Origin of the sequence: Kitasatospora sp. NPDC088160 (assembly GCF_044741445.1) — a bacterium.
GTDB lineage: Bacteria > Actinomycetota > Actinomycetes > Streptomycetales > Streptomycetaceae > Kitasatospora.
In genome coordinates, this window is the sequence record NZ_JBIUSS010000002.1 from 56,954 (window position 1) to 112,498 (window position 55,545).

The 55,545-nt window shown below is 70.3% G+C and carries 54 protein-coding genes (2 of these 54 only partly in view); 24 read left to right on the forward strand and 30 right to left on the reverse strand.

Annotated features, from left to right (window positions below):
• Positions 1 to 1,816, forward strand: the 3' portion of a protein-coding gene (locus ACIOGZ_RS02680) for a hypothetical protein (RefSeq protein WP_400473429.1). Its footprint begins 1,298 nt before the window's first position; only the last 1,816 of its 3,114 coding nucleotides appear in the window; its start codon lies beyond the left edge, outside the window; the stop codon is at positions 1,814 to 1,816.
• Positions 1,810 to 3,171 carry a hypothetical protein gene (locus ACIOGZ_RS02685; RefSeq protein WP_400473430.1) on the forward strand — a complete coding sequence of 454 codons (1,362 nt, stop codon included), beginning with the start codon at positions 1,810 to 1,812 and terminating at the stop codon, positions 3,169 to 3,171. Before ACIOGZ_RS02680 ends, ACIOGZ_RS02685 begins: the two co-directional genes overlap by 7 nt.
• Positions 3,172 to 3,276: 105 nt before the next feature.
• Here ACIOGZ_RS02685 and ACIOGZ_RS02690 read toward each other — a convergent pair whose 3' ends face one another.
• The 4 genes from ACIOGZ_RS02690 to ACIOGZ_RS02705 form a co-directional block, all read right to left on the reverse strand.
• Positions 3,277 to 3,720, reverse strand: a complete 444-nt coding sequence (locus ACIOGZ_RS02690) for a hypothetical protein (protein WP_400473431.1) — start codon at positions 3,718 to 3,720, stop codon at positions 3,277 to 3,279.
• Positions 3,721 to 3,844: 124 nt separating this feature from the next.
• A complete protein-coding gene (xerC, locus tag ACIOGZ_RS02695) occupies positions 3,845 to 5,089 on the reverse strand; it encodes a tyrosine recombinase XerC (protein WP_400473432.1) in 1,245 nt (414 codons plus the stop codon).
• The gene (locus tag ACIOGZ_RS02700; protein ID WP_400473433.1) at positions 5,089 to 5,367 is read right to left on the reverse strand and encodes a helix-turn-helix domain-containing protein; all 279 of its coding nucleotides are present in this window, start codon (positions 5,365 to 5,367) and stop codon (positions 5,089 to 5,091) included. The genes xerC and ACIOGZ_RS02700 overlap by 1 nt, the downstream gene beginning before the upstream one ends.
• Positions 5,368 to 5,534: 167 nt before the next feature.
• A complete protein-coding gene (locus ACIOGZ_RS02705; RefSeq protein WP_400473434.1) occupies positions 5,535 to 6,101 on the reverse strand; it encodes an XRE family transcriptional regulator in 567 nt (188 codons plus the stop codon).
• A gap of 256 nt (positions 6,102 to 6,357) precedes the next feature.
• On the opposite strand from ACIOGZ_RS02705, the gene ACIOGZ_RS02710 reads away from it, so the two are divergent.
• Positions 6,358 to 6,519: a hypothetical protein gene (locus ACIOGZ_RS02710; RefSeq protein ID WP_256176758.1), complete on the forward strand. Its 162-nt coding sequence runs from the start codon at positions 6,358 to 6,360 to the stop codon at positions 6,517 to 6,519.
• 98 nt (positions 6,520 to 6,617) lie between these two features.
• Complete coding sequence (locus ACIOGZ_RS02715) at positions 6,618 to 7,415, forward strand: class I SAM-dependent methyltransferase (protein ID WP_400473435.1); 798 nt, start codon at positions 6,618 to 6,620, stop codon at positions 7,413 to 7,415.
• Here the strand turns inward: ACIOGZ_RS02715 and ACIOGZ_RS02720 are convergent.
• The 17 genes from ACIOGZ_RS02720 to ACIOGZ_RS02800 all read right to left on the reverse strand — a co-directional run bounded on the left by ACIOGZ_RS02720 (position 7,396) and on the right by ACIOGZ_RS02800 (position 28,010).
• Positions 7,396 to 8,169, reverse strand: coding sequence for a phytanoyl-CoA dioxygenase family protein (locus ACIOGZ_RS02720; RefSeq protein WP_400984544.1), 774 nt, complete (start codon positions 8,167 to 8,169; stop codon positions 7,396 to 7,398). The genes ACIOGZ_RS02715 and ACIOGZ_RS02720 overlap by 20 nt on opposite strands.
• A gap of 134 nt (positions 8,170 to 8,303) precedes the next feature.
• The gene (locus tag ACIOGZ_RS02725; RefSeq protein WP_400473437.1) at positions 8,304 to 9,176 is read right to left on the reverse strand and encodes a hypothetical protein; all 873 of its coding nucleotides are present in this window, start codon (positions 9,174 to 9,176) and stop codon (positions 8,304 to 8,306) included.
• A 118-nt stretch (positions 9,177 to 9,294) separates the two neighbouring features.
• Positions 9,295 to 11,958, reverse strand: coding sequence for a hypothetical protein (locus ACIOGZ_RS02730; protein WP_400473438.1), 2,664 nt, complete (start codon positions 11,956 to 11,958; stop codon positions 9,295 to 9,297).
• A gap of 83 nt (positions 11,959 to 12,041) precedes the next feature.
• Positions 12,042 to 12,860, reverse strand: a complete 819-nt coding sequence (locus ACIOGZ_RS02735) for a hypothetical protein (protein WP_400473439.1) — start codon at positions 12,858 to 12,860, stop codon at positions 12,042 to 12,044.
• Positions 12,861 to 13,006: 146 nt separating this feature from the next.
• Positions 13,007 to 13,726 carry a hypothetical protein gene (locus ACIOGZ_RS02740; protein ID WP_400473440.1) on the reverse strand — a complete coding sequence of 240 codons (720 nt, stop codon included), beginning with the start codon at positions 13,724 to 13,726 and terminating at the stop codon, positions 13,007 to 13,009.
• Positions 13,727 to 13,776: 50 nt separating this feature from the next.
• Complete coding sequence (locus tag ACIOGZ_RS02745; RefSeq protein WP_400473572.1) at positions 13,777 to 14,742, reverse strand: NUDIX domain-containing protein; 966 nt, start codon at positions 14,740 to 14,742, stop codon at positions 13,777 to 13,779.
• Between the two features lie 86 nt (positions 14,743 to 14,828).
• A complete protein-coding gene (locus ACIOGZ_RS02750; protein ID WP_400473441.1) occupies positions 14,829 to 15,446 on the reverse strand; it encodes a 2'-5' RNA ligase family protein in 618 nt (205 codons plus the stop codon).
• A 12-nt stretch (positions 15,447 to 15,458) separates the two neighbouring features.
• Positions 15,459 to 17,360: an endonuclease/exonuclease/phosphatase family protein gene (locus tag ACIOGZ_RS02755; RefSeq protein WP_400473442.1), complete on the reverse strand. Its 1,902-nt coding sequence runs from the start codon at positions 17,358 to 17,360 to the stop codon at positions 15,459 to 15,461.
• Positions 17,361 to 17,472: 112 nt separating this feature from the next.
• Positions 17,473 to 18,399, reverse strand: coding sequence for an endonuclease/exonuclease/phosphatase family protein (locus tag ACIOGZ_RS02760; protein ID WP_400473443.1), 927 nt, complete (start codon positions 18,397 to 18,399; stop codon positions 17,473 to 17,475).
• 49 nt (positions 18,400 to 18,448) lie between these two features.
• On the reverse strand, positions 18,449 to 20,365 hold the full coding sequence (locus tag ACIOGZ_RS02765; protein ID WP_400984550.1) for a glycoside hydrolase family 15 protein: 1,917 nt from the start codon (positions 20,363 to 20,365) through the stop codon (positions 18,449 to 18,451).
• A gap of 156 nt (positions 20,366 to 20,521) precedes the next feature.
• Positions 20,522 to 20,662: a hypothetical protein gene (locus ACIOGZ_RS02770; protein WP_400473445.1), complete on the reverse strand. Its 141-nt coding sequence runs from the start codon at positions 20,660 to 20,662 to the stop codon at positions 20,522 to 20,524.
• Positions 20,653 to 21,603, reverse strand: a complete 951-nt coding sequence (locus ACIOGZ_RS02775) for a hypothetical protein (RefSeq protein WP_400984553.1) — start codon at positions 21,601 to 21,603, stop codon at positions 20,653 to 20,655. The genes ACIOGZ_RS02770 and ACIOGZ_RS02775 overlap by 10 nt, the downstream gene beginning before the upstream one ends.
• 269 nt (positions 21,604 to 21,872) lie before the next feature.
• A complete protein-coding gene (locus ACIOGZ_RS02780; RefSeq protein WP_400984556.1) occupies positions 21,873 to 22,430 on the reverse strand; it encodes a hypothetical protein in 558 nt (185 codons plus the stop codon).
• Positions 22,427 to 23,965: a Mur ligase domain-containing protein gene (locus ACIOGZ_RS02785; protein ID WP_400984559.1), complete on the reverse strand. Its 1,539-nt coding sequence runs from the start codon at positions 23,963 to 23,965 to the stop codon at positions 22,427 to 22,429. Before ACIOGZ_RS02785 ends, ACIOGZ_RS02780 begins: the two co-directional genes overlap by 4 nt.
• Positions 23,966 to 24,052: 87 nt before the next feature.
• Positions 24,053 to 25,414, reverse strand: a complete 1,362-nt coding sequence (locus ACIOGZ_RS02790) for a glutamine synthetase family protein (RefSeq protein ID WP_400984562.1) — start codon at positions 25,412 to 25,414, stop codon at positions 24,053 to 24,055.
• 71 nt (positions 25,415 to 25,485) lie between these two features.
• On the reverse strand, positions 25,486 to 26,985 hold the full coding sequence (locus ACIOGZ_RS02795) for an amino acid permease (RefSeq protein ID WP_400473450.1): 1,500 nt from the start codon (positions 26,983 to 26,985) through the stop codon (positions 25,486 to 25,488).
• Positions 26,986 to 27,029: 44 nt separating this feature from the next.
• Positions 27,030 to 28,010: a hypothetical protein gene (locus tag ACIOGZ_RS02800; protein ID WP_400984565.1), complete on the reverse strand. Its 981-nt coding sequence runs from the start codon at positions 28,008 to 28,010 to the stop codon at positions 27,030 to 27,032.
• A 274-nt stretch (positions 28,011 to 28,284) separates the two neighbouring features.
• Between ACIOGZ_RS02800 and ACIOGZ_RS02805 the strand changes: the two genes are divergently transcribed.
• Positions 28,285 to 29,604, forward strand: a complete 1,320-nt coding sequence (locus ACIOGZ_RS02805) for a helix-turn-helix domain-containing protein (protein WP_400473452.1) — start codon at positions 28,285 to 28,287, stop codon at positions 29,602 to 29,604.
• Here the strand turns inward: ACIOGZ_RS02805 and ACIOGZ_RS02810 are convergent.
• The 3 genes from ACIOGZ_RS02810 to ACIOGZ_RS02820 form a co-directional block, all read right to left on the reverse strand.
• Positions 29,582 to 31,357 (reverse strand): alpha/beta hydrolase family protein, encoded by a 1,776-nt coding sequence (locus ACIOGZ_RS02810; protein ID WP_400473453.1) that lies wholly within the window; start codon positions 31,355 to 31,357, stop codon positions 29,582 to 29,584. The genes ACIOGZ_RS02805 and ACIOGZ_RS02810 overlap by 23 nt on opposite strands.
• A gap of 132 nt (positions 31,358 to 31,489) precedes the next feature.
• Complete coding sequence (locus ACIOGZ_RS02815) at positions 31,490 to 32,173, reverse strand: RibD family protein (protein WP_400473454.1); 684 nt, start codon at positions 32,171 to 32,173, stop codon at positions 31,490 to 31,492.
• 40 nt (positions 32,174 to 32,213) lie between these two features.
• Complete coding sequence (locus tag ACIOGZ_RS02820) at positions 32,214 to 33,509, reverse strand: DNA-binding protein (protein ID WP_400984859.1); 1,296 nt, start codon at positions 33,507 to 33,509, stop codon at positions 32,214 to 32,216.
• Here ACIOGZ_RS02820 and ACIOGZ_RS02825 point away from each other — a divergent pair.
• The 7 genes from ACIOGZ_RS02825 (at position 33,415) to ACIOGZ_RS02855 (ending at position 38,374) form a co-directional block, all read left to right on the forward strand.
• Positions 33,415 to 33,618: a hypothetical protein gene (locus ACIOGZ_RS02825; protein WP_400473580.1), complete on the forward strand. Its 204-nt coding sequence runs from the start codon at positions 33,415 to 33,417 to the stop codon at positions 33,616 to 33,618. The genes ACIOGZ_RS02820 and ACIOGZ_RS02825 overlap by 95 nt on opposite strands.
• A 145-nt stretch (positions 33,619 to 33,763) precedes the next feature.
• Entirely contained in the window at positions 33,764 to 33,892 is a 129-nt protein-coding gene (locus ACIOGZ_RS02830) for a hypothetical protein (protein WP_400473455.1), read from the forward strand.
• Between the two features lie 13 nt (positions 33,893 to 33,905).
• A complete protein-coding gene (locus ACIOGZ_RS02835; protein WP_400473456.1) occupies positions 33,906 to 35,096 on the forward strand; it encodes a cupin domain-containing protein in 1,191 nt (396 codons plus the stop codon).
• Complete coding sequence (locus ACIOGZ_RS02840) at positions 35,093 to 35,938, forward strand: aldo/keto reductase (protein WP_400473457.1); 846 nt, start codon at positions 35,093 to 35,095, stop codon at positions 35,936 to 35,938. The genes ACIOGZ_RS02835 and ACIOGZ_RS02840 overlap by 4 nt, the downstream gene beginning before the upstream one ends.
• Positions 35,919 to 36,767, forward strand: a complete 849-nt coding sequence (locus tag ACIOGZ_RS02845) for a hypothetical protein (protein ID WP_400473458.1) — start codon at positions 35,919 to 35,921, stop codon at positions 36,765 to 36,767. The genes ACIOGZ_RS02840 and ACIOGZ_RS02845 overlap by 20 nt, the downstream gene beginning before the upstream one ends.
• A 3-nt stretch (positions 36,768 to 36,770) precedes the next feature.
• The gene (locus ACIOGZ_RS02850) at positions 36,771 to 37,601 is read left to right on the forward strand and encodes a hypothetical protein (protein ID WP_400473459.1); all 831 of its coding nucleotides are present in this window, start codon (positions 36,771 to 36,773) and stop codon (positions 37,599 to 37,601) included.
• A gap of 53 nt (positions 37,602 to 37,654) precedes the next feature.
• Entirely contained in the window at positions 37,655 to 38,374 is a 720-nt protein-coding gene (locus ACIOGZ_RS02855) for a class I SAM-dependent methyltransferase (RefSeq protein WP_400473460.1), read from the forward strand.
• A 67-nt stretch (positions 38,375 to 38,441) separates the two neighbouring features.
• Here ACIOGZ_RS02855 and ACIOGZ_RS02860 read toward each other — a convergent pair whose 3' ends face one another.
• Genes ACIOGZ_RS02860 through ACIOGZ_RS02870 form a run of 3 tightly spaced genes read right to left on the reverse strand, consistent with a single transcriptional unit; the run spans position 38,442 to position 39,876 of the window.
• Positions 38,442 to 38,747 (reverse strand): DUF397 domain-containing protein, encoded by a 306-nt coding sequence (locus ACIOGZ_RS02860; RefSeq protein WP_400473461.1) that lies wholly within the window; start codon positions 38,745 to 38,747, stop codon positions 38,442 to 38,444.
• Positions 38,744 to 38,962, reverse strand: coding sequence for a DUF397 domain-containing protein (locus ACIOGZ_RS02865; RefSeq protein WP_360330668.1), 219 nt, complete (start codon positions 38,960 to 38,962; stop codon positions 38,744 to 38,746). Before ACIOGZ_RS02865 ends, ACIOGZ_RS02860 begins: the two co-directional genes overlap by 4 nt.
• A gap of 8 nt (positions 38,963 to 38,970) precedes the next feature.
• Positions 38,971 to 39,876, reverse strand: a complete 906-nt coding sequence (locus ACIOGZ_RS02870) for a helix-turn-helix domain-containing protein (RefSeq protein ID WP_400984573.1) — start codon at positions 39,874 to 39,876, stop codon at positions 38,971 to 38,973.
• A gap of 466 nt (positions 39,877 to 40,342) precedes the next feature.
• On the opposite strand from ACIOGZ_RS02870, the gene ACIOGZ_RS02875 reads away from it, so the two are divergent.
• From ACIOGZ_RS02875 to ACIOGZ_RS02900, 6 genes are all read left to right on the forward strand, one after another.
• The gene (locus ACIOGZ_RS02875; protein WP_400473463.1) at positions 40,343 to 40,663 is read left to right on the forward strand and encodes an ATP-binding protein; all 321 of its coding nucleotides are present in this window, start codon (positions 40,343 to 40,345) and stop codon (positions 40,661 to 40,663) included.
• Between the two features lie 120 nt (positions 40,664 to 40,783).
• Positions 40,784 to 41,740 (forward strand): hypothetical protein, encoded by a 957-nt coding sequence (locus tag ACIOGZ_RS02880; RefSeq protein ID WP_400473464.1) that lies wholly within the window; start codon positions 40,784 to 40,786, stop codon positions 41,738 to 41,740.
• Positions 41,737 to 43,164, forward strand: coding sequence for an FAD-dependent oxidoreductase (locus ACIOGZ_RS02885; RefSeq protein WP_400473465.1), 1,428 nt, complete (start codon positions 41,737 to 41,739; stop codon positions 43,162 to 43,164). Before ACIOGZ_RS02880 ends, ACIOGZ_RS02885 begins: the two co-directional genes overlap by 4 nt.
• The gene (locus ACIOGZ_RS02890) at positions 43,161 to 43,946 is read left to right on the forward strand and encodes a nucleotidyltransferase domain-containing protein (RefSeq protein WP_400984576.1); all 786 of its coding nucleotides are present in this window, start codon (positions 43,161 to 43,163) and stop codon (positions 43,944 to 43,946) included. The genes ACIOGZ_RS02885 and ACIOGZ_RS02890 overlap by 4 nt, the downstream gene beginning before the upstream one ends.
• A complete protein-coding gene (locus ACIOGZ_RS02895; protein WP_400473467.1) occupies positions 43,943 to 45,058 on the forward strand; it encodes a radical SAM protein in 1,116 nt (371 codons plus the stop codon). The genes ACIOGZ_RS02890 and ACIOGZ_RS02895 overlap by 4 nt, the downstream gene beginning before the upstream one ends.
• Before the next feature lie 17 nt (positions 45,059 to 45,075).
• The gene (locus ACIOGZ_RS02900; protein ID WP_400473468.1) at positions 45,076 to 46,170 is read left to right on the forward strand and encodes a radical SAM protein; all 1,095 of its coding nucleotides are present in this window, start codon (positions 45,076 to 45,078) and stop codon (positions 46,168 to 46,170) included.
• Between the two features lie 58 nt (positions 46,171 to 46,228).
• Here the strand turns inward: ACIOGZ_RS02900 and gltX are convergent, their stop codons facing one another.
• The gene (gene gltX / locus ACIOGZ_RS02905; protein ID WP_400473574.1) at positions 46,229 to 47,590 is read right to left on the reverse strand and encodes a glutamate--tRNA ligase; all 1,362 of its coding nucleotides are present in this window, start codon (positions 47,588 to 47,590) and stop codon (positions 46,229 to 46,231) included.
• Between the two features lie 189 nt (positions 47,591 to 47,779).
• Between gltX and ACIOGZ_RS02910 the strand changes: the two genes are divergently transcribed.
• On the forward strand, positions 47,780 to 48,226 hold the full coding sequence (locus ACIOGZ_RS02910) for a GNAT family N-acetyltransferase (protein WP_400473469.1): 447 nt from the start codon (positions 47,780 to 47,782) through the stop codon (positions 48,224 to 48,226).
• Positions 48,227 to 48,609: 383 nt separating this feature from the next.
• Entirely contained in the window at positions 48,610 to 49,896 is a 1,287-nt protein-coding gene (serS, locus tag ACIOGZ_RS02915) for a serine--tRNA ligase (protein ID WP_400984580.1), read from the forward strand.
• A 334-nt stretch (positions 49,897 to 50,230) separates the two neighbouring features.
• Here serS and ACIOGZ_RS02920 read toward each other — a convergent pair whose 3' ends face one another.
• Positions 50,231 to 50,740 (reverse strand): DUF397 domain-containing protein, encoded by a 510-nt coding sequence (locus ACIOGZ_RS02920; RefSeq protein WP_400473471.1) that lies wholly within the window; start codon positions 50,738 to 50,740, stop codon positions 50,231 to 50,233.
• On the reverse strand, positions 50,737 to 51,594 hold the full coding sequence (locus tag ACIOGZ_RS02925) for a helix-turn-helix domain-containing protein (protein WP_400473472.1): 858 nt from the start codon (positions 51,592 to 51,594) through the stop codon (positions 50,737 to 50,739). The genes ACIOGZ_RS02920 and ACIOGZ_RS02925 overlap by 4 nt, the downstream gene beginning before the upstream one ends.
• 436 nt (positions 51,595 to 52,030) lie before the next feature.
• Between ACIOGZ_RS02925 and ACIOGZ_RS02930 the strand changes: the two genes are divergently transcribed.
• The 4 genes from ACIOGZ_RS02930 to ACIOGZ_RS02945 all read left to right on the forward strand — a co-directional run.
• Positions 52,031 to 53,251, forward strand: coding sequence for a hypothetical protein (locus ACIOGZ_RS02930; protein WP_400473473.1), 1,221 nt, complete (start codon positions 52,031 to 52,033; stop codon positions 53,249 to 53,251).
• Between the two features lie 83 nt (positions 53,252 to 53,334).
• On the forward strand, positions 53,335 to 54,249 hold the full coding sequence (locus ACIOGZ_RS02935; protein ID WP_400473474.1) for an aminotransferase class IV: 915 nt from the start codon (positions 53,335 to 53,337) through the stop codon (positions 54,247 to 54,249).
• Complete coding sequence (locus ACIOGZ_RS02940; protein ID WP_400473475.1) at positions 54,246 to 54,917, forward strand: HAD family hydrolase; 672 nt, start codon at positions 54,246 to 54,248, stop codon at positions 54,915 to 54,917. Before ACIOGZ_RS02935 ends, ACIOGZ_RS02940 begins: the two co-directional genes overlap by 4 nt.
• Before the next feature lie 31 nt (positions 54,918 to 54,948).
• On the forward strand, positions 54,949 to 55,545 hold the 5' portion of the coding sequence (locus tag ACIOGZ_RS02945) for a glycosyltransferase family 4 protein (RefSeq protein WP_400473476.1). Its footprint extends 585 nt past the window's final position; 597 of the gene's 1,182 nt are visible here — the first part of the coding sequence; the start codon lies at positions 54,949 to 54,951; its stop codon lies off the right edge, out of view.

A 55,545-nucleotide genomic window follows, 5' to 3' on the forward strand; every position in this document is an offset into this window, starting at 1 on the left:
CGAGCAGGCCGAACGCGGCCACTACGGCAACGCCGGGCGCGCCGTGCAGATCCTTGATGCCGCCGGCATCGAGGCCGTCGGCCTCCTGGACGGCCTCGACATCCCAGCCGGCCAGCGCGCCCGCTGGGAGGCGCGCCTCGCTCTCTACCGCGACGCGGTCTGCATCGACGCCGGCCAGGCCGACCAGGCCACCGAAGCACTGGCCGATCTGCCCGGCGCGGTCCTGGTCCTTCGCCAACACGGCCGATCAGCACGCTCCCCAGCGTTCGCGCCTTCCGCCCTGCGGCCCTTCCTCCACGCTCTGGCCGAACGACTCCAGACCACGACGGACCCCATCGCCGCGCTCGACGACGAGCTCGGCCTGCGGGTCCTGGGCGGGTTCCCGCAACCCATCACCGGCCGAGACGCCCTGCTCGAACGCCTGCGCCACGTGGCCGACGAGACCGCAGCGGCCCTGGGGACAGCCGAGCAGACCGTGGAACGGGCCCACACCACCCAGGCCGACGCCGAGCTGCTCGTCAGCCGCCTCGAACACGCCGAGCGAGCCGCCACGCTGCGCGAAGCTCGCCAAACGATCGAGGGCGCGCTCGCCCAGGCCGAAGCCCAGCTGCAGAACCTGCTGGAGGCCGCGGAATCGGCCGAGCAGCACATGCGTGCCGCTCTCGTGAAACAACAGACCCTCGTCCTTCAACGCCAGAACGCAGAGCACCAGTTGCGCGACGCGAGGCAACAGCAGGAGGCCGTCACGGCGCAGATGGAGGAGGCCGACCGACAACTCGCCGCTTTGAACACCACGTACTGGCTCGACCGGGCCGGCAGCCGCGAACAGGCCCTCACCGCACTGCGCTGGCCAAGAGACGGCGAGGAACCGGACCCCGACGCACAGCCCCCCGACCGCAGAAGCGAGATCTCACTACGAGACAACGCGGGACGTTACCTCCTGCAAGCCATGGCCGACCTCGGCATCAACTCCATCACCGGCGCCAATGCCCCCACCCCCGCCATCGCGAACGCCATCCACCTGCGCACCAACCAGGCCGGAGACGAAGGCACACGACAGTTCCCGGGCGCCGAAGCATTCGAGGCACCAGCCACAGCGATCCAGGACTGGCTCGACACCCGAGCCGATACCGACCGCGGAACGCGAACCCGCATCACGACCAACCGAGAAGAGCGCGAACTCGGCCTCACCGCCGGCAGGCGGACCGTGGCCGATCTCCAGCAGAGCGTCCACGCCATGCAGGACAGCATTACGCTGCGACTCGACCAAGCTCTCCAGGACATCGAGAACGCACTTGACCGCCTCAACCGCGCAGCCGGCCTCTACGGCGCCGAGCTGCGCCGCAGGCTAACACCGCCGGCGTCACTCTCCGATCTGTGGCGCTGCGAGATCACCCCGTGCTGGCGGCGCACTCCCGCGGGCTCCATGCTCCCGTACGACAACATCACCAACGCCGCGCAGGAGAAGCTGTTCTCCATCCACCTCGTCCTCGCTGCGCTCCTCGCCTCACCCCACCCCCGCGGACGGCTCCTCATCCTCGACGAACTCGGTGACGCGCTGGGCTACCACCACCGCCGGGAGGTCCTCTCGGCGATAGCCGGAACCGCCCAGGAGCACGGCATCACCGTCCTGGGGACCTGCCAGGAGACATTGATGGACGACGCCGCGGACTTCTGCGGCGGCATCCTCTACTTCCACTACCCCAGCCACACCGAGGCCCTCAACACCGCCACCCGGATGTTCGGCTACGACGACAACAACGAGCGTGTCGAGATCACCCTCGAAGCCCTCCTGGCAGGACGCACCTGGTGGTGACCGGCACCGCGGACCAGCCCCACCACGGCCCGGTCGTCCACCTGGCCGGAACACCGGCCGGGCTGGCCGCGCGCTTCGTCCAACGCACCAGCCGCCAGGACGACGGAACCCGTCGCATCGTGCGGCCGAGAGGGAAACGGCTGCGGGATACCCACGTCGACCTCCAACCTGCCGTACCACCTGATCCGGCCGCACTCGATCTCCTCCTCTCCACCCGCCGGCAAGGGGACCGCACCTTCATCTTCGGCGCGACAACCCGCACATGGTCCACCGTCAAAGCACGCTTCAGCGACGAAGCCTGGACACTTGCCGTCGAACTCGTCCGGGCTGGCACCGTGACCCTGCGCTGCGAAGTCACCGCCGACCTCACCCTCGGCGCCCCGACCCGATGGCACCTGACCACCGCAGGCCGCGGCCACGCCCGGGTCCACCTGGAGGCCCGCGACGTACAGGCACAACGTCGCGCCCGCGCGCTCCTCCGAGCCCGCGAAGCCATCGCCAACCCTCAGGAACTGCCCGAAGGCATCGTCGAAGACGACCTACGACGGCTCGACGAAGCACTCACCCGCGAACTGGAAAGGCCCTCACCTGCGAACAAGCGGATCGCCCTTCTCGCAGCACTGGCCCACGACCTGGCTCAAGGCACCCGCCACACCGGCACCCGCGCGTTCTCCCTCGCACACACCCGCAACTCCAAGACCTGGGACGACGCGATCCGCGCGCTGCGCGAGACCGGAGTCCCCACCGCCCTGGCTGAGGCGATCGGCCTTCGCGGGCACAGCAGGATAGGCCTCGGTGGACCCATCACTGCGATGCCGGAAGGCCAACGCCGACCCCTGGACAACCTCGGGATCGTCCTCATCCCGGCCGCGACCCCGGACCTCCACCTTCAGCTGGGCAGTCGAACCCTGGTCGTGATCGAGAACCTCCAAGCCGCGGACGCCGTCTACGAGGTGCTCAGGATGCGCCAGGAAGCACCGGGGATCATCTACCACGCCGGAATGCCGAGCTACGACATCCGCCTGCACGTCTCTGAACTCGCCGAGCAGGCGGACACCGTCATCATCGCCCCCGACGCAGACCTCGGCGGAGTCCGGATCGCAACCGCCATCTGGAACTCGCTGACGCCGTCCGCCCGGGAACGAACCGTCATCTGCGACGTCGGGCTGACACCAGGCCATCTGCCACAGGCCCCCTGGACTCCGGACAGTCCTGTCTGGCGGGATCTTCGAGCCATGCTTGACGGCCCTGCTGCGGCGCTGGCTGACGGTTGCCTCCGCCGTGGTTATCCGGTCGAACAGGAAGGCTGCATCACAGAAGCCGTGGTGGCTCTCATGGACGGCGCCTCGTCATGACCCGGGGATGGGAATCGCTGTCGTCAGCTCCGGGGCTCCGGTCCTGCTACTCAACGGCCTGGGCGGCTGGGCACTTTGGCGGTGGCGCGGCCGTTCACTCCTGGCTCATGCATCGTCGGCCGCATCGAATGCCGCTCGGAACTCCTGGGCGGTCACGAACACCGAGCCGCGGGTTGCGTGGGGGGTTCCGGTGGCGATCCTCTTCGAGACCGCCTCGGCGGCATCCCGCGTTTGGGCCATCTTGTAGCGCTCGACGGCCGCTGCGAACTCCTTGGGGACTTCTCGCTGGTCTAGGACGCCGGCCAGCGCCACGGTCGCGCTGACGGAGCCGTATGTCTGCAGCTTCGACCAGCCGAGTTCTCGCGCCGCCTTGCGCATCGCCGACCGGATGAGCGGGAGACCGCCCAAGTCCTCGACCTCACTCGGCAGAAGACGCAGCTCATAGGTCCCTCCGTAGCCGCCCGCGTCGGGCGGGCAGGCACGGCGCAGCAGCGGGATCAGCACGCCGACCAGCTTCTGGTGGCGCGGGTCATTTGCGAGGGATGACATGCGGCTGAGGATAGTTCGGACCTGCGGCCCGATCACCCCGAGCGGAGCCGGAAGGCAACAGCGGGGGTTGGGTTCCACTACTTCGTGGGAACCCAACCCCGCGCCGTTGCCGGTGCTGATGACGTCAGGCCGAGAGGGCGAGCTGGCGGATCTGCTCGATCTCAACCTTCGGGCCGGGGAGGCCGCGGGAGGCGTTGATGTAGGCGGTGAGCTGGGCGCCGGCGCGCTCGATGGAGCGCAGGTCGGGGTGGAGATACCTCTGAGTCGTGGTCAGTTGGCCGTGTCCGGCGATTCGCATGAGGACATGGGGCGGGACGCCAGCGTCGGCGAACCAGGTCAGAGCGGTGTGGCGGAGGTCGTGGCGGCGCAGGTACTCGTAGCCAAGCCGGACGACGACGTCATCCCAATGGGTGGCGTCGCGCAACACCGCGGTGGTGATCCGGCCGCCGAGAGGGCCGGTGAACAGCCTGGCGTCGGAGCGGTTGCCCACCCGGGAGATCCGCCAGGCGATGTTGGGCCGCAGCTCGGGGATGATCGGAACGAGGCGGGAACGCTTGCCCTTGGTGCCCTTGTCGATCAGTCCGCCGGGGGCGGTGGTGGTCTGTCGGCAGACCCGCCAGATCCACTTGTCGGTGTCGATGTCGCCCGCGCGAACGCCGGAGACCTCGCCGATGCGAGCGCCGGTGCCGCCAGCGAAGCGTACGACGTCGCCCCAGCCGTCGTACTGGTTGTACGAAGCGGCCACCAGGGCGTCGGCGAGGCGGTCGAGGGTGTCCCAGTCGCGCAGCGCGAGACCGCGGGGGTCGTGTTCCTCGTCTTCGGCGGTCTTGATCAGCTTCTGCCAGCCGTTCAGGCGGGCGGGGTTGATCTCGATGATGCCGTCGCGGATGGCCTGCTCCATGACCCTGACCCACACCGCGACCGTGTTCTTGAGGGTGGAGACGCCCGCGCCGTCGGCGATCCAAGAGTTGAGGGCGCGGTCGGCGATGCCAGCAGTGATGCCGACGACCTCAAGGTGGCCAACGGTGGGTTTGACGCGGAGGCGCCAGCCTGCCATGTAAGGGGCGTGGGTCTTGAGTTCGAGACCGCGCATCGCCAGGTCCATCACGGAGTCGCCGTACTCCCCGAGCGAGGCGGTGGCGAGATCGACGCTGACGCCTCGGCCAGCCGCCTTCATGATGCGGTCCAGCCAGTCCTGCGCGGAGTCCTCGGTCGGGAACATGGTGGACCGCGAAAGGCGCATGCGACTGTCGGCCGGGTCGGTCCAACGAACCCTGGCACGGTACGGGTTGGGGTTGCCGGCCCGGTACTCGATGTCGGTGCGGAGCTTGACACCGACCGGGGCGTCGATACGCTCGGGCGCCGTCATCAGGCCGCCACCTTCGGAAGCACGAGGCAGCTGGCCAGGTAGTCGGCGAGGTCCTGGTGCCGGTAGCCGATCCGGCCTCCGACCCTGACGTAGGCCGGCCCCGTGCCCTCGCGTCGCCAGCGACGCAGAGTGGCGGGGCTGACCTTGAGTATCGCGGCGGCCTCGTCGGCGGTGTGCAGAAGTGCGGGAGCGTCCGAGGACGAGCAGACGCAGCCTTGGGTGGACGGAAGCGAAGGGGGAAGCGCACTGCGTGCGGCCCGTGTCTGGGCATACGGCATGATGGGGCGAGCCCTCTCTGGTCGATGGCCAAGGGGTGGCTGGGTCTCCGGGACGGGCGGAAGCTGGCAGGCGAAAGCCGTCTCGGAGACCGTCAGGTGTGACGGAGAGCGGGGAGTTCGGGGGGCGCGGCGGCGATCAGCGTCGCGTCCCGAACGGGGAGTTGGATTCAGTCCAGCGCCGGATTGCTGGGGGCGTCGACGAACTCCAGAGCGGCCAGCAGCGGTGGCGGCTGAAGCCCGTCGGCTCGCATCTGCTCTCGGACGGCCTTGAGTCGGGTGCAGTCCTCGTGGGCCATGCGGTCGAGTTCGTCCGCCTGGCGAGCTAGCTGCTCGTAGCGAGCCGACCCGAGGGCCTGGCGTGCCTGGAGGCGACGGCTGTGGGCTTCGCGGGTGGAGATCAGCGCGGTGCGAACATCGACGTCGTGTTCGCGGAAGACCGCGAGTACGGCTCGGGCCGTCCCTGGCGGTGGTGCTTCGCCGAAGTGGTCCTCGCCGGTGACCCATGCGGCTGCCTCCCAGACGGACAGGGTCACCTCGGGCAGGAGGTCGACATCGGCCTGGCCCTCCAGCGGGATGAGCAGTGCTACGAGCGGCAGATCGAGGGCGTGGGCGAGAACCAGGGCTTCCTCCACCTTGAGCGAGTCCCGCTGACCCTTCTCGATCTTGGTGATGGTGTTGGCGGCGATCGGTACCCCTCGTGCCGCGCATGCTGCCGAGAGGTCGCTGGTCGTCATGCCACGCTGGGCTCGGTGCGTCTTGACTGTTTGGGCGATCCGCGCCGTGAGCGCAGCCGGCCACTGCTCCTTGAATTCTGTCACAAGGGAAGAATACATGAGGCATCTTCTTCGTCCAGGGCAGATGTGATAGATGTTTCTCGCACAGAGAACATCGCTTGGGAGGGAAGTTGCCGTGAACGCAGTCCGGACTGCCCGGTCGGGAAAGTACTCGCCGGAAGCTCTCGCTGCCCTCCCGCCGGCGATACCGCTCTCAATGGCCAACGAGCTCCTCTCGCTCGGCCGGACGGTCGGATACCGCATGGTCAGGGAGGGCCGCTACCCGGTCACCGTCGTGGAAGTCGGCGGCAGCTACCGCGTGATCACCGCGGACCTCCTCCACTTCCTGCGCCCGCGTACCTCGCGGAATGCGGCGTAGATTCCAGGAGAAGGGCGCTTCGGCCGTTACTTCGTTCCAAGGGCGGAGCTCGACCGATGTGGCCTGGGCGGCGGTGGCAGGATGACTGCGTGGCGGAGATGAGTAATGAGCCGGCGGAGCTGTTCGACGGCAGCGCGCCGTACTACGCGGCCTACCGGCCAGGCTACGACGAGCGGATGTTCATCCATGTCGCAGAGCGCCTCGGCCTCGACGGGACCGGGTGCGCACTGGACCTGGGCACCGGCACTGGAGCGGTGGCCCTTCCGCTGGCCCGAATGGTGAACTCGGTGATCGCCGTCGATCCGCAGCCGGGCATGCTCGCCGAGGCCCGAGCGCTTGCCGCCGCGGACAGCGTGACCAACATCGAATGGCGCCTGGGCGAGGCGGCACAACTGGCCAGCATGGACCTGCCGCCGCTCCGGGTGGTGACCGTAGGAGCCGCCTTCCACTGGATGGACCGCGCAGCCGTCGCCCAGGACCTGGATGCCCTCATCGACGACGGAGGCGCGATCGTGCTGGCCTCCGGCGGAGCACCGGGCGACATTGCCCCGCCGCCTTGGTCGGACACGATCAGGGAAGTCCGGGTCCGGTACCTCGGCCCGGAGCGCCGGGCCGGGCGCGGTACCTACACCCACCCGGCCGAGCGCCACCAGGACGTGCTGGCCCGTTCCCCGTTCTCCCGGATCGAGACCGCGTACTGGGACCGGACGATCGCCCGAACCGCGGACGAGGTGGCCGGCCTGCAGCTCTCCTACAGCTACAGCAGCCCGCGCCAACTCGGCCCGGACACGAAGGCGTTCCTGAGCGACGTGCGCGAGGCCCTGCTGGCCTTCGACCCGGCGGGCACCTTTGAGCAGACGATCCGCACGGAGGTGATCATCGCCCGTCGTTCGTGACGGAGCCTCCCGTCAGGTCCGGAAGCGCGAACTCCAACAGCGGGTCCGTCACAACCTCGCGCCAGCGTTCGCGGTGGCCGACGGCGCGCAGCCGGAAGTACACGGTCTCGCGGCGTTCGTCGGCGGCGGTACCGAAGTGCCCGCCGATGTTGTGGGCGAGCAGGTAGTGGACGAGGACCAGGCTTCCGGCCGTGCCGGTCACCTGGAGCGGGGTGGGCAGCTCCACGGGCGGGTAGGGCGTCGCGTCGCGCAGCGCGTCCGCGCCGTGGTGGCGCAGCCACGCTGCCGTGCTCAGGTGCGTGCCTGGCCAGACCCAGAGGTTGCCTCGGTCGATCTCGCGCTGGTCAGTGAGTAGGAGGCCGGCCAGGACGGTGAACGTGCCGGGGCGGCCGTCGTCCTCGGTGGGGGTGAGGCCGTCGATGTGAGGAGCACCGGGGTGGTGCAGGTGCGGCGGCAGGGTGAGCGCCAACTGCGCGACCTCCGGGGCAGGCAAGGTGAGGTCGGACCGCAGAAACGCGCGGACGGCGTCCCCGATGCCGCTCTCCTCGTAGAGGGCACGCAGGTCGGCGTGATCGGCGAGGGTCGGCCACAGGAAGTACGGGCCGGTGCGGCCGGGCTCGGGCGGCTGGGCCGCAACGTGCTGCGCGAGCGCCGAACGCCAGCGGTCCACCTGCTCGGCGGTGAGGACATCGGGCACAACGCAGTAGCCGTCACGGTGAAAGCTGCTGACAGCCAAGGGAGTTGTCGTCTCCATGTGGCCATGGAATCGTTAGCCAGCCCGGGCGGGCAACGGAATTTCTGCTGCCCGCCCGGGGTCCAGCGAGACGGGCCCTGCCGGGTCGGGCAGAAGACCTGCCCTCGGCATCCGGCTAATCCTGAGCCCGCCGACTACTTGCCGTTTCGCTTCTTCTTCGGCTGGCGCTTGGGCTGGACCCGCTTGCCGACCGGGCGCGCCGTGGGCGCCTTCGGCTTCTTGACCGTGGCCACGGCGGCCTGCAGAAGGGTCACGAGCTTGGCCTTGAGAGCCTGGGCTTGTTCGGGCGTGGTGGCGTCGGCGGGGGTCTCCAGCAGGTGTGCCTTGAGGAGGGCCAGCATGTCCCACTCCCAGGGACCGCGGTCACGGGGGCCGGGGATCAGCCGGACGTAGTCCTCGTCATACAGGTCTGCGAGCAGGGCGAGCGCGTCCGCGTCGCTGACGTCGTTGACCTGCTCGCGCTCTGGTGTGCCGGTGGCTACGCTCTCCGCGCGGCGTACCTCCTTCAACAGGGCCAGCCGCAGGTTCTGCAGCATCGCTACGCGCCCGCCCGCGCCGCGAGCGATCCACGCCGCCGCTGCCGCGGCGATGACGTAGTCCACGGGGCCGACTTCCTCTCCGCCGGAGAGGTCCATGGGCTCCGTGCCGGGAGGGAAGGTCGCCAGCTTCTGCAGGGCGGCGTCGCGGAACTCGGCAGGCGCGAACGACTCGATCAGGGGCCGAGCGCCTTCCGCCACTGCCTCGTTGAGGAGGGGGCCGTGCTGTTCGATAGCCGTGAAGCCGTTGTTGACGACGCGCAGGGCCTCGGTGACCGCGAACTTGTAGCGGGGCGATGGGTACGGCGTGCGTCCCGGATCGTCGTCCCAGGTGCCGATCCGGTCCACCAGGGCGGCGAACGTGTCCGGCTCCTCGTCGACCAGCGCGATGATGCCGCGCAGCGCCATGCCGCTCATCCGGCCCATCCGCTCAACCAGCGGACGGGGCAGCTGATTCATCAGATCGTTCACCGAGTTTCCCTCCCGTACCCTTCGGCGGCGCCGTGATGTCCGGCCGAGCTCCTGGGAGCCGGCGACTCCGGAGAGCGGCGTCCGGCGGGCCACGTTGGGGCCAACGCCGAAGCTGACCCTATCGCTCCGTCTGGTCGCCAGCCTGGTCGTTCGTGGTGGCAGGTGGGGAGCCGGGCCGACTGTGCCCGTCCGTGTGGCCGGCGAGCTGGCCGGAGCCGATCTCCACCGCGGCGTCGAGACCGTCGAGGTCGACGATGTATGTGGTGGGGGGCACCTCGATCTGCCAGGTCTCGGGGTCCAGCCTCCAGGCGGGGCGCAGGACGAAGCCAGGGCGGCCCTCGTACGGGCCGGCCGTGACGCGGATGCGCTGATGTTCGGTGAAACCGCCCTCCAGGACGGTGTGGACGGCGGCGGCGGCACGAGGGATGCATGCCCTGATGATCGTGTTGGGTCGGCTGCCGCTGCGGCTGCCCTGTATGTCGGGTCGGGAATCGGGCCTGTGGTCGGGGCCGTCGTATGGTTCGGCTGCGAGCGGGCCCTGCGGATGGCTGGCGTTCCGTGTGCGGTTCAGCCGTTCCCACCGCCGGGCGATGGGGTCAGCTTTCCTCTGGTCGGCTGACCTGAAACTGAGGCGTGGGATCACGTCGTGGCCGCTGTCCTGGAGCGTCTGCTCCACCAGGTCGATGACGTGCTGGTCGTTACGGAGGTGGAACAGCACGGTCCACCACGACACATCGTCAACTGGCTGTCGTTCGCGCAGGTGGAGGGCATAAAGCACCATCGCGATGACGTCCCGGACGCTGGCAGCGTCCGCAGCATCGTCCGGCACCTCCTGGTGGGGCGCGGTGAGGGTAGCGGCCCGGCGAACAGCCTCGCGCCACTGCAGCACCCTCTGACGTGCCGCCCACGGGTCAAGGGACGCGGTCGGCGGGTTGGGCTGCACGGCGGTGGTGATGGCGCCCAGGGTGGCCCAGTCGCAGACCGGGTCCGCCATGAGGTCAGCCAACCGGTACACCTCCGGCGCACCGGCCGGGCTCAGCTCCAGTCGGTCCTGGAGGTCGTCGAACTCCCCGTCCGTCAACGCCACCCGGACGACGCTGCGTCGGGCCGAGGTTAGCTGGCTGTCGTTGCGGAACGCGCTCCCGCGCAGGCGATCGGAGTCGAGGAAAAGGCTGAGCCCTTCCACGAGGAACGACCAGGCGCGGTCGGTGTTGCCTCCGCCGGCGCGCACGTTGTTGATGACGGTGGGTAGGCGAAGGAACTCGCGAGTTTTCCCTCGTGCTGAGGCGGGGCTGGGGAGGAGGACGACCTCGGTGTCCGTCCACGGCTCCCGCGGGTGGTAAACGACCACGCTCATCAGGCCCGGGTGCGCGAGCACGGTCTCCTCGCTGCGCGACCCGTCCCTGTGCCGGAGGCGTGCGCGCAGGATCCACCAGGAGATCGGCTCACCGGCATGCTCCTGACGGCAGACCCACTCCACCCGGGCCTCCTCCAGCACCGTGCGGGTCGTCAGCTGCTCCTCGTACCAGCCGCCGAACGCGGCAGAGCGGGCGACGAGTAGCGGCACCTGCCGATTGCCGCCGGTCCGTCGGTGTCCTCGGCCGATCCGGCTCAGCGCGGCCTCGACCGCCTCGGCGATCGTGGGCGCGACGGCGACGCGGTGGGTTCCGGCCCAGGAAGGCGCGCCTTCGGGGGCCGGGGCGTGCCCGGGCGGGGCGAAGAGGGTCAGGCGCGCAGCGTGGTGGAGGGCGTCGGCCGACTGGCCGAGCGTGAGCTGAGGCGGGGAGGAATGGTCGGTGGGCGCGAGGGCGATGATCTCGTCGGCCCAGGCGGCGGCTTCCTCGACCCACTGCTGTTCCTTGGGGCCCGGCGCCTGGCCGTTGCGCGGCTGGGACAGGAGGACGACCATCCGCCCGTAGCCCTGCCACTGCCGAAGGTGCTCCACGGCGCTGTCGTGCCAGTCCGGCGACGGGCCGGCAGCGGCCAGCAGCACCGAGGCAGCCCACTCGGTGGGCAGCGGCTCGCCCGCGTAGACGACGACGAACCCACGGTCCCACTCGGGCAGCCTCTCGAGGTTGCCGGGGGCGATGTCGGCACTCTCGTGTCGATCGTCGAAGTCGATCCGGTAGACGGCGGGTGTGTCGGTGCAGGTGCGCTGCTCGTCGTCGGTGCCCCACGCGACGGCGCGGAGGCGGCCAGTTCGTCCAGCGTGGACGCCGCCAGTGACCGTGACGTGAGCCCGTAGGCTCAACGCTCCGCTGGCCGGCAGGAGAAGCTGGTCGACTTGTGTCGTCAGCTCGCGTACGGCGTACTCGAAGACGGTCATCCCGCTTGACTGGTACCGGCCGTACACGTCGTCGGTGATCATGTCAGACGGCAGGGTGTCCTCCAGCGGCACGCCGTGCTGGGCGTTCAGCGCGTGCCAGAGCCTCCAGATTGCCCCTTCCACGGGTGGCGGGCCGGTGAACGGGCCGTAGTCCTGAACGCGTTCGGCCAGCCGCGCCTGCGTCAGGTCGGCCAGGCCCTTTTCGACCGGCCTGATCCAATCCTCCTCGCGTGCCGGGCCGGGCAGAAGATCGTGCAGTTCTTGATGCAGGCGTTGTGGATTGGCCAGGCGGTAGCGCACGGACCGGAGCGGGACTTGGTCAGCGTTGCAGCTGTCCTGAGCCGTGACCAGGTAGTAGATCAGGGCGAGGACGTCTCGGACGTTGTGATCAAACCGCTGGAACCCGCGGGCCGTGGCCCGGGCATCGTTCCACCGCCGCCCGCTATCGCTGACCATGCGCCAATCCTAGGCGGTGGGCCCCTGGGGCCCACCGAACACCTCATGCGGCCGGGCGGTTGCGGTAGGCCATGATGTTGGCGTCAGTAATCGACGTTGCCTGTGGCGCCCGCGGTCAGTACGACGTGGACGCTGCCGAGCGCCCCTCGGGCGTCCTCCAGGACGGGCGGCATGCCGGACCACGTCTTCCCGGGCTCCAGGTCGTCCACGGTCAGAAGGGTGGCCGGCCGCAGTGCGGCGGCGCAGTCCGACAGGAACTGCCCGAGACGGCCACGGGTCGTTCTGCCGTGCTCCTCCAGCGCCTGGAGGTTTTCGTGAACCCACTTGAGGTGGTCCTCGTCGACGCGCTTCTGCCTCGCCAGGGCCTCAAGCGCCTCGGGGCTCCAGTACGCCCGGTAGCCGGCCTGCGTCAGCAGATCGGAGGCCACGGAGCACTCACGGTCGCTGAACTGCCACTCGCGACGGTTGAGGGCGTGAGACGCCTCGGCGACATGCGGGTGGACGGCCTGCTGGAGTGGCGTGGGCGGCGTGGCGTCGTGGTCGGCCCGCATCCGCCACAACGGCATACCGGGACCTGGATCCGATGCGCGGGCCAGGCGCACGAGCCTCCGCAGTAGGTCCTCGGGTGAGAGGCCGGGCAGCCGGGGTGTCCAGGAGTGAGCGCACACGCAGGTCAGCCGGGCGGGACTGCCCCAGACCCCGGAGACGGTCAGGCCGCGGTCGGCCATGCAGAGCGGGCAACAGACGTCGAGCTCGGGTGTCCCGTCCGGCAGCGGCGGGGTGCTGAGCCAGAACACCCCGCCGAACCGGTTGCCGTAGTCCGCGCGACGGTGGCAGATCTCCAACGTTAGCTGGCCGGCCCCGTCGTGGCCGATGTGGCTCGTGGTGAAGTTCCAGGTCACGCCGTCCTACCTTTGGCTCGATCGGATAAGGCCACCGTGCTTCGGGGCTGTCCGCCGTGGTGCGAGGGTAGCTGACGGAGAGTCGGACGTCTGGCCGTTGCGGCCTGCAAACTGGGGTGGTGGCGGGAGGGCGGTGCCGGTGCCCATCACGCCGGAGCTTGGGGGCGGACCGGGGCGTGAGCGGCGACGGCATCCAGCAGGATGTGCAACGGCTGGTTGCCGCCCGCGAGGTGCGGTGCTTGTTCAGCGAGGAGGCGGTCCAGCTGCTCGCTATGGAAGCGGATGGCCGAGCTGATGCCCGCTCGGGTGTAGGGGACGGGGGCTGCGGCCAGGCGCTCCGCCCAGGTGTCCCAGACGGTGCCACCGTGGCGGTGGTGGGTCGTCCCGCTCTGGCGGTCACGCAAGATCATCGCTGCGACGAGTAGGTGACGTGCGAGCTGGAGGGCGAGGTGGGAGCCGATCAGAACGTCACCTCGGGCGGTCTTGACGGCGGCGAGGACCGCGTCGAAGCGGAACGCTTCGAGCAGCTCCGCCAGCGGATCCGCCGCCGGGGCAGTCGCACCTGGATCACGGGAGTTGCTGTTGGCGAGGACGGTGACGTCGATGCGGCGCAGGTCGACGAGCACCAGGCGCAGCCCGTAGCCGTTGGCGGTGGCCTCTCGGCTGGCAGTGAAGAGCGGCCCGAGCTGGGACAGCGCCGAGCTGGCGAACTCCTCGGCCACCTGGGCGGGGTGGTGGTCCGCGGTCAGGACCAGGTCGAGGTCGGACCACAGATCCATATCGCCGCCGTCCGCGCCGGCCGAGCCGTGGACCCGCAGGTCGCGGATGCGCGGATCGCGGGCGGTGATCTTCCTGAGCGTCTTCACGGTCGACTGCTGCCAGCCCGGCTCGGGCAACCCGTGGTGCGATGTCCCGATCACAGCAGCTGCACCGGGGGCAACTGGGGTTGGGCGAGCAGGATCGCGGCGAGACTGCCTGCTTCCCGTATCCCGCCGGCGAGGGCCAGCCGCACCGCCTCTGCGGCGGGCACCCAGCGCATCGTCATCCCCGCCTCGGTGGGCTCCCGGTTGACCTGTCCTCGGGCGAGGTCGGTGGCGAGCAGAAGGTGGGTGGTGGTGCGGGCCGCGCCCGGCAGCGGGTCGATGCGGCCGAGCACCTCCAGCCGTCCGGCCCGCCACCCGGTCTCCTGTTCCAGCTCGCGCCCGGCCGCCACCAGCACGCCCTCGCCCTTCTCGACGCCACCGCCGGGGAGGTGGAGGACCGGGTGGGCGGGTTGCAGATAGAAGTGATCCTCCAGCAGGGCGACGTCACCGCTCGCGTTGAGCGCCACGACGCGCACGGTGTCGGCCACCTCGATGTACTCGTACGTGCCCTCGTGCCCGTCAGGCCGACGGACGTCGTCGCGCCGCATGGTCAGGTACGGGCCCTGGTGGATGACCCGGCTGTTCAGCGTCGCCCAGCCCTTGGGTGAGGGGCCCGCCGGGTTGGCGCGGGAGAAGGCGTCGAGCGCCAGCCACGCCTTCTCCAGCGCCGGGCGGGCGTCGTCGAAGGCGGTGACGAGGTCGGCGTACAGCGGCCACCGCCGTTCGCCCGAACCAATGGCGGGCGCCTCGCTCTGGCCGCGCCACTGCTCAAGCGCGGTGCGCAGGGCCAGCACCGGGCGAAGGCCGTCGCGGGCCTGGCCGACGGTGACGGCGACGCTGGCCGGTAGTGCGCCGGTGGGGATGGCGGCCAGCGCCGTGTCGAGGGCGCTCGCATCGTGGACGAGCTGGCCCGGGGTGTCGGCCGCCGGTGTCAGGGGCGCCAGTGGTGGGCGGGTGGTGAGTTCCACGCAGGCGTCCCAGGCCCGCCGCCTGGCCTCGTCGTCGCTGTCCACGGGCATGATCTCCACAGACTCCCTCCGTCTCGTCGCTCGCTTCCCGGCACGCTACCGGTGCCCCACGCGGCTTCGCGGGGCACCGGTAGCGCTCACACGCTGCCGTGGAGCGGAAGTTCGGCCACCGGCTCCCAACGGTAGAAGCCCGCATCCGGGTCCTGGATCTGCATCACCAGGTGCACGGTATCGACGGTGATGGTGACCCGCTCGGGTCGCAGCTGCCGCAAGGCCCGGTTCAGGAGGTAGTCATCCGCTTGGCCGGCGTCGGCCTTGGCGTAGGCGATTGCGGTGTGCGGCCAGAACCTCTTCTCCTCCGGGCGCAGTTCGAGGCCCTTCACCCGGTCGGCCGCCGCCCGCACCTTCCGGTTGAGCGCGGCCATCGGCTCCTCCGGATACGGGGCGACGGTGACCGCGGTGACGCCCGGCCACGTCGGACCGAGCTGGACCTCGAACGGCACCACGTCGGCGAGTTCCGCGCGGGCCTCCTCCTCCAGCCGCTTCACCTGCTCAGGGCCGGCCGGGTGGTGGACGCCCTGCACGGTGATGTGCAGCCACTGGGCCGGCACCGCCGCCAGGTGCTTGAAGCGGCCGAGGACCTCGGTGTGCTGCCGCGCGTACTCGACGTACTGCGGGTACCGGTCGAGCAGGATCAGGAAGTGCGGGTAGGGGCCGTTCGGCCAAATCCGCTGTACGTCGAAGAAGTTCCTCACAGTGCTCTCCGGTCAGGGCAGGATCTTGGACAGCGCGACGTCTACCACGACCAGCAGGTGGTCGGACGCCGCGAGGGCGGTCGGGCTCCGGTGGACGCGGTAGCCGACCAGCGCCGGGGCCACGGGCCGGGTCGCCAGGGCGAGATCGATCCGGCGCGGCCCCCACGGGTCCGGGTCGCCCTCGCCGTCCTCCCAGTGCCCCACCGTCGGCTCCCACGGCACGCGGAGATGGGCGGCGGCGTCGACCATGAAGCCGCGGCGCAGCAGCATGGCGGTGGGCCGGCGGTCGGCGAGGTTGGTGTCGCCGATCGTCTCGGGGCGGCACTGGTATTCGAGGTCGTCGTGGTCCTGGACGGTGTAGGGCTCGGCGTCGTAGAGCCGTTCCGCACCGTCGATGGTGACGGTGGCGGCGGAGATCGAGTTGAAGTCGCCGAGGACGAGGACGTGCCGGGCGCCGCCGGTGCGGCGGAACGCACCCTTGAGCCGCCGTGCCTCGTCCGCCCGGACGTCCGGTCGGAACGGGTCGCCGTGGTAGCTCGCAATCAACAACGGGGCCTGCGCGCCGATGTCGAGCTGGATCGTCGTGCATCCGTGCCAGTAATCCGGTGATCCGTAGGCACGGAACCCTCCGGGCATCGGGGTGACCGTGGCAGGGCTCCACAACACGGCCGTGAACCAGGGACGATGGCTGTTGCGGGCCATCGCGACAGCCCCGGTGCTGCCGTCGGAGCGCACGGTGGTGGCGGTGAGTCCGCACTCGTGGGCCAGGCGCTCGATGACGGCGGCGGCCTGCGTGTCCCAGCGGTGGTGCCGTTTCGCCTCGTCGACGATCCCGTTCTCGTCGGCGTCCTCGGGTGTGTCCTCGTCGACCAGGATCTCCTGCAGACACAGGACATCCGGGGCGACCTCGCGGATCGCGGTGACCCGGGCCTTCCACCCTTCGGTGCCGACGTCGCGGGGATGCAGCTTGTAGGCGTTGAGGTTCGCGATAGTGACCAGATCGGCGGCGTCCGGGGCGTCTGCGGCCTCCTGCTCACTCACCCGCTCGGCGCCGGTGAACGGCCACCAGGCCAACGCCTTGTCGTCGCCGGCCTTGTAGCGGGGCCAGAGCTGCCCGGCGGGGTCGTCGTGCTCGGCACGGTCGATGGCGTCGGCGACCGCCTGTGGCCCGTCCTCCCGGCACGCGCGGGCGAGTTCCTGCCACGAGTACAGCTCGTACTCCTCGATGCCGGCGGAGATGCCGTCGGTGGCGATCACGACCTCGGCCAGGTCGTCGGTCGGCCACGACGCGGTGATCGCGTTGAGGCCCGCCTCTGGCACGGCCTCGGCGATCCAGTACCCGCCGGGGCGGTTGACCACGCTGCTCTGGAAGTCGCGCAGTTCCTTGAGGATGTGGCGGTGGCGCTCGCCGAAGCCGTGACCGGCGCGCAGGAGGTCGCGGTACTCGCGAACCTGCGGCTGGGCGTTCACCAGCACGGCGAGCCGGTCGTCGCGCACCGGGTGCAGCGAGCCGTCGCGGCCGATGGCGACAACGGGGCTGTCGCCGAGGACCACCGCCTCGATCCGCTGCGCGCGCCGTCGCACGATCGCCACGGTGGAGGCCGGGGACGAGCCGGGGAGGAGCGCGTGCTCGTCGGCCACGGTGCCGATCGCGGTGGCGAGTACCTGGCGCAGGTCCATGCCCGGATCCCGGTTCAGGAGCTGGGCGATGGCGGAGCCGAGGGTGTCGGCGTACCAGCCGCCTCGGGGCTGGTCGTCGGTGACGGTGGAGACGCCGTCCAGGACGATGACGGCGTGGTCGGTGGTGATCACCCGGTCCTCGCTGAGGCGACCGTGGCCGGCGAGTTCGCCGATCCGGACGGCGGAGCCGCCCACCAGGGCTGTACGAGGGCTGGTACCTGGTCTGCTCTTCATGAAGAACTCCGTTCTGGTCAGGCAGTGGCGGCGGTCGAGGTGCTCTGGCGGGGCGGTGGGCGGGGCTGCCGCTGCGGGCTGTCTGTCTGTGCTTGGCCGCGCCCCGGGGCGGTCAGTCCGCGGGGGTGACGGTCTCGGCGAGCCGGTAGTCGAAGACCGGCTGGCGCGCGAGGCCGCTCATGAACGCGTCGGTGTCCCAGACCGAGATGGTGAGCGGGTGGTCGGACACCTCGGGCAGCGGGATGACCTCGAACTTCCGCAGCGCCGGCAGCAGAACGCGGGAAGCACGCTGGAAGTCGATGCGCTGGGGATGCCCCTGACGGCGGGCGACCGCGGGGTACTGGCTGGCGGTCGGCGCGAGGGCATCGGCCTGGCCAAGGCGGGCGGCCGCGTGGAGCGCGATGTCGTCGATGCCGACGGCGGTGAGGATACGGTCGGGCTCGGTGTCGCTCTCGCCGCCGCCACGGGTGCGGTGTTCCTGGTGGCTGCGGTCGACGACGTTCGGCCAGTCCGGGAACGGCTGCAGCTCCTGGCCGGAGCGGCTGTAGGAGTTGAAGTCCCCGCCGAGGAGCACGGCCAGGTTGGGCCGGTGCCAGGTGGTGATGCTGCGGGCCTCCATCTGGCGGCGTTCGGGCGAGCGCGGGCTCAGGTGCACCGAGGCGAGTTGGAGCGGCACGCCGCTCTCGCCGTGCTTCACGGACACGACGCACGGCGGGAGCCACCACTCCTTCTCCTGCGGCCAGACGCCGGTCACCCGGAAGGTGTCTTCCCGGACGAACAGCCCCGGGGGGTTGTACGACTCCGCCGGTGAGGCGGGGGCGAGGAAACCACGCATGCCGAGCAGCCGCTCGGCCTCGTACAGCAGCCGTCCGCCGTCGGCGCCGGAGTGGCTCATCTCCTGCCGGAAGAGGACGTCGAAGGGGTACTTCGCGAGCACCTCGTGGGCCGCCCACCACTTGTCGAAGTGGCCTCCTCCCCTGGGGTTCTTGGTGATGCCGTCGTGTTCGAGGTTGAAACTGCCGATCGTGACCGTGCCCATGGACGCTCCTCTCACCGCGGGGTGGACTTGGGGTGGTAGCGCAGAACCGTCAGAGTCGTACGCCCGCCAGGGCGCCGACGGGGTCGTGACGACGCTGCGCGGGCAGGTGGACGGCGCCGCAGGCGGTCAGCCGCAGTGCGGTGTCGATCAGGGCGAGGTGGCTGAAGGCCTGCGGGAAGTTGCCGACTTGGCGCCCCAGCCGTGGATCCCACTCCTCGGCGAGCAGGCCGAGGTCGTTGCGCAGCGCGAGCAGCCGGTCGAACAGTTCGCGCGCCTCCTGGAGGCGGCCGATCATGGCGAGGCCGTCGGCCAGCCAGAACGAGCAGGCCAGGAAAGCGCCCTCGTGGCCGGACAGCCCATCCACGTTCGCGACGTGGTCCCCGGACCGGTCGTCGTGGGTGGGGTAGCGCAGCACGAAGCCGTCCTCGGTGGACAGTTCACGCTGGATCGCCTCGACGGTGGCGATGACGCGCTTGTCGTCGGCGGGAAGGAACCCGACGGCGGGGATGAGCAGCAGCGAGGCGTCCAGTTCCCGGCTGCCGTAGTACTGGGTGAACACGCCGCGCTCAGGGTCGACGCCGTGGGCGCAGACGTCGGTGTGGATCTCCTCGCGCATCGCGCGCAGGCGTGCCACGGCCCGGCCGGTGCCGGGGCGCCGGGCGAGGAGGGTGGCGGCCCGGTCGAAGAACACCCAGCTCATGACCTTGGAGTGGGTGAAGTGCCGGCGTGGGCCGCGCACTTCCCAGATCCCCTCGTCGGGCTCGCGCCAGCGCCGCTTCAGCTGGTCGGCGAGTGCGAGCAGCAGTTCGTCGGCGTCCCGGTCGCGGGGCAGGCCGGCGTCGTCGGCCAGCAGCAGGGCGTCCGCCAGTTCGCCGTAGACGTCGAGTTGCAACTGGCCGGCGGCGCCGTTGCCGATCCGCACCGGCCGGGAGCTCTCGTAGCCGGGCAGGTGGTGCAGGACCTCCTCGTCGGTGTCCGTCGTGCCGGAGAGCCGGTAGAGCGCCCGCAGGTTGGAGGGGTCCAGGCAACTGGTGAGCCAGTCCCTCCACGCCCCGGCCTCCTGGACGAAGCCCAGCCGCAGCAGGGAGGAGACGGCGAGCGCGGAGTCACGCGGCCAGGTGAAGCGGTAGTCCCAGTTCCGCTCGCCACCGATCTGTTCGGGCAGGGAGGTGGTGGGGGCGGCGATGATCCCGCCGTGCATGTGGCACATGGCCTTGAGGGTGATGGCGGAGCGCACCACGGCCTCGCGGTCCGGCCCGGTGTAGGTGCAGCCGGAGGACCACGCGAGCCAGAACGCGAGGGTGTGGCCGAGGGCGCGGTGGGCGTCGGGCACGGTGGGCGCGGGGTGGCGGGCCTCCTGCCAGGTGAGGACGAGGGCGACGCGCTGCCCGGCGGCGACCGGGAAGTCCGCGCGGCAGGTGCCGTGACGCCCGGGGCTGTGCCGCGGGCCGCCCTGCAGCCAAAACGCGTCGGTACCGCTGATGGCGCCGATGGCATGGGGGTGGGCTTGACCGTGTCGCTCGGCGCGCCGGATGGCCGGCTGGTGAGCCCCGTATCCGGGGCGAGGGCGGAACTCGGAGGCGACGCGGACCTCCCCGGACAGACCCTCGATGATGCGGATGACCTCGGCGGGCGCGTGGTCGGTGTCGTCGGGCGCGGGCATGAAGTCGATGACCCGGATGGATCCCTCAGGGGTATCCCATTCCTGTTCCAGGACGAGGGAGTCGCCCCGGTACCGGCGCCGGGTGCTCGCCGCAGGCGGCGCGCCGTCGTACCCGGCGGGGCCGACGCGCCAGAAGCCGTGCTCCTCACTGCCGAGCAACGCGGCGAACACCGCTGGCGAGTCGAACCGGGGCAGGCACAGCCAGTTGAGCGACCCGTCACGGGTCACCAGCGCCGCGCTGCGCGTGTTGCCGATCAGGGCGTGGTCCTCGATCAGCGGGGCCGGCATGGAGACGGAGAGCATCAGGCTCCTGTCGTGGGAATCGGGGAACTGGGCAGGGATATAGGGCTGGTGGCGTCGCGTTCGGGAGGGCGTCGGCCTTGCGTGTGTTCGATGGCGGGCCCGGCGTGGGCGGGCACGGGTGCCACGTTTCAGTGGGTCCGGCGCGGACGGGCGGTCTCAGCGCGGGCCGGTGGCCGGGGCGCTGAGGTGGTCGAGGGCCGCGCGCACGGTGGCGGCGAGGCCGGTGCCCGAGCCGGCCAGGTACAGCGTCGGGCTGCCGTCGGGGGTGTAGTGCTGCGGGTACTCGGTCAGCTGCACGGTGCACCGCCGGAGGCGGCGACCGGGCCGGGCTTGCCGAGCAGGAGGACCATGACGACGGCGTGGGTGCGGGTCCGGGCCCCGATGGCGGTGGTGGCCCGGGTGATCACGCCGCCGATGGTGTCCTGGTTGATGCCGGTCATCCGTGCGACGGTGCGCACCTCGTGGGTGGCGAGCAGGGTGAGTACCTCCTGGTCGCGTTGGGCGAGTTCCGGGAGCCGGTCGGGCAGCGCCGCGCGCAGCTCGGCGGTGTCGAGCAGCTCCGACATGATGAGGTCGGCGATGGTGCGGGTGCGATCGGCGAGGCCTCGGCGGCGCATCACCCGGGACATGAGGTTGGCGGCGGCGCTGGCGGAGCAGCCGAGCTGCCCGGCGACGCCCTCGTAGGTGTGGCCGAGGGCGAGCTGCAGAGCGACATCGTGCTCGCGTGGGCTGAGTCCATCGGTGGTCTTGGAGGCCACGCTGAGGGATCCGGAGCTGCTGATCAGCACGCGGCGTGCCCTGCTGGCCCGGGCCTCGCGCAGCCAGAGATCGGTCGCGATGATCAGGCAGCTCCCGACCGGGAGCCTGAGAGCACGGGCCGCGGCCCGGTAGGGGTTGGTTCCCTGCTCGCGGTACTCTGCCGCACTCACGGAGGCGGACCACACGTTGGGGATGCGTTGGGCGGCGAGCATGGCGGTCACGTGGCGACCGAGCTGCTCGGTGACCAGGGCGCAGGGGACGGCCATGGAGCCCGCGCGCATCAGCAGCCGCAGCAGCGGGGCGGGCACGGCGGCCGACACGGGGGCACCCGTGGCCAGGAGGAACGGGTCGGCGCCGGACAGACGGGTGGCGGGCAGCTGAGCGAGGGCGGCGGCGTCGACGAGGACGCCCGCACGGTTGATCAGGTGGCGGTCCAGGTCGCGGGCCGCCAGTCCGTCGGCAGGTCGTAAGGTGCTCATCTTCTGTCTCGGTTGTCGGGGTGCGGCCCTGGCCCGAAACGGCCGCCATGGGATGGTGCGGTGGAACGGGTGCTCAGCCGGCCGGCCGGGGCAGATCCTGCTGGGCGATCAGGCGGTCCACGACGGCCAGGGTGCCGAAGGCGGTAAGGGCGAAGACCGCCAGCTAGAGCGGTTGGGAGACGTCGGCCCGGTGTCGGATGAGGTAGAGGACAGCGAATCCGACCTGGACTCCGAGGAGGAAGTAGACCACCCCGAGGCGCGGCGGGAGTTCACGCGGCCTGTCCCTGGGTCACGGCGTGGTGCAGCGGCTCGGAAGGCCAGGACGGGTCGATGTCGCTGAGCAGCACCAGACCGGACAGGACCGCGGCGATGCTCGCCTGCACCTGGGATCGCACCACCAGCCAGGCACGCAAGTCCCTGCCGTAGCTGCGCACGGTGGTGGTCGCGACGTCGAAGTCCGCCGCGAGCTCCGGGGCGGTGCGCCCGCCGACCCAACCCACCAGGACACGGTGGAGGCGCCGGGGGAGTCGGGATTTGGCGGTGAGCACGGTGCAGGGCTGCGCGGTGTTGGTGATGATGCGGTGCGCGGTGCCCCAGGCGACGAGCTGGGGCGCGGTGCGGGTGCCAGTGACCGTGAGTAGCTCCTTGACGGCTGCGTCGACGTCGGCGCGCTCCCACGGGAGTTCGGGGTCGGCCGCGATCGTTCGGGCGGTGGATTCGGTGGCGATGTGTTCGAGCAGGCGGACCTGCTGTTCGGTCAGGTGGTAGGCGGGCAGGGTGGCGGCGGCCATGGTGGTGGTGTCTCCGGTGGTCGGCGGGCGGTTCACGGGCGGTCGGCGCCCGGGGCGCCGGTCGGGGTGAGGCGGTCCAGCACGCGGGGCCCGAGCCGTTCGGCCTGGCCGGTTCCGACGACCAGCACGAGGTCGCCCTCGGTGGCCATCTCGACGATCCGTTGCTCGGGGCCGGGTTGGCACGGGCCGGAGCGCACGCGGTGGACCGCCCCGTCTCCGAGGACGCGGACGGCGGCCCGCTCGACGGCGTCCAGCGGGTCAGGCCCGTCGTGTCCGGACAGCGGGGTGGCGACCGGCAGGAGCAGTGCTAGGTCGGCGTCGCCGAGGGCGGCGCCGAGTTCGGCGGCGTGGGCGCTGGTGCGGGCGATGCCGTCAGGCTCCAGGGCGACGATCACGTTCCCCTCGGTGAGCATCCGGGCGGCCGTGACGTCCTGGGCGATCTCGCGCGGGTGCCGGGCGCGGGAGTCCGCCACGGTGATGCCGCACTGTGTGCCGAGCATGGCGAGCGAGCGAGTGACGCCGCGGAAGGCGGCGAGGCGCGTCGCCACGGTCTGCGGGTCCTCGCCTGCGACGAGGGCGGTGGCGATGGCGGCGCACGCCGCGAGGGCGTGGTGGCGGCCGATGACTGCAACGGTGAACTGGTGCTGCACGCCCTGGTATCTGAGGGTGAGGAGGTGCTCGACGCCGAGCCACCGGGGTGTGAGGACCCACACGTCGGCGCTCTCGTCGAGGCCGACGGTCACCACCGCCACGTTGGGGTCGGGCCGGTCCGTGAGTCTCTCGTGCACGATGGTGGCGCCCTTGTCCCACAGCGGCAGCACCACCGTGGTGGACGACCGGGCGAGGTTGGTGGCGGCGTTCAGGGCCTCGATGGTGTCCTCGAAGTGCGGCACGGTCCTGGCGACGGCGGTGATCAGCGTCACCGAGGGTTGCGGGCGCTGGTGCGGGTTCGCGGTGCTGGGACGGTAGTTATTCCAGGACCTGAGGGGAGCGGCCTCGTGGGTGGTGGTGTCCGGGCACAGGTCCACCACCAGCCGCCGGTCGCCACCATGCCCCGGCTGGCGGTTCCGGGCGGGGGCGTTGAGGATCCAGCCGGTGTGTCCGTCGTTCAGCGCGGCGGCGAGCACTGCTGCTGCCGTCGCGGTGTCGTGGCTGCCGCCGACGGCCACCAGCTGCCGGCCGAAGCCCGCAGTCAGCGAGGCGAGCGCGTGCGCGCGGGCGAGCACCGGCAGTTTCAGCTCCTGGGCGCGGTCGAATTCGGGTTGCGGAGCGGCCACCACCCCCGACCACACGACACAGGTCCGGTCCTCGCGGACGTTGCGCGCGTCGAAACCGACCACCACGCCGACCCCGGCCTCACGCAACCGGGCGGCAGCGGCGCCGTCCTGGTCGGCGGGCTCGATGCTGCCGGTGACGTCCAGGCCGTGGGAGACCAGCCACAGCGCCAGGCCCTCCATACCGGGCTTCGCCGCATCGACGAGGTGTGCCCGGGCCAGCACGTCGGGCCGGTCAGGGGTGGGCTTCGCGTCGCCGTTCGGGCGAGGGCGGGCGGCGGTGTCCACGGTCTCCATGGAGTCCTCCAGCAGGTGAGGGTGAGGGGTGGGGTTGGACCGGGCCGGTCGCGGGCAGGGGGTGTGGCGCCGCGACCGGCCCGGGGCTCATGCCTGGGTGAGACCGCGCTCCAGCTCGGCGTCGGTGACGTGGGCGGCGTGGTGGTCCAGGTCCAGGCGGGCGACGCGCGCCAGGTGCGCGACGACCGGCTCGTCGAGCAGTTCGCCGGCCAGTGCGCTGGTCTCGAAGGCGGCGAGTGCCTCGGCCAGGCACTGCGGCACGGGCAGCGCCTCACGGTTCAGGTAGGCGTCGCCGCGGGTGGCGGGCGGGGGCTTGAGGCCGGCCGCGACGCCGTGCCGTACACCGGCCAGGACGGCCGCCAGCGCGAGCATCGGGTTGGCGTCCGCGCCGGGTAGCCGCACCTCCAGCCGCAGGCTGCGGCCGTGGCCGACCAGGCGCACCGCGCATGATCTGTTGTCGTGGCCCCAGGTGAAGCGGGCCGGGGCGAACGAGTGCGGCTGCAGGCGCTTGTAGCTGTTCACGTATGGTGCCCACAGCGGGGCGGTGTCTGGCAGCACGGTCAGTAGCCCGGCCACCGCCTGCTCGCCCAGCTCCGACAGTTCGGTCCCGTCGGCAGGGTCGGAGGCCAGCATTGTCCGGCCGTCGAAGTCGTGCAGCGACACGTGCAGGTGTAGGCCGCTGCCGACCCCGGTGGACGGGGCCGCCATGAACGACGCCGTCAAACCGGCTTCGTCCGCGATCGTCTTCGCGGCGTGCTTGAACAGCACGTGCTGCTCGCACGCGGCCAGCGCCTGCCCGTACGGGAAGGTGACCTCGATCTGGCCGGCACCGCCCTCGCCTTTGACAGCCTCGACCGGCATGTCCGCGCCCGTGAGGACCTCCCGGAGTCGTCGGCCGAACTCCCGTACCACCGGCGGCTGGTCCAGGGCGTAGTCGCGGTTGTCCCACACGGCGGGGCGAAGCCCACGCCACCCGGCCGCAGCCGCATCCCGGGCGGTGCCCTCGTACAGCACGAACTCCGTCTCGATCCCCACCGCCGGCACCACACCGAGCCCGGCGAGCCGGTGCAACTGCTCGTTCAACACCGTGCCCGGACCCAGCGGGTGCGGCCAGCCGCCGCCGATCGGCTCGGCGAGCACCAACGCGGTGCCCGGCAGCCACGGCAGCAGCCGGGCCCGCTTCGTGTCAGGCAGCAGACCGACGTCGCCGAAGCCGCTCGCCCAGGAGAACGGCCCACTGCTCGCCGGAGTCATGGCCAGGTCGGTTCCCAGCACGTACCCGCACATCTCCGGGGCAAGACGGCCCGACCGCAACCGGTCCACCAACCAGGCCGCGTCGTACTCCTTGCCCTTGAGCCGACCCTGCACATCGACGGCCGCCAGCAGCACCGTCGCGATCCCGAAGTCGGCCATCAGCCGGTGCAGCGGCCCGGTGGGAGAGGCTGCCATCGGCGAGTTGCCAGCCACGCGGTACCGGGCTGCCCGCATCGTCGCCGTACGGCCTGCGCGGCGGCGGCTCGTCACACGACCTCCTCGGTCAGCTCGACCAACTCGGCCGACTGCTGGACCGGCGGCGAGTACGAGCGCCCCGCCTTGAGCCACCACAACCACGCCAGCAGCAGCACCACCGCGAGCGCCAGCGGTGCATAGTTGAAGGTGTCAACGGTCACCGGATAGCTCTGGGGCAGGCACACCAGCACGCTCACCACCGCCACCCAGCCCACCGCGATCCACCCGATCAACGGCCCCCGGCGGCCCAGATTCCACGGCCCGGGCCGGAACTTCCGGCCCCTGCGAAGCCGCAGGTAGATCGGCACCGCGTACGCCGGCGTCATCCCCACCACGTTGACGGCGGTCACCGCCCCGTACGCGGTCGTGCTGTACAGCGACGGCAGCGCCAGCACCGCGGCTGCCCCCACCGACAACCACACCCCGGCCACCGGCGTCCCGGTGCGCTCCGACACCCGGCTCCACAGGCCCGAGGCGGGGAGCGCGCCGTCCCGGGAGAACGCGAAGACCATCCGCGCTGACGCCGCCGTCTCCGCGTTGCCGCAGAACACCTGCGCCACGATCACCACCACGAGAAGCACCTTCGCCCCAGTCGTTCCGAGCGCGTCGGCGAAAACCTGCGCCGGGGGCACGCCGGTGGGCGAGTTGAGGACGCCGGAGTAGTCCTGGATGGCGAACAGCATGCCGGCCAGCAGAACGGTGCCGGCGATCCAGCTCACCCAGATCGAACGGACGATCCCGCGCGGCGCGGACACCGCCGCCTTGGTGGTTTCCTCGGCCATGTGCGCGGAGGCGTCGTAGCCCGAGAAGGTGTACTGCGCCAGCAGCAGCCCGATCGCGCTCACGTAGATCGGGTTGCTCCAGCCGGTGTTGTTGACGAAGTGCCCGACGACCCAGCCGGCCTCCTGGTGGTGGCTGGGCACGATCGCGAGCGCGCCGACGATCAGCACAACGCCGCCGATGTGCCACCACACCGAGATCGAATTGAGGAAGGCGACCCGGCGCACGTTCGGCAGGTTCAGCAGCGCGTGGAGCAGCAGGACGGCCGCAAAGATCCCGAACAGGCCGACGGGCGTGGGCTCGTAGCCGAACTGAAGGTTGAGGAAGGCTCCGATGAAGCTGGCGGCGCCGTAGTCGATGCCGCAGATGCCGCCGATCAGACCGAGCAGGTTGAGCCAGCCGACCAGCCAGCCCCACCGCGGGCCACCGAGCTGGTGCGCCATGAAGTACAGGCCCCCGCTCGTCGGGTAGGCCGAGGTCACCTCGGCGAGCGCCAGGCCGACGAAGAGGACCATCGCACCGACGCCGATCCAGCCCCAGAACATCACCGCCGGACCGCCGGTGTTCAGGCCGAACGCGAACATCGTCATGCACCCGGACAGGATGCTGATGACGGAGAACGAGCTGGCGAAGTTGCCGAACTCGCCCATCCGCCTGCTCAGCTTGGGCTCGTAGCCGAGCTGACGCAGCCGATCCTCGTCGGACAGCTCAGCGGCGTGGACGGGGGACATCGAAGTCGACCTCCATGGGGAGAAGGTGGGCAGGGACGGGGTAGTCAGGCCAGGGCGGTCGCCCGGCCAGCGAAGGACTGCTGGCGCGCGGTCAGCAGCAGGTCCTCCGCCTTCTCCGGCGAGTCGGCGACCAGGCTCCACGGGGCCCTGGAAGCGAACTGTCCGAGCGCGGTGAAGACCTCAGCGGCGGTGTCCATCCGGGCCGACGCCCACAACGCATGGGCGAGGTAGCTGAGATCGGCGACCGGCCACGACCCGGGCTCCGAAGCGGACCAGCTCTCGTACGCGCGCAGAGCACGGGAGAAGTGCGGCTCCCGTAGCCACTGCCGGAGCACCACCGCGTTCCGCCGAGGCTCGTTGCGGTACTGCTCGACCGATAAGTACAACGGCAGGGCAGCCAGCGGCGAACCGGCCGGCACCCTCGGCACGACGACGTTCACGAAGTCCGCCGCCGCTGGCCGGTAGACCTGCTGCCAGTAGCGGAGCATGCGGTGATGGGCCTCCCGGTTGCCCGGATCGCGCCTTTGCGCTTCGTCGAGCAGCCCCCACGGGCCGGGCGGCAGCATCGGGTCCGACGAGCGCTGCTGGTGCTCGGGCCGTGCCCTGGGCCGGTCCAACACGGCCAGGGCGAGGAGGCAGACCCACGGCACGGGATCCGGAGGCAGTACGTTGGAGGCGGCCCAGCACGACTCGCGCGCTGCCTGCTCCAAGGCCCCGGCCTTCAGTGAGCCGGCCTCGGCTGCGGCCAGGGCGTGCTCGACCATCACCCTGGTCCGCAGGATGGCGAGCCCAGGGTCGTCCGGCTCCTCGTGTGCCCAGTCGGTCAGCACCGTCGACCGGGCCGCGACCAGCGCCAGCACCTGCGTCCGAGAGGTCCGCCGGCCGGCCTGCGCCGTGGTGGCCAGCAGCCGCTGCGTCGACAGCCAGCGTCCGGTCCGCAGATCGTCCACCGCGGTGCGGAGCGCGCCATCGAACCCGGCAGGGTGGTAGACCGGCACCAGCCGTATCGGACGTGCGGGGTGCATGGTTCGAGTGCTCCATTTCATGGGCATGACAGACTGGTGCGTTCGAAGTCGTAACGCGGATCGAACCGTGATCAACCGGGTTCCGCACGGCGGCGAGCGGGCCCGGGGAGCCGGGGGCGCCACCTGGATTCCTGGTCTCCGGCAGCGAGTCACACCAAAGCAGCACGAAGAGTGGGAGGACAGAGCAGACTTGACGCACTGATGACGCATTGCTGCGGCAAAGTGGATGCTGGGCTGCGTCTTTGGCGCGTGGACAGAGTTTGGGAATCAGCCGATGGCGGTCAAGAGACGCACCGAACTGGCCCTGCAGCGAGCGGCGGCCGGCCATTCACAGGAGACGCTTGCGGCCGCGATGGGTGTCGAGCGAACCACAGTGGCGCGCTGGGAGCAGGGCAAGGCTGAGCCGCGGCCCTGGCAGCGCCCCAGGCTCGCAGAGCTGCTGACCATCGCGGCTGCAGAGCTCGACCGGCTGCTGCGGCTGGCCCGTGAGCAGGCGGCAGCGAAGTCCTCTGCCGTATCTGCGAGTCAGACAGAGTCCCAACCGGGCGGCGATCCCCTGCCGGACGGTGGTGCTGCACACCTCCTCACGATGGACCTGGTAATCGGCGACTGGGCAGCGGCAAGCTCGGCAGGCCACGGGGCCGGGGGCACGCCGTGGGTCACCGGCGAGGAAATCGGCGTCGCCGAGGGCATGCTCGCCATGTTTCGTCAGCTCGACCACACCCACGGCGCCCGCCACTACACCGGACAGGTGCGCCAGTACATCGACACCGAACTCGCCGCGATGCTCCGCCGCCCCGCCGCTAACGGCGAGGCCGCCCGGCGCCGTGCCATGCTCGCCGCGGGATTCTGCGAACTCGCGGGCTACCAGGCCGTCGACACCGGGAACCCGGTTCGCGCTCAGGAGTACTATCAGCGCGCCCTTTCCCTCACCGCCACCACCGACACGGCATACGGCGCCTACCTGGTCGCCGTGAACTGCGCACACCTCGCACTGCACTGTGGACAGCCGGAGGTCGCCCTGCGCTGGGCCTCCTCAGCCCGAGCCGCAGCCGGCACCGCCGCCAGCCCCTCCACCCGGGCGGCTATCACCGCCGTCCTCGCCCGCGCGAACGCCCGCATGCAACGCGAACCCGAGGCGACCCGGGAGATCCGGCAAGCCGAGGAACTTCTCGACGCCGCAGACGGCGACGAACCTGCCTGGATCGGGTACTTCACCCACGCCTACCTGGCCGACGAGATCGCACACTGCCTCCACGATCTCGGCCGCGCACCCGCCGCGAGGACCCAGCTGACAGACGCCCTCCAAGGCGTTGGCAAGGACAAGGTCCGCCGGCGCGCCATCGACGCCGCGTTGCTCGCCGCCACCTGGCTGCGCACCGGAGACCTCGATCAGGCGTGCGCGGCTGGCCGGGAAGCGGTCACGTACGCGGCCAGAACCGGCTCCGGCCGGTGTATCGACCGTGTGGCGGGCATCCTCGTCGACCTGCAGGCCCACGCCGACTACGCGCCCGTGCGCGACCTGCGGGAGTTCACGCGTGCGGTGCTGCCCGAGGCCGACAGCGTCGCCATCACCCTGTCCCGTGGCGCATGATGCGCTGGTAGAAGGCGAGTTCGGCGGCGAGTGCCTGCTCCCGTGACGCGGGGTCCGACAGGTAGTGGTCACCGCCTTCAAGGAACAGGCGCTCGTGGCCTTGGTCCCTGGCGAACAGAGCGTCGGCGAAGTGCCTCGCGTCATCGGCGGAGGTGATCGTGTCGGCGGTGCCGTGGATCACCAGGACAGGAACCCGGACGTCGTCGGTCGCCACCGCGCCCGTAGGCCCGCGCAGCACCGCGGCGTGCGGACGCTGGAACGGCGGCACGGACTTCTCCCATCGGGCCGGGTCGATGATCGCCGACGTGGCCGTAGCCGCGCGGAAGGGACCAGGGCGGCACGCGGAACGGAGCGCGGTGTACCCGCCAGCGCTGGCGCCGCTGATGAACAGGGCTCCGGGCCGTGCGACGCCGGCGGCGAGGAGATGCTCGCCGGCAGCGGCGCAGTCCTCGGCGTCGTACTCACCCCAATGACCGTGCAGCGACTGCCGGAAGTTCCGTCCCTGTCCTGTGCTGCCCCGGTACAGGACCTCGGCGACCGCGAAGCCGTGGCTGACGAAGAACTGCGTCGTCCAGTCCAGCCGCAGGGGGACATCGTCGGTGGGCCCGGGGTGAGCTCGGACGATCAGCGGCGCCGACCCGGTACCGTCCGGGCGGTGCAGCAGGAAGCGCAGCGGCCCGCCGGCCGTCTCCACGACCTCCACCGAGGGCGCTGGAACCGTCCAAGGTGATGGGGATGACAGGTCCGGTGCCGCCGGGCGGGCGCGGCCGTCCGATCCAGCCGCGAGGCCGACCAGCCAGATCGCGGGGGAACTGCTTGCCGTGGAGCCGATCACTGCCGCAGCGGCTTCTGTCGCGGCGACGTAGGGCTTTATCGAAGTGAGGTTCGAGCCTATGCGGCGCCGGTCGGCCCCATTGACGAGGAGCAGCTCGGTGACGATCCCGTCTGTGGCGGTCAGCACGATCTCACCGTGGGGTGTGAAGCCGTACGACTGGTAGCCGCCCTCCCACGGCGCGGGGGCGCAGTCCGCGTCGACCGGGGCGACTGCCTCCGCCATGCCGTTCCACTGGTACAGGTTCCACCAGCCGGTGCGGTCGGACATGAAGTGCAGGCGGCCGTCCGGCCCCCAGGACGGCTGCGTCACGGACTCCTGCCGGCCGCCTGCCACGACCACGTTCGGTGTTGCGGTGCCGGGTTGGACGGCTGCCAGCAGCAGACGAGAGGCGTCCCAGGGCATCTGATCGCGGTCCCACACCAGGTAGGCCAGTCGGCCCTGTGCAAGCCGCGGGCTGGCCAGGAACCCGGAGGAGCGGACGAGGACCTCGATGTGCCCCGTCCTGGAGACGGAGACGATCTCGTCGGCCGCGTCGTCACCACGGACGGCCAGCAGAAGCCCGTCCCAGGACAGCGCGAGGTCCCCGTACTGAACCCCGTCGTCGCCGGGTGCGACGCACACCGCGGTGCCGCCAGTAGGAAGGTGGAAGAGGGAGCCGCCGGAAACGAACCACACACCGTCCGGCGCCACCACGAAACTGCCGCCGCCGTAGGCGTGGAGCCGGCTACCGATTGGGAACTCCGGCGTCGTCACCGGCAGGGTCGACCCGGCGAACCTGCGCATGAGTCGCTGGCGGCCGTCGTTGTCGGGATCGGACTGCAGCCACCACAGCGCGCCCTGTGCGAACCGGAGTTCGTCATAGGACACCGCGGTCTGGGCCACCCACGCGGGCGCCAGCCCGGTGCGGTCGTCGGTCATGCGGTGCAGTCCTCCCGGCATCGCCACTGGCGTGCCCGCAGACTACCGGGCCGGCTCTGGCCGGGACGAACCCGCCGTCCACAGCGGAGGGGCCCATACCCGGCACGTGGCGGCACCGGCCCGGTAAAAGGGTCAGCCAGCCTCGGTCTTGGGCGCGTAGCGCAGCACCACCACGTCGCCGACCTGCTCCGACCCGAGCAGGCGCATCCGCTGACTGCTGCCACCGGGGTAGTCGGCAGGGTGGAGAAAGCGGGGTGCTGCGGCGTCGCCGACAAGCAGCGGCGCGATGGCGAGGTGGATTTCGTCTGCCAGGCCCTGGGAGAGGAACTGGGTGTGGATCTGCCCGCCTCCCTCGACCATGAGGCGCTCGACGCCCCGGGAGGCGAGGTCGTCGAGCAGTGCGCCGAAGTCGACGCTCTCGCCGGTGCTGACGATGTCGGTCAGGCCGTCGAGTTCCTCGCGGAGCTTGGGCGCGGCGGCGTCGGTGGTGTAGACGACCTTCTTGTCACCGAAGTGCCAGAACTTGAGGTCGCGGCTCAGGTCACCGCTGGCGGAGATGGTGACCTTAAGCGGATACTCCGGCTTCCCGCCAGCGATGCGGTCGGCGCGGCGCTTCTCGCTGTTCACGAGAAGCCTCGGGTTGTCGCTGCGCAGGGTGTTGCCGCCGATGAGGATGGCGTCGGACTCCGCCCGGACCTGGTCGACACGGTCGAAGTCGGCCTCGTTCGAGAGTAGGAGGCGCTGCGGCGAGGTGTCATCGATGTGGCCGTCGACGGAGGTGGCGACGCTGAGCAGGACGAAGGGGCGGGTGGCCATTGCGTGTGGTCCGTTCTCTCGGTGGTACGGGCTGTGGTGATCACACTTCATGGAGGAGAAGGCTGTCGAGGGCGTGCCGGAACTGCTTCACCTCGGGGACTCGCCTGCATCGTTGCAGCAGTGCATCGAGCGCGGCCAGCTCGGTGATGATCCGGGCGGAGCCGGTGGTGGAGCCGATGGCCAGCGCCGCCAGGCCGGTTGCCGCGGCCTGCTCAGGGCCGTTGACGGTGACCTGGGAGATGGCCGAGCGGGCGAGGTAGACGCCGCGGTCGCGGCGGAAGTTGGGCGGCAGCGCCCGGATCGCCTGGTCGAAGCCAGCCACCGCCTCGTGATGGCGGCCGAGCAGCGAGAGCGAGCGAGCACGCTGGGCCTCCACGTACGCGGTGTCGAGCCACCGGCCGCGGCCGACCGGAGCCTCGGATGGGTCGGCGAGCATCGCGAGCGCGCGGTCGTAGGTGTGCTGGGCACTCCGCTCGTCACCGAGAAGCGCGTGGCCGTGGGCGCCGTAGACGGCGCCCATCGCGCTCAGCCGGCTTCCGGGGCGGGCTAGGCGCTGGGCGTAGTCTGCGAGGTCGATGGTGTCGGTGGACTCGCGCATATCGCCGGCGAGTTGGGCCTTCCTGGCGGTGATGTAGGCGCTCAGGTCGTGGTCGCCGCAGGCGCCCGCCCAGTCGCTCGCGCGGTCGGCCCAGTACTGGGCGGCCTGGTGGTCGCCGCCGTCCTGGTGTAGCCAGCTGCAGAACTCCGCGTACTCGGCGAGGACTTGCAGCAGGGCACGGCGGTCCTGGCCGGAGGCATCCCGGCGGAGGTCCTGGATCAGCCGGATGTGCTCCTGGGCCGTGGCCACGACCTCGCGCGGCCCGAGGACGTTGTCGCACTCAACGAGGGACCGGCGCAGTGCCCGCAGGTCCTCGACCGGGTGAAGGCCGCCGGTGAGAACGGCTGGTAGAGCCTGTACCACGGGCACCACGAGTCCGGACGGGCGCGAGAGCCCGGAGGATGCCGATGCACCCTGCGTCAACGCCTGGCGCGGCAGGGTGACGAAGACGATCCTGCCGTCTGTCGACCGGCAGCCGACCCGCACGCCGCCGTCCATGAGCGCCATCGTGGCAGCCCCGCGCCCCGCAGCCGAGTCGGCTGTCCAGCCGGTCCCCTCTCGATCTCGGGCGTCCGTCGTGGGTTCACCGCCTCGCCCAGGGGCCGGGGAGGCAGCCAAGGCAGCGGCAAGGTCTTCCTGGCCGATGCCCAGCAAGTCGGCCAGCTTGCCCATCTGCCACGGCCGGGGCGAGTACTCTCCCCGCTCCCACCGGCTGGCCGTCGAGCGCTCGACGTTCATGGCTGCGGCCAGCGACTCCTGGGTGAAGCCGGCCTTCCGCCGAAGCTCGATGAACCGCTCGCGCCGCACCCCCACCATCCGCCCCCTTGACGCGCGGAACTCGTCCTGACCGCGAAGTTTCCTGCTCAGCAGCCGGTTTGCCGCACAGATGCCTCATCAACGCCTCAATTCTGCTCTGTTCGGATGCACTGCGCAGCGATTCCCTGGTGATTGCCGGAAGGCCCGGTGAGCACCAAGGAAGAAAGGCCAACCGCATGGACGACTCCGTGACGGCCGACGACGAGGGCGTGCTGGTCGCCGTCCGCAGCATCCGGGCGGCGCGTTCGCGGGCCGACGTGCCGTCCGACAACACCGGCGGCCGGTCCGACCAGAACGACACCTGAGAGACCGCCCACGATGCCTGAGACCGCCTCATGGGCGGCGCGCCTGGGTGGGGACCAGTTCCTCACCCAGGCGCTGCACCGCTCCTATGCTGTGTTCCCCGCAGAGGACGCCGACACCGCTACCCTCCTGTCCTGGGACGATCTGAACTCGATCCTCGCCACCCACCGCCTCGACCCGCCGCGGCTACGGCTGTCGAAGGACGGGCAGGCTGTCCCGGTGGGCTGGTACTCGACCCCGAGCACCAACCGGCGCGGGGTGGCCTGGAACCGGCTGCACCCCGCCCAACTCCACGCCCAGCTCGCCGAAGGCGCCTCCCTCGTCGTGGACGCGATCGACGAGATCCACCCGCCGATCCGTGCCGCCGCCGACGCGCTGGAGCGCTTCATCGGCACGCCGGTGCAGACCAACGCGTACGCCTCGTGGACAGAGCAGGAGGGCTTCGGCCGGCATTGGGACGACCACGCGGTGGTCGTGGTCCAGCAGTACGGGGCGAAGCGCTGGCGGCTGTGGGAACCGACCCGGCAGGCCCCGACCTTCCGCGACGTGGAATCCCCGGAGGAACCCGAGGGCGAACCGGTTGCGGACTTCGTCCTCCACTCGGGCGACATCCTGTACCTGCCGCGCGGCTGGTGGCACAGCGTCACTGCTGATCAGGGCAGTGAGTCGCTGCACCTCACCTTCGGACTCGTCGCCCAGACCGGCGCCACGCTCCTGGGCTGGCTGGTGGATGAGCTGCACGAGAGCGCGGCCGTACGGACGGACGTCCCACTCCACGCCTCGGCGACCGAGAAGGCCGCCTACCTGGCCGATCTGCGGACCGCGGTGCTCACTGCACTGTCGAACCCCGACCTGATCGACCGCTGGGCCTGGTCCACCGGTACCACCCACTTCGGCCGCCCGGCCCCGTCTCTGCCCTTCGTGAACGCGGTTCCCCCGGACAGGGAGGTCACGGTCCAGATCACCGCCGCGCGCGCCGAACTCACCAGCAGCCCGGGTACCGGGACCGTCACGCTGTCCGCCGCCGGCACCGCGTGGGACTTCGCAGAACGTGCCGTCCCCGCACTGCAGATCCTCCTGACCGGGGATACCGCCAGCATCGGGGATCTCGCCGACGCCGCAGGGCTGGAGGCCAAGGAGGTGGCCGACGTCTTGACCGCCCTCATCCGGGGTCAGGCCCTCGCCGTCGTCGAGGCAAGCCGATGAGCCCGGATCTCGGCCTGGGGACCTACCGGGTGCGCGCCGTCGGCGAAGCGGCGCGCACCGCCCTCACGGCCGGGGCGAAGTGGATCGACACCGCCCCCAACTACGGCCACGGCCGGGCACACCACGACCTCGCCCCGGTGCTCGCCGAGCACCCGACCGCCAAGGTAACGACGAAGACCGGCTTCTATCCGGACGGCCGCCACAGCATCGCCCCCGTGGACGTCCGCGCTCAGACCGAGGAGTCGCTCGCGGCCCTCGGCCGTGCCGACATCGTCTTCGTCCACAACCCCGAACGATCTGACCACGACCGGCAGCAGCTGCATCACAGCCTCCGCGCCGCGTTCGCCGTGCTGGAGGAGTTTGCGCAGGCCGGCCGCATCGGGGGGTACGGCGTGGCCACCTGGGCCGGCTTCACCAACCAGGCGTTCACCGTCGCCGAACTGATCGCGCTGGCCGGTGAAGCGGGCGGGTCGCCGAACCACCACCTCGCTGGCATCCAGCTGCCGGTCAGCCTCGTCATGGCCGAGCCCATCGCCCAGGCCCTCGACGGAGCCGGGCCACTCGTCCACGCACGCGACGCCGGGATCGTGACGTTCGCTTCCGCGCCCCTGCACGGAGGCGAACTGCCGGGCCTGATGACCCCCGAACTAGTGAACCTCATCCAGCCCGGATCGACCCCGCACACCGCCGCATTCCAGCTCATCGGCGCCTGCCCCGCGCTGGACGTCGTCCTCACCTCGACCAGCGCCCTCCAGCACTGGGAGGATTCCCGGGACGCTCTCGCCCAGCCGATCCCCGACGCACGACTCAGGACGGTGCTCGATGCCCTTTCAGCCGGATGACGACACCCGGCACGACCTGACGGCAGCGCACCAGAAGGCCGCCGGATTCCTCAACCTGGTGTGCACCGGACCGCCGGTGTTCGGCACCTCCGGAACCACTATCGGCCGCCGGGCCGAGAACGTCTGGCTCCGGGTCTCCAGAAGCAGCCGCCTCCGGGCGCCCCGGCCGACCGGGCAGGGCGCCCTCGGCGCAGAACAGCTCGTCCCCGCCTCCGTGCCGCGCCCCCGGCTCCACGACACCGTTGACTGGACGGAGGCCGGCTGGTTCTACCAGGCCGATGTCTTCGACCTGGTAGGTTCCGCGGTCTCCTCGACCCCGGACCTCCGCGATGACCCCGGCTTGGACGATGGCTGGTGGACCGGGCTGCGGAACGCGCTGGCCGCCATTGCGGAAGCACCGGGCACGAAGATCACGCTGCGCCAGGCGTGGGTCGAAGAGGTCTTCCCGAAGTACCTCGGCATCCCGGCCCCGGCCGACGTCGAGCGGACCACCGGGCACGGTGATCTCCAGTGGGCCAACCTGACCGCCCGGCCGCTCAGGATCCTCGACTGGGAGCGCTGGGGCCTGGTGCCGGTTGGTTACGACCCTGCGGTCCTGTGGGTCAGCAGCCTCCTCGTGCCCACGGTTGCGGACCGCATCCGCACGGAGTTCGCCGACATCCTCGACACTCCGGCCGGACGCGTCGGTCAGCTCATCGCTATCGCGGAGATGCTCCAGGCCGTTGACCGCGGGTACTACCCGGAACTCGCCCCTCTCCTCACTGACCTGGCACGTGAACTGACCGGTGTCATCCCACCGCAGGGCACCGACGCCGGCCTCGTCCGGTAGACGGTGGACCTCCGGCAGGAGCCCGTCGATCACGTCCTGGACCAGGTGGAGCAGCGCCTCGGCACGAGGCTGGACCGGCGCAGCGTCGCGCGCAAGCGCCGGACGGTCGGAGCCGGCACCGACCGCGGCAGCTGGACCCGGGTCGAACGCCGCCCCTGGGCGCGGGCTCGGGAACAGGGCTGGGGCGGATTCGAAGCCGCAGCGGTGTTGGCCGGCGTGGCGATGCCACGCTGGTACGGGTCGGCGACGTGGCAGGACCCGGACGACGGGGCGATCTGGCACGTGGACGAGACCTCGCTGCTGCCGGAGTTCGCGGTGGGGGCCGCGGTGGTGACCGTGGACCCGGAACTACCGGATGAGTGGTGGTGCTCGCTGAACGCCTCGTTGGCAGCACTGGCCGTTCAGCACACAGCCCGGGTGGCGGCCCCGGACACCGAACGAGTCACGCAGCAGCTGGTCGACGACACAATCAAGGCCGCCTTCCCCGGAGCGCACGAAACTCGGGTGGACCAGTGGTGTCCTGCTCACGCCGACCTGAACTGGGCGAACGTCACCGGCCCTGGTGATTTCTGCATGTTCGACTGGGAGGACTGGGGAATGGCCCCACGAGGACTCGACTCGGCGTCGCTGTACGCTGCGTCCCTCGCCGTACCGGCACTCGCGGAAAGAGTCAGGCGGGAGCGCCGGGCAGACCTTGAGAGCCGGGACGGGACGCTGATGCAGCTGTTCGTGCTGGCGAAGATCGTCGGACCTCACGCCCGTCCGAACGACCCGCGAGTGGAGCCCGCGCAGCGCGAGGCCGCGCGACTGATCCGGACTCTTCAAGCGAGCTGAACGTTAGCCGTACTGCTACTGCACCATCGTCACCGAACTGGGAAGGAGCAGGCATGGACCCCACCACGCGTCCTCCGGGTGGTCACGACGCCGAGGCCATCGCGAGCGCGAAGGAGCGAGGCTGGCGGGATCTGGCGCCCATCGACGACGCGTACCAGGCCGGCGAGATCACGGCGTTCGAGTGGCACTCCGCCGTCCTGGACGTCATCGAACCGGCCTACCTCAACGGCGACAACCCGCGGGCCCAGTCCGGCCACAGCGGCGACGAGACCCGCTGGCGAGAAGCCCGCAGCCTGCTCGTCGACCTGCTCCCGCCCCACGGCGGGACGTTCCTCGACATCGGATGCGCCAACGGCCACCTGATGGAGAGCCTGACCGACTGGGCGGCTGAAACAGGGATCACCATCGAGCCCTACGGAGTGGAGATCTCCACAGCCCTCGCCGACATCGCTCGAACCCGCTGCCCGAAGTGGGCGCATCGGATCTGGACCGCCAACGCGATGGGCTGGAAGCCTCCACATCGCTTCGACGCCGTCCGCACCGGCCTGGACTACGTGCCGACTGACCTGCGTGGAGCGTACGTAGCCCATCTGCTGGACCATGTCGTCGCCCCTGGCGGCCGGCTGATCATCGGTGTCTACAACGAGGAACGAGACCAGACCACAACACAGGACCTGCTGCGGTCCTGCGGCTACACCCCGGCCGGTACCATCACAAGAGAGCACCGGCACCCCGAGATCCAGTACAAGGGTCTATGGCTGGCCAGCGCTTGAGTATGCGTCTTCGCCGCCGGCACCGGGGCGTGCGGTTCCCCGGTGCTCTGACGGGCAGCGCGCTTCCTCAGCAGGCCGAAACTGTCGGCGAAGCGCCAGCCATCGCAAGTAGGGCCGGCACTGAGGCCAGCCCCATATCGGAGTCGAACTCGCCGTCAGCGAGCCCCAGCAGGAACGCCCGCCACTCCTTGGCGTCGTATCGCAGGATGGTGCCCTCTGGATTGGCCGAGTGCCGAAGGGCCACGGCGCCCTCCGGGAGGTACGCCAGTTCCAGGCGGTCGGCGGGATTGCCGCCGGGGGCCGCCAGCCATACTGCGGTGCTGAGGTCGAGGGCGTAGAGGGCTGCCTTGGCGGTGCCTGCGGGGTGGCTCATACCTCGACCAGCTCGCCGGCGAGGAGGGCCGTGGCGAAGTTCTGCATCGACCGGTTGCTGGTCCTGATCGGTTTGATCTGGAGGTTCTTCGAGTCGCGGATGGCGACAGCCGGGAGCGTAGGGACGGGTGCAAGCTCCACGCACTGGCCGTTGTTCGCGGTGTACGTGCTCTTGTGCCAGTCGGCTCCGGTGAGAGGGGCTGCGTACAGCTCCATTGTGTTGATCATTCTGATGCCAGTTTTCTCTCGGTCTGCTCGATCAGTTCGAGGCTCAAGTCGACGCTGAGGGCTGCGTCGGCGAGATAGGTGGATAGGCGATGGAGACGCCGCAGACCCAGTGCATCGTCGATGAAGACGCTACCAGTCACGGCCTCCACGAACGCGGCTTCCGGGGCCTTCTGCCCTTCGTTCGTGAAGGTGTTGAACGCCCCGGTCAACGTGCCCTCTTCGCCCTTGGCGAAGGGGATCACGCGGAGATCAACGTGGGGTTGCGCCATCGCCGCGCGGAGATGGCGCAGCTGCGCGGCTTGGACGGCGGGGCCGCCCACGTGGAATTCGAGGGCGGCCTGGGTGATCACGCCGGAGAACCGCAGCGGCTCGGCCTCGTGCTGGATCCGGCGCTGGCGACGCATCTTGACCTCGACGAGGCTGTCGATCTGGTCGGGGCCCAGGGCGGCGAAGCCAACACCGGTGACCGCACGGGCGTAGTCCTCGGTTTGCAGCAGGGAGGGGATGTAGACGATTTGGTAGTCGAAGATGGCAGCCGCCTCGTGCTCATGGCGGATGAACTCGACGTATCGCGAGCTGAGGACATCGGCGTAGGAGTCCCACCACATGCTGGTCCGTTTCCGGCCGCGTTTGAACAGCGCCTCCAGGTGGCCGCGTTCGGTGTCGGGAACCTGGAACAGCTCCATCAGGGCGTCGAAGTCGTCGGGGGTGGCACTGCGCTGTCCGGTCTCGATCCGGGTGACCTTGGAGACGCTGCACCCGAGGACAACCGCGACGTCTGCGGCTGTGTGGTCGCGGTCTTCGCGCCGGCGCCGGATGTCGGCCCCGAACTGCCGACGTGCGGTGGCCGGGCTGCTGGGGATCGTCGCTGTCATCTGCTCCCCTTCGAAGTCGACGCTCATCTGTCCCGTCAGAGTAGGGCACCCCCACCCAGTCGCGGACAGTCTAGGTGGACATTGCCAGGCACATGACTCGGGTCAGGACTGGCAATTTGCCAGTCACATGCTTGACGAGATGTCACTGAGCGCGAGACGCTAGCGATGTGACGCGGTGCAGTCCGAGAACTCCGGATCGCAATCGCTGTCTGCTTGCGGCGGAGAGCTCACGCCCGAACGCCGACCTCCAACCTTGGCACGAATGAACTGGGTTGTGAGCGACTCACGGCTGTCCTGAGTGTCCGGTACGTGTCCTCGGACCGCAGGCAGTCGCCGAGGTGTGCCTCACTTTGCTCCGCGACACGGACCTGCCGGTGATCGTTAATTGCCGACGACCGCAGCCCCGGGAGGGTTGATGTTCGTCTCTGAGGCCGAGCCCACCAGGCGGTACCACACGGTCCTGTCGGGCATCCAACCCTGCGACATCAGCGTCATGCGCACCATCGCCCGCCTCCACCTTCGACTCTGGGGCCGCGGAGACTTGGAGGAACTGGTTGTCTTGGGCGTGAGCGAGCTCCTCGCCAACGTCCTTCAGCACGCCGACTCGGACAGCTGTGAACTGCTCATGCTCGAGACCGAGCTCGGAGTCGTCGTCGAGGTCACTGATGACTGCGAGGCTCTCCCCGTGATCAACGGGCCGTCCGAGGACGGGACCAGTGGACGCGGGCTCTCCATGCTTTCGGCGCTGGCCGAGAGCCTCGAGTTCTGCCCTCTGCGCACAGGAAAGCGCATCCGCCTCACGCTGCTGAGGTAGGGGCGCTCGCACCACCTCACCTCACGGGCGTCCAGCACTCTTGCCCTGGCCGCCCGCACACCCCGATACACCGAGGGCGCTTCCCGCCGGCGCCCGATTGCTGGAACTGAGGAGGTACTCATGGCCCAGACTGCTGATCCACCACGCGAAAACAGGATCAGCTCGGCAGCCGCCACAGGCCGGATCGCCTGGTGCGCCTTCAACGACACCACCACCCACTCGCTGAGGGAGCTGGGAGCAGCATTCCAGCAACTGGACGGCGCGGCCGGGATGGGCTCGATGACCGGGCTGCTACTGCGGACCTGCCACCGCGTCGAGTGGTACGAGGCCGAACCCGCGGCAGCTGCCGCCGCGGTGCTCCCGACCCCGCTCAGCCGGAGGCTCACCGGCCACGAGGCCGCTGCCTCCCGACTGGCCCGGATCGCCGCCGGCACGATGTCCCTGGTCCTCGGGGAGCAGTTCGTCTTCCAGCAGGTCCACGCGGCCTTCGAGCGGCTGCCCGTCAGCCACTTGCTCCGCCCGGTGGGCGCGGAGATACTCCTGCTCGCGACCCAGGCGCGGCGCCGGTTCGGCCTTCGGGCCCGGCTCGACTACCGCGACCTCGCCCGCACCCTCCTGGACGCGCCAGCCACGCACCCACGAAACCTGGTGGTCGTCGGGGGCGGCATGCTGGCGCAGGCCGTCGCGCGGGAACTTGGCGATGAGCGCCACGTCTTCCTCCTGACCCGCAGCCCCAAGAAGCTCCGCAGGCTCCTGAGGCCCGGGAACACCCGGCCGACCGTTCTGCGTATCACGGACCTGCCCGACACCGTACGGGACAGCGGCTTCGACCTGGTCCTCGCGACCTCCGGACTCACACCCGACTACCTCGACCATGTCGCCAGCCTTGCGGACGCCCCTGCCCGCTCGCTGGTCGTCGACCTATGCGCGACGCCCGTGCTGAACGGCCGCTCGAAATACCAGCACTTGCACCACCCGGCCGTCATCACCCTCATCGAGGAGGCCAACCGGCCGGCCGTCGAGGCCGCTCGCGCCGCCTCCTCCTGGATCGAGAACCACTATGGAGGCCACAGTTGACCACGATCGTCGACACGCTGGTGATCGGGGCGGGGCCGGCCGGGCTGGTCGCCGCCGACCGGCTCGCGGAAAGCGGAGCCCGGGTGCTGCTGGTCGATGCCGGCCGCCCGCACCGGCGCCGTACCTGCCCGGTGGACCTCATGCGCTCCTGCAACGGCTGCAAGGGCATCTGCAACGTGATCTCCGGTTTCGGCGGCTCCATCCACTACGGCGACGGGGTGAAGCTCTCCCAGTTCCCCAGCGGCCGGCGGCTGGCCGAACTCCTCGGCGCCGAACGGGCCGAAGCCGTCGCAGACCGGGCGATGCGGCGACTGTGCGGGGAGAGTCGGCCGGTGTTCCGCGGCGCCCTCCCCGCCCCTGGGCCGTTCAAGGTCAAGGACTACCCGGTGGCCTCGCTCAGCGCGTCGCAGGTCCGCTCGCTGATCGACCGGCTCCACCGCCGTATCACAACGGCGCCGGGCACCGAGTTACGGATGCAGACACAGGTCGCCTCCCTCAAGCCGCTCGGGCACGCGTGGCACGCCGAGGTCGCCGGGCTGGCCGGTCCCGGCGAGACCGTGCAGGCGAGTTCGGTGGTCGTCGCGGTCGGCCGGCGCGGCCAGCGCTGGTGGCGGCAGACCCTTCGGGGCCTCGGACTCTCGTACTCCGAGCCCGTTCCGTCCGTGGGCGTCCGCTTCGAGGCCCCGACCGCGCTCCTGCGGCGCGGGGCCGACATCCACGAGGACTTCAAGACCACCATCGTCACCAACGGCGTGAAGATCAAGACGTTCTGCTACTGCGCGGGCCCCGGCGGCGGCCGGATCAAGTTCACGGACTACGGCGACCACACCCTCCTCGACGGCCACGTCATCCCCGAAGCGCACACGGGTGGCACCGCGAACTTCGCCCTCCTCGCGCAGCTCCGCGCTCCTGACAGCAGCCCTCGAACCTCGGGCTGGGTCGAGGAGAACCTCCTCGTGCCCTACCGGGCGCTCAGGACCGACCGGCCGGGCAAGCCCGTCCTCCAGTGGTACCCCGACTTCCGCAGCCGCTCCCTCACCTGCACCGGTCTTGACCGCTTCGCCGAGCTCAGCGGCTTCCACCCCTCGCTGCGCGACTACCAGGTGGCCGATCTCGCGGGCATCCTGCCCCGCGACGTCCACAGCGCCCTGTGCAGCGCCTTCGAAGACCTGATGGCCTACTTCACCGGCACCGCCATGAGCGACCCCACCGCCGCCGAAGTCGCCGTGATCGGGCTCGAACTGGAAAACCTGTGGGACGAGTTGACGCTCACCGACTGCCTGGAGACCACGGCTCCCGGTCTGTACGCGGCCGGTGACTGCACTGGACTGGCCCAGGGCATCCTGCAGGCCGCGGTCGGCGGCCTCGTCGTGGCCGAGGCCATCACCGCCGGCCCCGGCCGCACCACCGGGCAGGCGGCATGAGCAGCACCCAAGCCATTGCGGAGGCAGGCCGCGCGGCCGTCGAGACCTTTGGTGCCAACCTCTTGTGCTCGTTCGTCGGGGGCTCGTACGCGCGCGGCACCAACAAGCCGACCAGCGACATCGACCTGTTCGTCATCACCGCCCGCAGTGACCACGACCGCGAGCGGCAGTTCGCCGAGCGCCTGCGCACCGTGCACCGCATCGCCGGCCTCGACTTCGACCACTGCGGCGAAGTCCTCACCCTCGACACCCTGAATACTCTGCTGGACTTCACCGAAACCTGCATTGAGGCCGTGCCTGCGGTTCAGCGATCCGCCTGCTACCTCGCCGACTGCCCGCTGTCGGTGTTCCGCAAGGGTGACGTCGTCTTCAAGTTCCTCAGCGACCCGAAGACCGCCGTCCACGACCCCGCCGGCCTGCTTCCGGCGCTCGAAGCCCGGGCGGCGGCTTACTTCTCCGCCTGGCCGATGCCCCGAATCCAGCAGCACAAGGGCCGGCTGCGCCTGCCTCCCGGCAGTCCGCAGCAGCAGCTCGCCGACCGGTGGGAGTCCCTAGCCGGCACCGACGCCTGGGCCGACACCCCTGTGGGAATCGGCCTGGAGCGCTGGTTCGGGACCGAGCTGTCGGCCCGCGCCGAAGTCCTGCACCCGGGTAGCCCTGTCGCCCAGCCACCCCCGGACGGCACCGCCTGCCCGCTGCCCTCCGCCGCCCACGTCCTCGCCGCACCACTGACCGCCCAGTGCCTCGCCTTCCTCCACTCTGAACCGGAAGGACACCGATGACCACCGTCCCGCTCGGTATGCCCACCACGCGCCTGCCGATCTACCGCCAGACCCGCGAACGATTCGTCTTCCTCTACCCCACCACCGCCTGCGGCCTGCGCTGCAAGACCTGCTATGTGGGCAACGAGCGCCTCAACGCCGCCAACACGATGAGCGTCGAGCAGGCCGTCAAGGTCATGGACTACTTCCGGATCACCGGAGGCCACGACAAGCTCTATCTCCTCGGCGGCGAGCCCACCCTGCACCCCGAACTGCCCGCCATCGTCGCCGCCGGCCGCGAGCGCGGCTACCAGGTCACCATCAGCAGCAACGGCGACTTCGACGACGCCCTGTTCGACAAGATCCCCCCGACCACCCTGAACAGCTTCAACTTCTCCCTGGAGTCCGCCGACCCGCTCATCCACCGCAAGATCCGCGGCAACCCCACCAACTACGACAAGGTCGTCCACCACATCGCCCGGGCACGCGAACTCGGCTACCAGGTCCGCGTGATGTGCACCGTCTCGCAGACCAACCGCGAAGACGTCCTCGACCTCATCCCCTTCCTCGCAGAACTCGGCGCCCACACCCTCAGCTTCCACAACCTCGGCAAAACCGGCAACGGAGGCCGCTTCCTCCAACCGCTCAGCCCCACCGAGTGGATGGACTTCTGCGCCGAGATCGAAGCCTTCCCGCCCGAGCCGCGCCTGGCGGTCTACTACCCGCCGACCTTCGTCAAGGCCGACACCCAGCAGACCTGGTTCGACCGCGGATACCCGGGCTGCCCCGCCCGCACTCTCGACCGCCCGCACGTCTACCCTGACGGCACCGTCTTCGCCTGCCCTGTCTTCATGGACGACGGCCGGCACTACGCCACCTTCGACGGCGACCGGCTCGTCCTGAACCCCGACCCGAACAACGAACTCAACGCCTACCTCACCGCCGACCCGGTGTGCACCGGATGCCCCAAGACGGACACCTGTGGCGGCGGCTGCCCCGCGTACTCCCAGATCCCCGCCTACAAGGACCACGGCTTCTACTCCTGCGACCGCGACACCACCCCGCTGTGCATCCTGTGGACCGTCTCGGCCTGGGGCGCCCGCGAAGCCGACTCGCTGCACGCCCTGCGCTGACAAGGGAGATCGCCACCGTGACCGACACCCTGGTGCACGCCGCCGCACACGCCACCGCGGCCAAGGAACCGTTCCTGTTCCTCTACATCACCGAGAAGTGCCAACTGCGCTGCCAGCACTGCTACATGGGCTCCCGGCTCGATGCCGAGCGGCGCATGACCCCCGCCATGGTCGAGGACATCCTCTCCAGCCTCCGCGTCGCCTACGGCCAGTACAAGGTCTACCTGCTCGGCGGCGAGCCGACCACCCACCCCCAGTTCGGCGACATCCTCGACATCTGCAAGGACCAGGGCTACAAGGCCGTCCTGACCTCCAACGGCCTCATCGCCCCGAAGACCTGGCCCCTGCTGAAGGGCCGCCTCGACTCCTTCTCCTTCTCCATGGACGGCGCCCGCCAGGAGACCCACGAGCAGATGCGGGGCGAGAAGACCTGGCGCCCCCTGCTCGCGAGCATGAAGCGCGCCGTCGCCGACGCCTTCCAGACCCGCGCCATCTTCACCGTCACCACCGCGAACCGGGACGACGTGTTCGACGCCATCGACCTCGCCGACTCCATCGGCCTGGAGATGCTCTCCTTCCACTACTTCACCCCCACCGGGCTCGGCCTGGACAAGCCCCACTTCCAGATCCCGCCGGCCGAGTGGGTGCAGCTGTGCGGCCAGATCCGTAAAGCCGCCGCCGGCCGCCGCGTGCGCGTCTTCTACCCGCCCGCGTTCGCCACCGCCGACCAGCTTCCCGCCCTGCGGGCCGCCGGCTACGGCGGCTGCACCGCTCGCAACCTCGAACGCCTCGCGATCTTCCCTGACGGCAGGGTGTACATCTGCTCGGCGTTCTTCGACACCGACCTCCACTACGGCGAGTTCCGCGACGGGGCGATCCACCCCCGCCTCCAGGACGGGATCAGCGAACTCACCCTCGTGAACACCATCTCCGCGAACTGCCGCACCTGCTCACACAGCTCCACCTGCGGAGGAGGCTGCGCGGCGTACGACCACCTGCAGAAGACCCTGACCAGCAGCGACTGCGACCGCACCACCATCCCGGTCTGCCCGCTGTGGTCGATGCCCGCAGAGCCGGAGGGAACCGAGCACCGTCTCGTCGACCTGCGCTGAACAACCAGAAGACGAGCAAGGCCCGCACGCCCACCAGGAGCGTGCGGGCCCTCGGGCATCACGCCAGCTCGGCCAGCGCCTTGTCCAGGCGCGCCATGGTGCGCTCGCGGCCAAGGACCTCCAGCGACTCGAACAGCGGCAGTCCCACCGTCCGCCCGGTTACAGCGACCCGGACCGGCGCCTGGGCCTTGCCCAGCTTCAACCCGAACACCGCGGCCGTCTCCTCCAGAACGGCCTTGAGCGAGGCGGCGTCCCAGCCCGCCCCGGCCAGGCTCTGCCGCGCCTGGCGCAGCAGAGCCGCCGCCCCGTCCTTCATGGCCTTCGCCCACGACGCCTCGTCGCGCACCGGCTCCTCCAGGAACAGGAAGTCGACGTAGGCGGTGATCTCCGACAGCACCGAGATCCGCGTCTGGGCTAGACCGGCCACGGCGGCGAACCGCGCCGGGTCGAACGCTTCCGCACTCCACGGGGCCCGGGGCGCGGACACCCACGGGGCGCACGCCGCCGCGAACTCCTCCACCGGCAGGGCCCGCAGATACTCCCCATTGAACGAGGCCAGCTTCTTCACGTCGAAGAACGCCGACGAGCCGTTCACGTCCTCCACTCGGAACAGCTGCTCCAGCTCGGCGTACGGACGGATCTCGACATCGTCCTTCGGTCCCCACCCCAGCAGCATCAGGTAGTTGACCATGGCCTGCGGCAGGTAGCCCTCGGCCAGGTAGTCCTCCAGCGCCACTTTGTCGCGCCGCTTGGACAGCTTCTGCCGCTTCTCGTTCACGATGACCGGCAGGTGTGCCCACACCGGGGGCTCGGCGCCCAGCGCGCGCCACAGCAGCTGCTGCTTCGGGGTGTTGGACAGGTGCTCCTCGCCGCGGATGACCTGCGTGATTCCCTCGTCGAGGTCGTCGACCACGTTGGCCAGCAGGAAGACCGGGCTGCCGTCGCCCCGGGCGATCACGAAGTCCTCGATCGCCGCGTTGGGGAACTCGGGGTTGCCGCGGATCAGGTCGGCCACCACCGTGACCCCCTCGTCCGGGGTACGGAACCGCAGGGCCCGCCCGGCCTCAAAGCCGAGGCCGCGCTCGCGGCAGAACCCGTCGTAGCCGAGTTGCTGGGAGCCGGTGCGTTCGGTCACCTGCTCGCGCGTGCAGTCGCAGTAGTACGCGAGGCCGGCCTCGTACAACTCGGCGGCGGCTTCGCGGTGACGGGTCACGTTCTCCGACTGGAAGTAGGGGCCTTCGAACGTCGGGTCCGCCTTCGAGATGCCGATGGACGCGAGCGCGCTAATGATCCCTTCGGTCCACTCCTCGCGGTTGCGGGCCGCGTCGGTGTCCTCGATCCGCAGGACGAACTTGCCGCCGCGCTGTCGTGCGGTCGCCCAGTTATAGAGCGCCGAGCGGGCGCCACCGACGTGGAACATGCCGGTAGGGCTCGGAGCGAAGCGGACGCGGACAGGCGCAGGGGCAGCAGTCATGCGAATACGGTAGCCGTGTCGGTCGGTCCGAGTTGCCGTTCACCTTGATCGGTGTTGACCTGATGGTGGGCGAGGGACGGTCCCTGGCTGTCCATAGGCATGTCGCGAGGCCACCCGATCGAAGGACAAGGCGAGGTGGATGTACGGAGAGCGACGGAGGAAGACGCGCTGTCGATAGCCCGCCTTCGCTCGGAGATGGTCAAGGCAGCCCCAACCGGCCGGTGGTTCGAGGAACTCACTGCCTACCTGGCGGATGGACTCGCTCGCGCCGTGGACATGGCGGGTTTCGTCGTCGTCGACGATCCCGCTGGTGACCTCGTCTCCGCCGCACTCGGGAGCATCTACCAGGCGCCACCCGGGCCGACGTACTCCGGCCGAACTGGGTACGTGCACATGGTCCTGACGAAACCGGGCTACCGCCACCAAGGACACGGTAGAGCCGTCACGGTCTGCCTGCTCGCGTGGTTCTGGGGTCAGGGCTGTGGCTTGGTCAACCTCACCGCCAGCGCGGACGGAGAGCGGTTGTACCAATCGCTCGGCTTCAAGGAGAACGCCCGCTCCATGAGGCTCTTCCGGGAGTGAGTAGCTTCGACGGCCGTCCCTCGCCGTGACATCGCTCAGGGTGATCGGCTGAATCTGGAGGGCGATTCTGCGTTGCTCGTGGAACCCGGGCGTTCTATCCTCTTCGGCAACGCGCTGACGGAGACAAGTAGTCGCAGGGCACGCGAGCCGAGAGAGCTGCCGGCAGCTGGGAAGGCAGCCTCGCGCCCTGGGGTGAATCCCCTCCCGAGTGCGGGGAGGAACGGCGGATTGCGGCCCAATGCCCCGCCGGTTCGCTCCCGTTATCGAGCTGTCGAGGCTGGCATCTCCGGGTGCCGGCGAAGGCGTGGTGGCACCGCGAGTTCCCTTCTCGCCCACGCTCCCAAGGGATCACGTCGGACTCCGACTGATCGATGGGACCCGAAATGCTGGACATCACTGTCATCCGCGAGCACCCCCAGCGCGTCGAACGCGCGCTGGCGAGGCGAGCCGTTCACGTCGACCTCGGTGACTTCCTCGCCCTGGACGAGAAGTACCGGCACGGTACGACCGAGGTCGAGACGCTACGCGCCGGGCGCAAGCAGATCTCTCGCGAGATCGCGCGGCTCGACCAGGCGGACCCGGCTGCCGCCGCCAAGCGCGCCGAGGCAACCGAACTCGGTACCCGTCTTGCCGCCCTGGAAGAGCAGCTCACCGCCCTGGCCGGTGAGCGCCAGGCATTCCTCGACCAACTGCCCAACCTGCCCGACGACGACGTGCCGGCCGGAGGCAAGGAACAGAACCAGGTCGTCCGTGAGCACGGCGTCCGGCCGGTCTTCGACTTCGAGCCGTACAACCATGTCGACCTGGCTCGCCGGCTCGGCCTGATCGACTACGAGCGCGGCGTCAAGCTCGGCGGCACCGGCAACTGGGTCTACCGCGGAAACGGCGCTCTGCTCGAATGGGCGCTGCTCAACTTCTTCATCGAGACCCACGTGCAGGACGGCTACGAGCTGATCCTGCCGCCCCACCTGCTGACCTACCAGGCCGGCTACACCGCCGGCCAGTTCCCCAAGTTCGCCGAGGACGTCTTCGCACTCGAAGAGGCCCAAGCCGGGCCACAGCGGTTCCTGCTGCCGACCTCGGAGACTGCCCTGGTCAACCTGCACCGAGAGGAGGTCCTGCCGGAGGCCGAACTGCCCCGCAAGTACGTCGCCTACTCGCCCTGCTACCGGCGCGAGGCCGGCAGCTACCGCGCCGCCGGCCGCGGCACCCTTCGCGGCCACCAGTTCAACAAGGTCGAGATGTTCCAGTTCGCACACCCTGACCAGTCCGACACCGCCCACCAGGAACTCCTGGCCAAGGCAGCCGACTTGGTCGAGGCGCTCGGCCTGCACCACCGCATCACCCGCCTCGCCGCCGAGGACACCAGCGCCTCGATGGCCAAGACCTTCGACGTCGAGGTCTGGCTGCCCAGCATCGACGGCTACGTCGAAGTGAGCTCGGTGTCCAACGCCCGGGACTACCAGGCCCGGCGCGGCAACATCCGCTACCGCCCGGCAGCGGGCAAGGCCGCCTACGTGCACACCCTCAACGGCTCCGGCCTGGCCACCAGCCGCCTGGTGCCCGCCCTGCTGGAACAGCACCAGCAGCCGGACGGCACCGTCACGGTACCGGCGGCGCTGCGGCGCTGGCTCGGCCGCGAGTCCTTGGCCCCGGCAACAGCCGGATAGCCGAACCGGACGCCGAAGCTCCACGTCCTGTTCTGCGACACCGGAGAGGATCCTGTCCGGGCCACCGTAGCCGTGGCCCGGATCGTGTGGCTGGCGCCGAGGTGGTGCTGCCAGACCTGACCGACACAGCTGCCTTGCTGGCGACCTTGCGTGTGTTGCTGCCGAACGGGACTGAACTGGAGAGCTGGCCGCATCCATGCAGGTCACCCACGACCCGGTCCCCGAGTTCGTGCCACACGGGTTGCTCGAACCGGTGCGGGCGTACCTGGACGGCAGGCTGCACAACGGCATGTCGTGACACGAGCCCAGGTTCGCCGCTACAGCTGCTGCCTCCTCACCGACGGAACAGCCCGGCTCTGATGCCTGCGAAGAAGTCGGTGATCTCGGGCTGCGCGAAGATCAGGAGGCGCCTGTCCTCGCTGAGGGGGCTGCAGAAGGCGGTGACGGCACGGGGCAGGAAGGCTACGCCGATGCTCTCGCTGCCCCCGAACTGCCATGTGGCCGAGTCGAGGTGAGTGGCCAGCCACTCGGCGGCGAGTTCGTTCTTGCCGGTCGCGGTGACGGGGTTCGAGTCGAGGCCGGGCGGCCTGCGGAACAGGTCGGCGATGACCGCGTCGGCGAACTGCTCGAACGCCGCGTCGGAGAGAACCAGGGGCTGCTGGTCAGGGTTGAGGGAATCGCGTACGGCAGTGATCCCGCGTGGCAGGAGGGCGACCTCGGCGCAGTTCGTACCGCCGGTGCTGGCTGAACGCCACTGGGCCCGGGCAAGGTGCTGGGCCAGCCAGACGGGGTCGGCGTCAGTGCGCGGGACGGTGGGGACGGGCGCGCCGCTGTGCAGGGTCATGCATATTCCTCAGCGAGTTGTTCCAGGAAGGTGAGGGAGTCTTCGGGCGAGAGGGCTTCGTCCATCATGTGCTCGCTGACGGACTTGTACTCGGTGACGACATCGGCCTCGTGGATGTGGAGAGCTGACCGTCTGCCTTCGATGGTGACGCTCGTGCGGCCCGTAGGGAACTCCATCAGCATGAACGGGCCGTCTATCCCTGCGTGCGCGCCGGCGGCGAAGGGGAGCACGAGGATTTTGATGCCGGGGACGGTCCTCGCCAGTTCTGCGAGGTGCCTGGCCTGCTGGCGCGCTCCGGGACGTCCGCCGATCTCCTGCCGGAGCTGGCCCTCGGTAAGGACGGAGGTGATCGTCGGCGGTGGCTGACGGGAGAGGACGCGTTCGCGAAGTTCGGCGCGCATGGTGACGAACCGGTCGATGTCGGCAGGGGTGCTCCAGCCGCGACCGGCCTCGATGATCTCTCGTTCGATGAGGGGGTGCTGGAGGAGGCCGTGCGGGGCGGTCGGGGACCAGAGGAAGGCCGACCTGGCGAGTTCGATGTCGGTGTAGTAGCTGCCGAACGGGTCGTCCGCGTCGCCCGGGAAGCGTTCGTGCCAGTCGTCGCTGTTCGCGCTGACCACCAGTTCCCGCCAGAATTCCTGAGCGGCCGGCTCGGTGACTCCGAGGACGCCGAGGAAGTGGGGGAGCTGCTGGAGAGTGATCTTCTGGTGGCCGGACTCGATCTTGTGGGCGGTGCTTGCCGACCCGTACCCGAGTTGCTTGGCCGATGCCTCCAGCGACCACCCGAGTTCAACGCGACGGTGGCGCACCTCGGCGCCCAGCCTCCGGCGTCGGGGGTTGGGTTCTCCAGGCATCGGCACCTCCCAAGTCAGATCGATCGTAGTGGCTCAACCGAGCAGAGCCCATACAACTTGGCTTGCAGGAAAATTTTTCCTATCGCGAACCCTTGCCAGCGCCCTGACGGCAAGTCATCATCTTGCGTGCGGTCAGTGTCCGGTACGGCACGGACTGCAATGGTCGGTAGTGCGCCTCTTCTTCGGCATGCCCTCGCCCTGGCTGCCGGGTCTCGGCAACTTGCCTGAACCGCAGGTCGGTTGACCACGATGGCTCCAACGCCAGGTATTGCTCCTCCCTCTACGCCGAGGCGCACCTCCGGATCGCGATTCTCGTGATCTTGCCGCGTTCCCCCGCCCCAGCGGCTACGGCACGGTCCTGCCGCGGTGCGGGGACTTGATCACGGAATCGGCTGGGCGCCCTCGCGGCGCGGACATCTACAGCAGGGAGAGCACCATGCACTTCCCGTACGAGGCAGCGGAACTCTCGCCGACCCTGGCGAAGCGGTGGGAGCGGTACGTCAGCCGGCGCGACCGGCCCCGCGACCTGGAAGAGGGCCTGTGGCGGCGCACCCAGGACCCCCGCAACGCTGCGGAATCGGGCTGGACCGGCCCCGACGACGGCCGCCGCCGCATCCTGCACTACCGGTACCGCTACGACACCAAGCGGGCCGGTGGCGGGACGGTGCTCACCGTCCCCGAGCTGTACGTCTTCCACAGCGCCTCCTACCCGGAGGCCGAGCTGGCCCACCATGTCGACCGGGTCCGCAAGGCACTCGCGGACGGCGGCTGGCAGCAGGAGCGGGCGGGGCTGTGGCGGCGCGGGGACTTGGAGTGCACGGTGGTGCCGCACCGGGTTCACCCGCAGGACGAGCTGGCCGGGCGCACGCTCCCGGCCGGGTACGAGAGCCTGGACGTGACGATCACGTCCGCGGGGCACATGCCCGCGCTCCACGACCAGAACATGCCGTGGAAGGTGATGGCAGCCGGCATGCGGATCAAGGAGGAACGGGGCAACCCGACGCTGATCCCGGACTTGTCCATGATCGCGGACTTCCTGCCGTTCCAGGTCGAGGTCGGGTGCGGCATGTCGGTGGAAGCGGGCGTGCCGCCGCTGCACCGGCTGCACGAGGTCTACCGGGTGACGGACATGACCGACCACCGGTTCGTGCTGTCGCCCGGGGAGGACACGTTCCTGCCCGAGATCCTCGGCGCACCGGAGTCGAAGATGCCGGAGCTGACCGAGATGACCCGGGCGTGCCTCCAAGCGGAGCCGACCATCGGTCACCGGACCCTGCGTGGCCTGGCGGACGCCGGGCACCTGGTCGGACCGGTGATCACCAACAACTTCGACGGCCTGATGGCCAGGGCCGGGCTGGACGAGCACTACGTCCGCCGCTACCACGAGCAGATCCCGGACGTCCCCTTCCTCCCGGGAGCGCGGTCGCTGCTGGTGATCGGCAGCCACGCCGACCGCCGCCGGGTGCAGGCCCGGGCCCGCGAGCGCGGCATGAAGGTGTTCTTCCTGGACCGCGAGGGCTTCGAGGAGGGCTCGGTGTTCCGCCCGTACCTGGTCGAGGGCGCGCGGGGCGAGGACTTCATGTGCCGCCGCGAGGCGACCCCCGCGCTGCTCGAACTCGCCGCCCACCTCGACGTCAAGGTGCCGGCCGCGGCCTGACCGCGCTCCCCGCGCGGTGCTGGGTGGCCGACCCGACCGGTCGGCCACCCAGCACCGCCCCCGACCCGGAAGAGAGAAGGACGATGAGCGCCAATATCCCCGAAATGATCTGGCACAACGGGAAGGTGCGGCCCTGGGAGGAAGCCACGATCCACGTCACCAGCGAGACCGCGATGCGGGCGGTGAACGTCTTCGAGGGCCTGCGCGCCTACCGGCAGCCGGACGGCCGCCTCGCCGTCGTGCGGCTGGATGCGCACCTGGAGCGCCTGGAGACCTCCGCCGCCCTGATGAACATCCCCCACCCCGGCCTTGCTGTCGAACTGCGCGACGGGATCCGGCAGTTGCTGGAGGCGCTCGACCCTCAGACCGACGTGTACGTGCGTCCGTCGGTGTACGTCGACACCGGCCGCTACACCGCGGAGCGCACGGAGATGACCACCGGCACGATCGTCACGTGCTATCCGGCACCGGTCCGGCCGGTGGAGCCGATGCGGTGCATCGTCAGCAGACTGCGGCGGATCGGGGACGACGCGCTGCCGACCGCTGCGAAGACCGGCGCCGCCTACTCTGGATTCCGTCTGGCTCGCGTGGAGGCGCTGGAGCGGGGTGCGGACGAGGCGATCCTCCTGAACCAGCACGGCAACGTCGCAGAGACCGGGGGCGCCGCAGTGTTCACCGTGCGGCACGGCCGGATCACCACGCCTCCGCTCACGGACGGCATCCTGCCCAGCATCACCCGTGCCACCGTTCTGGCCCTCGCGGAGCGGCTCGGTATCCCGGCCGTCGAGCAGTCGCTGACCCTCGGTGACCTGCACGGCGCCGACGAGGTCTTCGTCACCGGCACGCTGGACGAGGTCCGCGTCGTCGGCCAGGTGGACGGCCAACACCCCCGCCACGGTGACCACTCGATCGGCAGCGCGCTGCGCGAGGAGTACCTGGCGATGTGCACCGGCACCCGGCCCGCACTCGACAGTTCCTTCCTGACGGTGATCGCATGAGCGTCCGCAAGGCGGTTTTGTTCGACATCGGGATGACCTTCATCCACCCCAGCGGGCAGGTGATGAGCGAGGAACTCACCGCCGCCGGCGCACCCGGCGTCGGCGCCAAGACCGCCGAAGCGGCGCTCGCCACGGCCGCTGAGGCCCACCACCTCGACTTCCCGCAGGGCCTGACCCGGCCGGAGAAGGTCGGCGCGACGTGGGGGCAGCTGCTGGGTGTCGGGGCGGAGACCGGCCGCCGTGCCTGGCAGCGCTGCACCGACCGCACCGACCTGTACCGTGACCTCGACCCGGACGCGGCCGCGGTGCTCGGCGAGATCCGAAGCCGGGGTCTGGCGGTGGCGGCCGTCTCCAACTCGGACGGTACCCTCGTGGAGGAGCTGACCCGCTTCGGCCTGCTCGACTTCTTCGACGTGGTCGTGGACTCCACCATCACCGGAGTCGAGAAGCCGGAGCCCGGGATCTTCGCTGCCGCCCTCGGCCAGCTCGGCTGCGCACCCGCGGACGCGCTGTTCGTGGGGGACGGCCTGATCAACGACATCTTCGGCGCGTTTCGCGCCGGCATCAGCGACACCGTCCTCTACGACCGCCACCGGGTCTACCGGGACCTGCCGGTGCCCGTGATCACCGCCCTGCCCCAGCTCCTGGACCACCTGCCCGCCGCCTGACCAACTCCCCCACTGGAGAAGGAGGTACAGCATGCACGTCGGCCTGGTCAGCACGACCTACCGCCCGCGCCGAGGCGGCATGGAGACCCACGTCACCACCCTTGCCGAACACCTTGCCGGGGCCGGCCACCAGGTGACCGTCCTCACCAACCGCGACTCCCTGGACCAGCCCGCCGCCACTTGGGAGAACGGGGTGCGGGTGCTGCGCGGCGGCGCGCTGCTCCAGCCGCCGGACCCCAACGCGGTGCTGTGGGAGCGGGGCCTGTTCGCCGCCTTGGACGACTTCGCCCCGCTTGCCGACGCGCAGCCGGACGTCGTCCACACCCACACCCAGGCCGCGCTGCTGCTGACGCACATGTCGGGGCTCGCCGAGACGGTGCCCGTCGTCGCGTCGTTCCACGAGACCCGGCCCGAGACAGAGCCCGGCGGCTGGCCCCGCTGCCACTTCGTCGCCAGAACGTGCACGCCCACGCTGGTGCTCGCCGGCAGCCGGGCCTTCGCCCGGCAGGCCGAAGGCTTCGGGTACCCGGCCGAGCGCATCCGAACCGCCCACCTCGGCGTCCCTCACCGGCCGCGCGTCCACGACCGCCGGGCCGCCCGGCACTTCCTCGCTCAGGCCACGGGCGTG

What these genes read in the sequence shown, in the direction of transcription:
- ACIOGZ_RS02690 (WP_400473431.1), bottom strand. Translation starts at nt 3,720, where the DNA reads ATGTCATCCCTCGCAAATGACCCGCGCCACCAGAAGCTGGTCGGCGTG.
- xerC (WP_400473432.1), bottom strand. Translation starts at nt 5,089, where the DNA reads ATGACGGCGCCCGAGCGTATCGACGCCCCGGTCGGTGTCAAGCTCCGC.
- ACIOGZ_RS02700 (WP_400473433.1), bottom strand. Translation starts at nt 5,367, where the DNA reads ATGCCGTATGCCCAGACACGGGCCGCACGCAGTGCGCTTCCCCCTTCG.
- ACIOGZ_RS02705 (WP_400473434.1), bottom strand. Translation starts at nt 6,101, where the DNA reads ATGACGACCAGCGACCTCTCGGCAGCATGCGCGGCACGAGGGGTACCG.
- ACIOGZ_RS02710 (WP_256176758.1), top strand. Translation starts at nt 6,358, where the DNA reads ATGGCCAACGAGCTCCTCTCGCTCGGCCGGACGGTCGGATACCGCATG.
- ACIOGZ_RS02715 (WP_400473435.1), top strand. Translation starts at nt 6,618, where the DNA reads ATGAGTAATGAGCCGGCGGAGCTGTTCGACGGCAGCGCGCCGTACTAC.
- ACIOGZ_RS02720 (WP_400984544.1), bottom strand. Translation starts at nt 8,169, where the DNA reads ATGGAGACGACAACTCCCTTGGCTGTCAGCAGCTTTCACCGTGACGGC.
- ACIOGZ_RS02730 (WP_400473438.1), bottom strand. Translation starts at nt 11,958, where the DNA reads ATGGTCAGCGATAGCGGGCGGCGGTGGAACGATGCCCGGGCCACGGCC.
- ACIOGZ_RS02745 (WP_400473572.1), bottom strand. Translation starts at nt 14,742, where the DNA reads ATGCCCGTGGACAGCGACGACGAGGCCAGGCGGCGGGCCTGGGACGCC.
- ACIOGZ_RS02755 (WP_400473442.1), bottom strand. Translation starts at nt 17,360, where the DNA reads ATGAAGAGCAGACCAGGTACCAGCCCTCGTACAGCCCTGGTGGGCGGC.
- ACIOGZ_RS02760 (WP_400473443.1), bottom strand. Translation starts at nt 18,399, where the DNA reads ATGGGCACGGTCACGATCGGCAGTTTCAACCTCGAACACGACGGCATC.
- ACIOGZ_RS02765 (WP_400984550.1), bottom strand. Translation starts at nt 20,365, where the DNA reads ATGCTCTCCGTCTCCATGCCGGCCCCGCTGATCGAGGACCACGCCCTG.
- ACIOGZ_RS02775 (WP_400984553.1), bottom strand. Translation starts at nt 21,603, where the DNA reads ATGAGCACCTTACGACCTGCCGACGGACTGGCGGCCCGCGACCTGGAC.
- ACIOGZ_RS02785 (WP_400984559.1), bottom strand. Translation starts at nt 23,965, where the DNA reads ATGGAGACCGTGGACACCGCCGCCCGCCCTCGCCCGAACGGCGACGCG.
- ACIOGZ_RS02790 (WP_400984562.1), bottom strand. Translation starts at nt 25,414, where the DNA reads ATGGCAGCCTCTCCCACCGGGCCGCTGCACCGGCTGATGGCCGACTTC.
- ACIOGZ_RS02795 (WP_400473450.1), bottom strand. Translation starts at nt 26,985, where the DNA reads ATGTCCCCCGTCCACGCCGCTGAGCTGTCCGACGAGGATCGGCTGCGT.
- ACIOGZ_RS02800 (WP_400984565.1), bottom strand. Translation starts at nt 28,010, where the DNA reads ATGCACCCCGCACGTCCGATACGGCTGGTGCCGGTCTACCACCCTGCC.
- ACIOGZ_RS02805 (WP_400473452.1), top strand. Translation starts at nt 28,285, where the DNA reads ATGGCGGTCAAGAGACGCACCGAACTGGCCCTGCAGCGAGCGGCGGCC.
- ACIOGZ_RS02810 (WP_400473453.1), bottom strand. Translation starts at nt 31,357, where the DNA reads ATGACCGACGACCGCACCGGGCTGGCGCCCGCGTGGGTGGCCCAGACC.
- ACIOGZ_RS02815 (WP_400473454.1), bottom strand. Translation starts at nt 32,173, where the DNA reads ATGGCCACCCGCCCCTTCGTCCTGCTCAGCGTCGCCACCTCCGTCGAC.
- ACIOGZ_RS02825 (WP_400473580.1), top strand. Translation starts at nt 33,415, where the DNA reads ATGCCCAGCAAGTCGGCCAGCTTGCCCATCTGCCACGGCCGGGGCGAG.
- ACIOGZ_RS02820 (WP_400984859.1), bottom strand. Translation starts at nt 33,509, where the DNA reads ATGAACGTCGAGCGCTCGACGGCCAGCCGGTGGGAGCGGGGAGAGTAC.
- ACIOGZ_RS02830 (WP_400473455.1), top strand. Translation starts at nt 33,764, where the DNA reads ATGGACGACTCCGTGACGGCCGACGACGAGGGCGTGCTGGTCGCCGTC.
- ACIOGZ_RS02835 (WP_400473456.1), top strand. Translation starts at nt 33,906, where the DNA reads ATGCCTGAGACCGCCTCATGGGCGGCGCGCCTGGGTGGGGACCAGTTC.
- ACIOGZ_RS02840 (WP_400473457.1), top strand. Translation starts at nt 35,093, where the DNA reads ATGAGCCCGGATCTCGGCCTGGGGACCTACCGGGTGCGCGCCGTCGGC.
- ACIOGZ_RS02845 (WP_400473458.1), top strand. Translation starts at nt 35,919, where the DNA reads ATGCCCTTTCAGCCGGATGACGACACCCGGCACGACCTGACGGCAGCG.
- ACIOGZ_RS02855 (WP_400473460.1), top strand. Translation starts at nt 37,655, where the DNA reads ATGGACCCCACCACGCGTCCTCCGGGTGGTCACGACGCCGAGGCCATC.
- ACIOGZ_RS02860 (WP_400473461.1), bottom strand. Translation starts at nt 38,747, where the DNA reads ATGAGCCACCCCGCAGGCACCGCCAAGGCAGCCCTCTACGCCCTCGAC.
- ACIOGZ_RS02865 (WP_360330668.1), bottom strand. Translation starts at nt 38,962, where the DNA reads ATGGAGCTGTACGCAGCCCCTCTCACCGGAGCCGACTGGCACAAGAGC.
- ACIOGZ_RS02870 (WP_400984573.1), bottom strand. Translation starts at nt 39,876, where the DNA reads ATGAGCGTCGACTTCGAAGGGGAGCAGATGACAGCGACGATCCCCAGC.
- ACIOGZ_RS02875 (WP_400473463.1), top strand. Translation starts at nt 40,343, where the DNA reads ATGCGCACCATCGCCCGCCTCCACCTTCGACTCTGGGGCCGCGGAGAC.
- ACIOGZ_RS02880 (WP_400473464.1), top strand. Translation starts at nt 40,784, where the DNA reads ATGGCCCAGACTGCTGATCCACCACGCGAAAACAGGATCAGCTCGGCA.
- ACIOGZ_RS02890 (WP_400984576.1), top strand. Translation starts at nt 43,161, where the DNA reads ATGAGCAGCACCCAAGCCATTGCGGAGGCAGGCCGCGCGGCCGTCGAG.
- ACIOGZ_RS02895 (WP_400473467.1), top strand. Translation starts at nt 43,943, where the DNA reads ATGACCACCGTCCCGCTCGGTATGCCCACCACGCGCCTGCCGATCTAC.
- gltX (WP_400473574.1), bottom strand. Translation starts at nt 47,590, where the DNA reads ATGTTCCACGTCGGTGGCGCCCGCTCGGCGCTCTATAACTGGGCGACC.
- serS (WP_400984580.1), top strand. Translation starts at nt 48,610, where the DNA reads ATGCTGGACATCACTGTCATCCGCGAGCACCCCCAGCGCGTCGAACGC.
- ACIOGZ_RS02920 (WP_400473471.1), bottom strand. Translation starts at nt 50,740, where the DNA reads ATGACCCTGCACAGCGGCGCGCCCGTCCCCACCGTCCCGCGCACTGAC.
- ACIOGZ_RS02925 (WP_400473472.1), bottom strand. Translation starts at nt 51,594, where the DNA reads ATGCCTGGAGAACCCAACCCCCGACGCCGGAGGCTGGGCGCCGAGGTG.
- ACIOGZ_RS02930 (WP_400473473.1), top strand. Translation starts at nt 52,031, where the DNA reads ATGCACTTCCCGTACGAGGCAGCGGAACTCTCGCCGACCCTGGCGAAG.
- ACIOGZ_RS02935 (WP_400473474.1), top strand. Translation starts at nt 53,335, where the DNA reads ATGAGCGCCAATATCCCCGAAATGATCTGGCACAACGGGAAGGTGCGG.
- ACIOGZ_RS02940 (WP_400473475.1), top strand. Translation starts at nt 54,246, where the DNA reads ATGAGCGTCCGCAAGGCGGTTTTGTTCGACATCGGGATGACCTTCATC.